Origin of the sequence: Chromobacterium sp. IRSSSOUMB001 (assembly GCF_023507765.1) — a bacterium.
In the GTDB taxonomy this organism is placed as follows: domain Bacteria; phylum Pseudomonadota; class Gammaproteobacteria; order Burkholderiales; family Chromobacteriaceae; genus Chromobacterium; species Chromobacterium haemolyticum.
The window spans coordinates 114,408-172,078 of sequence record NZ_JALCYU010000001.1 but is presented as its reverse complement, the minus strand read 5'-3'; the positions used below and the strand labels follow the sequence as shown (position 1 = coordinate 172,078).

The following is a 57,671-nucleotide window of genomic DNA, read 5'->3' as shown; positions in this document are numbered from 1 at the left end:
GTCGATGATGCCCGGGCTCAGCAGCGCCGCGTCCGGCGTCAGCCGGCGCATTTCCAGCAGCGCCTTGCCGCCCGCGGCCAGCATCGCGGCCTGGGCTCGCAGCAGTGCCTCGGCGGCGGCGCTGGAGATCACCGCGCCCATGAAGGGTGCCGGCTCGGCGTCGTATTTGCCGACGCGCAGCTTGGCCGTCACCTCCACCAGCCGCGCCAGCAGCGCGTCGCCCCAGGCGCCTTGCGGCACCAGCAAGCGGCGCGCGCAGGTGCAGCGCTGGCCGGCGGAGACGAAGGCGGACTGGACGATGTGGTGGACGGCGGCGTCGATGTCCTGGACGCCTTCCACGATCAGCGGATTGTTGCCGCCCATTTCCAAGGCCAGGATCTTGTCCGGATGACCGGCGAAGTTCTTGTGCAGCAGCGCGCCGGTGGCGGAACTGCCGGTGAAGAACAGGCCGTCGATGCCGGCATGGCCGGCCAGTGCCGCGCCGGTATCGCGCGCGCCTTGCAGCAGCGCGATCACGCCGGCCGGCAGGCCGGCTTCGGCCCACAGCCGCACCGTTTCCTGCGCCGTCCACGGCGTCAGTTCGGACGGTTTGAAAATCACCGCGTTACCGGCCAAGAGCGCCGGCACGATGTGGCCGTTGGGCAGGTGGCCGGGAAAGTTGTAGGGGCCGAACACCGCCACTACGCCGTGCGGCTTGTGGCGCAGCACTGCCTGGGCATCGCCCATGGCGGCGGCGCGTTCGCCGGTGCGCTCGTGGTAGGACTTCAGCGAGATGTCCACCTTATTGACCATGGTGGTCACTTCGGTCAGCGCCTCCCACAAGGGCTTGCCGGTTTCCTGGGCGATGACGCGGGCCAGCGCGTCCTTGTTGGCGCTCAAGAGTTCGCCGAAGCGCTTGGCCACCGCAACCCGCGCGTCCAGCGGCGTGCGCGCCCAGTGCTTGAACGCGGCCCGGCCGGCGGCCACGGCGGCGGCCACCTGGGCGGCGTCGGCGGCGCGGCCCTGCCACAGCGGGCTATTGTCGGCCGGATTGGTTTTGCTCAGCGCCGCGCCGGCGCCTTCTTGCCACTGTCCGTTGATGAATAAGCTGCTCACTATGCATTCTCCTTGGGGTAGAGCGCGACGCAACGCAGATGACCGCCCTCTTCCACATTCAGCGCCTGCGCCTGTTCCGGCGTCAGCAGGATTTCATGGGTGGGCGCCAGCGTCTCGGCCAGGATGGCGCGGAAGCCGGCCAGCGAGTCGTTGGACACCAGATAGAAGTTCTTGTCGCCTTCCGGCAGCGGGTCCGCCAGCCGCGCCGCGGCCACCGAGCTTTCCTTCACCGCGCGGATTTCGCTGGTATAGGTCTGCACCGTCGGGCCGGCGTCGAAGATGTCGACATAGCCTTCGTAGCGGAAGCCTTCGGATTCCAGCATCGCCACCGCCGGGCGGGTATTTTCGTGCGTCTGTCCGATCACCGCCTGCGCCTCCGGCGGCAGGAAGTCGATGTAGACCGGGTGCTTGGGCATCAGCTCGGCGACGAAGGCTTTCTGGCCGACGCCGGTCAGATAGTCGGCGTGAGCGAAGTCGATGGAGAAGAAATGACGGCCCAGGCCTTCCCAGAACGGCGAGCGGCCTGCTTCGTCGGACACGCCGCGCATCTCGGCCACCACCAGCTTGCCGAACAGCTGCGGGAACTGAGCCAAGAACAGGAAGCGGCTCTTGGACAACAGGCCGCCGTTGCGGTTGGCGCGGTAATCCGGGTGCAGGAACAGCGTGCACAGCTCGGAATAACCGGTATGGTCGTTGGACAGGAACAGAGTGTCGTGGCGCGAATACACGCCCAACTCCTCGGAGGCGTGGACGATGGTCCCCACGCGGTAGTTGTACCACGGCTCCTTCAGGCCCACCGCGGCCTCCAGCGCGCAGATGCCGGCGATGGCGCCGGTGGCGCCGTCTTCCATCACAAAGACATAGCCTTGGTCGGCCTTGTCCAGCTCGCCGGCGAAAGACAGCACCGAGCGGGCGATGCGGCGCGACAGCCGCTCTTCGTTGACCGGCAGCGAGGTCAGGCCGACGCCGGCGCTGCGCGCCAGATTCATCAGGCCGTCCAGGTCTTTGTGGGCTACGGGGCGGATGAACATCATGCTGCGGACTCCTTCTGCTGCAGGCCGGCCACCTGGACCTGGCCGCCGCTGGCGAGGCCCAGCGCGCGGGCGGCGTCGGGATTGATGAAGGCGACACCGTCCACCACCGCCACGCGGCACACCGCGGCGGCGAATTCGCTGGATTCGAGATTGCTCAACAGCTGCGGCTGCGCCTGCTCCGGCAGGCTGGCCAGCACCTCAACCGGATAACAACGGCTGGTTTCCAGCGTTTTCAGCCGGTCCACTTCGGCGGTGAGCACCGCGCCGCCGTCGAAGATGTCGATGTAGTTGTCGGCCTCGAAGCCCTCGTTGCACAGCAATTGGCAGGAGCGCTCGAAACTGGCGTGGATTTGGCCGATGGCGTGCTGGGCCTCGTCCGGCAGCAGCGGGACATAGATAGGGTAGCTGGGCATCAGCTCGGCGATGAAGGTCTTGCTGTGGCTGACGAAAGCCTGCTCCACCTGCAGGAAATCCATATTGAAGAAGCGGCGGCCGATGGCGTTCCAGAACGGCGATTGGCCGGCGTCGTCGTGAATGCCCTGCATCTCCGCGATCACGCGGCGGCCAAAGCGCTCGCGCTTGCTGGCGATGAACAACAGCCGGGCGCGCGACAGCAGCTCGGCGGCCAGCGGCTCCAGATGGCCGTCCACATAGAAACCGCACAGCTGCACCATGCCGGTCAGGTCATGGCACATATTCAGCACGTGCACGCGGTTGTTGACCTTCAGCGCGCGCGATGCGTGCACGAAGATCTCGCTGCGGTAGCTGTAGAAGGGCTCGTCGAAACCAGCGGAAGCGTTGATAGACGCGGTGCCCAGCACCTGGCCGCCTTCTTCCAGCACGAACATATAGTATTCGCAGCCGGAATCGCCAGTGGCTTCGTGTTCGAAGGCGGATACGGACTGTTGAATGCGTTCGAACAGCTTTTCCCGGTTGTTGGGCAAGCTGGTGACACCGATGCCGCTGGCCACCGCCATGCGTTCGATGGCGGGCAGATCGGAGGTGCGGACAGGACGCACGGTAAGCATGGGACATCTCCCCTAATCGCTGAAATCCGGCCAGGCCGCGGCGGGACCGCGGCGCAGCATCGCCCGCGCGCCAGCCGGGGGCAGGAACGTGGGGGATAACAGTATTTGTGTCTGGAGCAAGGGCGGCCGCGACGGCCGCCCGGAATCAGTGCCGCGAGGCCCTTATTGAGCGGAGGTCAGCTCGGCGATGGCGGCCTCGAAACGCGCCAGGCCTTCGTCGATGTCCTTATCCTCGATCACCAGCGACGGGGCCAGACGCACCACGCTCAGGCCGGCCACCAGCAACATCAGCCCCTGCTTTTCAGCGGCTTTCAGAAACTCCTTGGCACGGCCGGCGTAAGCGTCGGTCAGTACGCAGCCCAACAGCAGGCCCATGCCGCGCACGGTCTTGAACACCTGGTATTTGGCGTTGATCGCGTTCAGGCCGTCGACGAAGCGCTGATGCTTGGCGCGCACGCCGTCCAGCACCGCCGGTTCGTTGACCAGCTCCAGCACCTTGTGCGCCACCGCGCAAGCCAGCGGGTTGCCGCCGTAAGTGGAGCCGTGGGTGCCGATGCCGAAGCTCTTGGCCACTTTCTCGGTAGTCAGCATCGCGCCGATCGGGAAGCCGCCGCCAATACCCTTGGCGGAGCTGAGAATGTCCGGGGTCACGCCGTATTCCTGGTAAGCGAACAGCGAGCCGGTGCGGCCCACGCCGCTTTGCACTTCGTCAAACACCAACAGCGCATTGTGCTGGTCGCACAGCTCGCGCGCGGCTTCCAGGAAGGCCTTGTCGGCCGGCATCACGCCGCCCTCGCCCTGGATGGGTTCGATCACCACAGCACAGGTCTGGTCGGAGATGGCCGCCTTGAGCGATTCGATGTCATTGTATTCGAAGTGGGCAATGCCGCCCGGCACCGGGCCGAAGCCTTCGGTGTACTTGGGCTGGCCGCCCACGCTGACGGTGAACAAGGTGCGGCCGTGGAAGGAATTCTTGCAGGCCAGGATCTGGTTCTTTTCCGGGCCGAAGTGATCGGACCCGTATTTGCGCGCCAGCTTGAAGGCGGCTTCATTGGCTTCCGCGCCGGAGTTGCAGAAGAACACGCGCTCGGCGAAGGTGGTCTCGGTCAGCAGCTTACCCAGCTTCAAGGCCGGCTCGTTGGTGAACACATTGGACACGTGCCACAACTTGGAAGCTTGCTCGGTCAAGGCCGCCACCAGCTGCGGGTGGCAATGGCCCAGCGAGTTGACGGCGATGCCGCCGGCGAAATCGATGAATTCGCGGCCGCTCTGGTCCCATACGCGGGAACCCAGGCCCTTGACCGGGATGAAACCGGCCGGGCCGTAATTGGGGACCATGACTTGGTCGAAATCGGCGCGCGTTACAGTATTGCTCATCTTGATGGTTCCCTTCCTGCTCTATCGTCGTTTCTTATCCGTATCATGAAATCCTGAGCCGGTCGCGGAGCCGGCTTTATCGACGATTTCATGAAGTTTCAATGATTCTAAGGTAAGCCCGTCGCAAATCCATATCCGGTTTGCGACACCGCCGTATACATTCCTTGATACAGCGCAATAAATTTTGTCCGACAACATCCATTACAGAGGGAAGCTGTGTCCAATCCTGCTGTAAACGCCGCCCTCCGGCTTGAAGCGGAATGAGCAAGATAGATCAACACCATTGCCTTAATCAACGCCTGAGCGGCTATTCGCAATGAAAAACGCCCGGGCCAACAGCCCAGGCGTCCTTGTCTTGCTCGCATCGGCGCTCAGTCGCCGCCTCGCGACTCCTGCCGGCTAAAGCGCGCGCCATCGCCGCTGACGCCGCGCCAGTAGGACGCTTCCGCGCCCTGGCCCGGCCGGTACGGCGCCCAGTTGCGTCCATCTGGCGAGAACTGCAGCGCCTGGCCGGGGAATTCCGTCAACACCCCGGCCGACCCGCTATCCAGGCCCGGCGGCGCGATGCGCAGGCCGATGCCGGCGCCTTCCAGCTTGGCCGCCTCGCGCCAGCCCAGCACCGCGGCGAACTGTTGCCAATCCCGGTTCAAGGCCGTGCGGTCCACCAAATGGCTGACGCCTAACTGATAACGCTCGCCCTGACGGTAAGGCCGTTCCCAGCCCGCGCGGTGCCAGGCCCGCTCGGCCAATGCCAGCAGCCGCGGATAGGCCATGTATTCAAACTGGGCGTCGCTGCGCATCACCTCGCTCCAGGCTTGGCCCTGAATGCCGGCGAAGCGCGCTGGCGCGGCCTCGCTGGGCACTTCAAAAGCCTTGCCTTGGCGATTCGTCATCACCTCGGCGTTCTGCGGCAGATTGTCCGGCGCGAAACTGAACACCTTGTAGCTGTCCGTGGCGCGCGAGGCCCAGTAATAGCCCCGCTCCTTGGGGTTAAGCTCATAGGGGAAGTCGAAGTACAAATAATCCGGCATCGCCAGCACGGTCTGGAAGCCCTTGTTGGCGAACTCGTGCGCCTCCTTGGCCGCGCCCCAGAACAAGGTGTCCCACTCGGTCACCATCACCTTGGAGGTGGCGAAGCTCTTGGGCGATTTCTCCCCCTTCAAACCGTCCTGCCAGGCCCCCATCGTGGCGATGCCATGCCGCGCCAGGATGCGGCTGACGTCTTCGGCAAACTGCAAGGGCAGATCGGCGACGGTTTTCCCCGGCTGCCCCGCCAGCAAGGCGCGGCAGGCCGGCGAACGCGCCCAGGGCTTGTCCTGTTCCGCCAACTTGATCTTGCCCTTGCCTGGGTCCTGGCCGGACAGGTCCTGGAAGCCGCCGCCCAGCAGGATGTTCTTGGCCTCGTCGCCGCCAAAGTGCCAAGTGGCGAGCGGCGCGCCGGCTTCGCGGTGCATGGCGGCCACTTCCGACACCACTTTGTCGACAAAGCGCGGCACGCCGGGCACGCAGGGGTTGACATAGGTGTGACGGTCGTAGAATTGCACCGACAAGGTATTGGAGCGGTCTTGCGGATCGATCAGCCGGTAAGCCGAAGCCGCCTCCGGCTGACCCAACTGGCTGAGATGGCGGTAGCGCCGTTCCATCGCCATCACCGCCGCGCGCGCATGCGCCGGCATGTCAATTTCCGGAATCACCTCGATGAAGCGCGCCTTGGCGTAACGCAGCAATTCCACATACTGTTCGCGGCTCAAATAGCCGCCGCCGGAACGGTTGTCCGGGCCGGAACCCAGTTGCGGCAGCAGGCAGTGGTCCTCGTTCAGATCATGGCAGCGGCGCGCGCCGACCTCGGTCAATTCCGGCAGGCCGTTGATCTGCAAGCGCCAGCCTTCGTCGTCGGACAGGTGCAGATGCAGCTTGTTGAGCTTGTAGGCGGCCATCTGTTCGATCAAGCGCTTAAGCGTGGCCGGCTGGCGGAAATTGCGCGCCACGTCCACCATGAAGCCACGGTGGCCATAACGCGGCGCGTCTTCCACCGTCAGCGTCGGGATCTCTCCCCCGCCCTGCGGGATCAGGCCCAGCAAGGTCTGCGCGCCGTAGAACAGTCCAGCGGCGTCTTGCGCGTCTATGCGCGCGCCGCCGCGCTCCACTCGCAGGCGGTAGCCGCCGGCGACGGCGATGTCGGCCGGCAAACCCTTGACCACCGCGCCGCTGACCGGCAGGCCCTGACCGGCCAGGCCCAGTTGGCTGCTGCGCTGGGCCAGCGCCGCGCGCGCGTCCGAGGGCAAGGCCGGCAGCCGCCAGCTCAGGCCGCCGGCAGCCGCCTTGCCGCCATCCCGCTTGACGCGCAGCGCGGCGGGAATCACCCGCGCGGCCACGTCGGCGGCGCCCAGTTGCGGACCCCGGCGCGCAAACTCGCGGTAGCGTTCGGCAGCGTCCATCAAAGGCCGCGCCTCCCCCGCCGGCGACTTCCATTCATCACCCGGCAACGGCAGCAAATAGCTGGCGTCGTCATCGTCATTGCGCGCCAGCACCGCCGGCTCCTGGCCTTCCGCCGTCAAGTAGGGCCGCGGCAGCACGTCGCTGTTATGCAACATCCAGTACTCGGCCACCAGCGGCAGCTCCAGCTTGGCGCCGGCGGCGATGCCGGCAAAGCCGGGCTTGGGGGTCAGCCGGTACAGATCGCCGGTCAGATGGCTCAGCTCGAAGTCCGGGCTGTCCAAGCGCAGCAACCGGCGAATGCTGTGCAAATACAAGCTCCAATCCTTGGGCGGCACCGCGGCCGAGCCCTGGTTACGCAGAATCAGCCGCCCTTTCAAACAGCTGCCCCAGTCCGCGCCCAACTCCACGCAGGGCGCGCCGGCGGCGGCCCCCTTATTGCTGTCCACCGCTACAGCCAGAGACAGGTCCCGCGCCAGCGCCGCGACATCCGGCTGCGCCCACGCCAGCGCGCTGGCCGACAACAGGCCAGCCGCCAATAGTTGTTTCGTCCTCATGCTCACCTCTGCGATTTGCGTGGCGCGCCGCGCGGCGGAAACCCTACCGCCGCGCCTCCCATTCGTCATCCGCATGCCACCGTGGGCACAGGCTAACTGGTATTAATGTGGTATTCAATGCTCAAGATCAAAATCGTGCTCTCCCACCTCGGACTGCTAGCATGATGATGGCGGAATGCAAATATCTGTGAAGCCGGGGAACGCCGGCGTCATGCCGACGGTCTAGCCGCGGTTGCCGCCGAATCCGCCGCCGCGGGCGGATGGCGCGCGATTACTCAACACCAACAGGAACGCATCATGCGCAAGACTCTATCGCTCGGCCTGCTATTGCTGGCCGCTCTGCCTGCAATGGCTCAGGACGCAGCAGACACGCAAACCTTGTTCAGCCTGCCGCTGACCGCGTTCAAAGCCTCGGACCGCGACGCCTCCCAACGGCTGTACCGTGCGCCGGACGCTCAGCTGAACGCTTACAAATCCATTGTGGTGGAGCCGCTGTATTTCATGCGCCACCAGCCAGACGGCGACTGGCAACTGCTGCAAAGCGGCGAGGAAAACCGGATCGCCGCTTATTTTCAACGACGGATGACCGAAGAGTTGCATAAGGTCGGCATCCCTGTCAGCCGCGAAGCGTTGCCGGACAGCGCCCGCCTGCGCGTGGCGGTCACCGGCATGGCTCAGGAACGGCCGGGCGTGGAGCCGCTGGACATCTTGCCGATCAAGGCGGTGTTCAATCTGGGCCGGCTGGCCGCCGGCAAGGAGCCTTATCTGACCAAGGTGGCCAGCATGGGACAATTGGAAGACGCCAATAACGGCAAACTGCTGGCCGGCAGCGTCAATCTGCGCAAAAGCGACAAAAGCCGCCAGCGCGGCGAACCAGTCAAATTGGAGAGCCTGGAAAGCCTGATCGACGACTGGTGCCGCGATAGCGCCAAACTGCTGGCGCGAGGCATGGCGGTCAAGCCAGGCCAGCCCTGAACACTGTCCATAAAAATGCCGGCCCCTTTCCACGGGTACCGGCATTTTTATATCGAAGCTCTCTTCGGGACTTGCCCTTTAGAGCATCACGATGTGCACACGCTCTTGGCAAAAGCATCAAAACTCAGATTCTTGCGCTTGGCCAGGCACATTGAACGGCATGCCTTGTCGAATGCCGCCGGCTTGTAACTGTCGTCAAGTTCGGCGATACCGCGAGCGCTCCAGCCGGGGAAATCATCGCGCAGCTTCGCATTACAATCATTTCCGTTTTGTCCGGCGTCCACACATGAGTCGGCATACTTATAGACCCACTGACAGTTTTCCTTGCTGAGCTCCGCTTTGGACTTGACGCGCTTAACCTTTTTCGCCGGCTTATCGCCATCAAAAACCACGGTTTCCTGTCTACCGTTTTCCAAGCTGAAAACCACCTTCAAGCGCTCGCCTTCAACACGGGCTTTCGCCTCGACCCCCATGGAGAAATCTCCTAGCTTGAATTTTTTACTGGAGCCTCCCTTGCTTACCGTCAGCAGATAAAAGCTTTGCTCCACACAGCCGCTGCCACCGCAGTGGCTATTGAACAAGACCACGTCCTTGTCTTTGAGCTGAAAGCTTCCTTGCAGATAAACACTGTTTCCATCCGCGTCGTGCAGCATTTTTTTACCTAAAAACAACTGCCCAGCCCCATCTTCGGACACTGTGCCATACCGGGTTTTCAAGCTATCAGCGTTACTGATATTTGCTGCCAGCAAATTGAGCGCCAAGACACAGAACAATAGTTTTTTCATTACATGCCTACCCACATCAAAACCATCATTATGGCATTAATATTTTAAATATTAAAATCGAACAGCATGTTTGTAACGACAATAAATCTAACTGGCTTCACTTAAGCAAGGCAGTTCTCTATGACGCCAACACCATCCTTAGCAAACTCCGCATAAAAAAACCCCCTGCCTTGGCAGGGGGTGATGCTAGCCGACGGCCGTTCCGCATCGGAACGCCGCTCAGGCTGGCTTACTGGGTTTTCAGGCCGAAGGAGTCGGCAGTTGCCTGCGCGGTCTTGGCTTCTTCTTCCAGCAAGGCCTTGATGGACAGGCGGATGCGGCCGCGGTCGTCCATTTCGATGGCCTTGACCTTCACTACCTGGCCTTCTTTCAGATAGTCGGCCACATTCTTGATGCGCTCGTTGGCGATCTGGGAAATGTGAACCAGACCATCCTTGCCCGGCAGGATAGACACGATGGCGCCTACATTGTTGTCGAGGATCTTGACCACGGTGCCTTCGTACACCTTGCCCACTTCCACTTCAACAGTGATCTCTTCGATGCGCTTCTTGGCGGCTTCCGCGCCTTCGTTGCTGATCGAAGCGATGGTGATGGTGCCGTCTTCCTCGATGTTGATCTCGCAGCCGGTGTCCTTGGTGATGGAGCGGATGGTTTCGCCGCCCTTGCCGATCACTTCCCGGATCTTGTCCGGGTTGATCTTCATCACGTACAGACGCGGAGCGTGAGCGGACAGCTCTTGCGGGCCGTCCACGGCTTCCTTCATCAGACCCAGGATGTGCATGCGGCCTTCCTTGGCCTGATCCAGCGCCACCTGCATGATTTCCTTGGTGATGCCCTGGATCTTGATGTCCATCTGCAGCGCGGTCACGCCTGCGGCGGTACCGGCGACTTTGAAGTCCATGTCGCCCAGGTGATCTTCATCGCCCAGGATGTCGGTCAGCACCGCGAAGCGATTGCCTTCCAAGATCAGACCCATGGCGATACCAGCCACGTGCGCCTTCAGCGGCACGCCGGCGGACAGCAGCGACAGGCAGCCGCCGCACACGGAAGCCATCGACGAGGAGCCGTTGGATTCGGTGATTTCCGACACCACGCGCATCGAGTAACCGAACTCGGATTCCGGCGGCAGCACGGCTACCAGCGCGCGCTTGGCCAGGCGGCCATGGCCGATTTCACGGCGCTTCGGCGGGCCCATGCGGCCGGCTTCGCCGGTGGAGTACGGCGGGAAGTTGTAGTGCAGCATGAAGCGCTCGGTGTACTCGCCGGCCAGCGCGTCGATGATCTGCTCGTCCTGCTTGGTGCCCAGGGTGGTCACCACCATGGCTTGGGTTTCGCCGCGAGTGAACAGCGCGGAACCGTGGGTGCGCGGCAGCACGTTGTTGCGGATGCTGATCGGGCGCACGGTGCGGGTGTCGCGACCGTCGATGCGGGCTTCGCCGGCCAGGATCTGACCGCGAACGATCTCAGCTTCCAGACCCTTGAAGATGCCCTTGATCTCATTGGCCTTCAGGGTATCGGTGTTTTCGGTGATCAGGCTTGACTTAACCGCGTCCCAGGCTTCGTTGATCGCCACGGTGCGGGCTTGCTTCTGGCGCAGGCGGAAAGCGTTGGCCAGTTGCTCGCCGGCGATGGCGCGCACTTGGGCGATCAGCTCTTCATTGGCGACCGGAGCGGCCCAGTCGAACATCACCGGGTTCACTTCGTCGGCCAGTTCGTTGATGGCCTTGATCGCGGCTTGCATTTGCTCGTGGCCAAACACCACGGCGCCCAGCATCACGGCTTCCGGCAGTTCTTTGGCTTCGGATTCCACCATCAGCACCGCGCGCTCGGTACCGGCAACCACCAGGTCCATTTCGGAGGCGGCCAACTCGGTGCGGGTCGGGTTCAGGATGTATTCGCCATTGGCGTAGCCAACGCGCGCGGCGCCGATCGGGCCGGCGAACGGCAGGCCGGAAATGGCCAGAGCGGCGGAAGCGCCGATCATCGCCGGGATGTCGGAATCCACTTCCGGGTTCAGCGACATCACGGTGGCGACGATTTGCACGTCGTGGAAGAAGCCTTCCGGGAACAGCGGGCGGATCGGACGATCGATCAGGCGGCTGGTCAGCACTTCCTTCTCGGACTGCTTGCCTTCGCGCTTGAAGAAGCCGCCCGGGATCTTGCCTGCGGCGTAGGTGCGCTCGAGGTAGTCCACGGTCAGCGGGAAGAAGTCCTGGCCCGGCTTGACGTTCTTGCCGCCAACCACGGAGACCAGCACCACGGTGTCTTCAACGGTGACGATGACGGAGCCGGACGCCTGGCGTGCGACTTCGCCGGTTTCCAGAGTCACGGTATGACGGCCGTACTGGAAAGACTTAGTGATTTTATTGAACACAGGGTTTCCCTATTTCTTGGTGTGTGACAAATAATCGCAAGCCGAAAAAACAACGGGAACCCCTAAAAATTCTGACCAAGGCATATGGATCCGAATTTTTAGAGGCTCCCCCCGTTGTTACAGCAGTAATGCTCGCGATCTTGATGCGGCATGAAAAAGTCGCAGCACGCTGCGACTTTTCCAAAACCCAACCTTACTTGCGCAGACCCAGACGGGCGATCAATGCGCGATAGCTATCGGCATCGGTGCGCTTCAGGTAATCCAGCAGACGACGACGACGGCTAACCAGCTTCAACAGACCACGACGGCTGTGGTGATCCTTGGTGTTGGCTTTGAAGTGCGGGGTCAGGTCGTTGATGCGAGCGGTCAACAGAGCCACTTGCACTTCGGACGAACCGGTGTCGCCTTCGCTGCGCTGGAAGTCTTTAACGATGTCTGCTTTTTGAGCGGCGGTCATTGCCATTTTGGGGTAACTCCAAATTATCAGTAGGGGTTTTTCAACCCGACAAGTGCAGCGAGCAAGCAAGGCCGAAACCCCGACAACCCATCAACACTCCGGTTGCGGCCTTAAGGCCGCCGGCGTTCAAGACGTTGCCGCCTTGCTCGCCAGGAGCCGGATCGGATGCAGGCGACCATCGTCGCGCGCCTCGCCCAGCCCCAGAAATTCCCGGCTTCCCTCGCGGTAAATCCGGAAACGCTGCATTTTCGCACATTTTTCGGCAAAACGCACGGGCTGCCCGTGCATGAATTTACCGGCTTCGTCGGCGCCCAACTCAGCTTCCGGCAGATGGCGCACCAGGATGTCCGCCGGAAGCAGCAAAGCCTCCCGCTGCGGCATGTCCAACGCCTCAATGTCAGTCAGCTGCAAGGCCTCGCCCAGCGAAAAACCGCCGGTGGCGGTACGGCGCAAACCGGTCAAATGCGCGCCGCAGCCCAAGGCTTCGCCGATGTCGCAGGCCAGGGTGCGGATATACGTGCCCTTGCTGCACAGCACCTCGATCACAGCGCTGTCGCCGTCCAGGCTGATCAGCTCCAGCCGGCGAATATTCACCCGCCTCGCCTCGCGTTCAATCTCAATGCCGGCGCGCGCATACTCGTACAAGGGCTTGCCCTGATGCTTGAGCGCCGAATACATCGGCGGCACCTGGGAGATTTCGCCTCGGAACGCCGCCATCGCCGCCAGCAAGCCCTCGCGGTCGAAAGCCACCGGGCGCTCGGACACTACCTCGCCCTCTACATCGCCCGTGGTGGTGACCACGCCAAACTTCACCGTGGCGCGATACCCCTTGTCCGCATCCAGCAAATAGGAAGAAAACTTGGTCGCCTCGCCCAGGCACACCGGCAACAGGCCGGTGGCCAGCGGATCCAACACACCGGTATGGCCGGCCTTGGCGGCGTTCAGCAGCCAGCGCGCCTTTTGCAAGGCGCCGTTGCTGGAGATGTCGTAGGGCTTGTCGATCAGCAGCACGCCGTCTATCTGTCGGCGATTGCTGCGCGGCTTGCTCATTCCTTCCCCTCGGCGCCGTCCTCGCTGGACGGGGCTTCCTGGCCGCCGAATTTTTCGGCGTCCTCGCGCGCCACCTGATTAATCAGGCTGGTCATGTGCATGCCGCGCTCCACCGATTCGTCATAGACGAAATGCAGCTGCGGCGTGGTGAAGATCTTGATGCTGCGGCCCAGCTCGGAACGCAGATAGCCTGCGGAGCTTTCCAGCGCTTCCTGTGTCGCTTCCCGCGTCTTCTCGTCCATCACGGTGTAGAACACCTTGGCGTGCGAGTAGTCCCGGGTCACTTGCACCAGGGTGATGGTGATCCAGCCTGCGCGCGGATCTTTCAAACCCTTGCGGGTCAGTTCCGCCAATTCGCGCTGAATCTGTTCAGCGATGCGGTCGGAACGGGAGAAACCTTTTTTGGCTTTTGCCATATCACTTCCAATCAACTTTGCGCGGCGTCGCCGCCGCTCAAGGCCACGAAACCCACGAAATGACACGGCCTGGGCCGCCATGTCATTTCGTGGTTTTCGCGGCGAAATTAAAAAAGGCGAGCGCCCGCCGACCTCACGGTCAGACCGGCGCCCGCCCCTGGCGTCTCGCTTACAGAGAGCGCGCCACTTCCACGATTTCGAACGCTTCCAGCTGGTCGCCTTCTTGGATGTCGTTGAAGTTTTTCAGCATCAGGCCGCATTCGTAGCCCTGCTTCACTTCCTTCACGTCGTCCTTGAAGCGCTTCAGGGAGTCCAGTTCGCCGGTATGCACCACCACGTGGTTGCGGATCAGACGGATCGAAGCAGTGCGCTTGATCATGCCGTCGGTCACCATGCAACCCGCGATATTGCCCACCTTGGACACCGGGATCACCTGACGGATTTCCACCGTGCCCAGGATCTGCTCTTTCTTCTCCGGAGCCAGCATGCCGGACAAGGCCGCTTTCACTTCGTCTACCGCATCATAGATGATGTTGTAGTAGCGGATGTCCACGCCCTCGCTCTCCGCCAGCTTGCGGGCGGCGGCGTCGGCACGGGTGTTGAAGCCGATCACGATGGCCTTGGAGGCGATCGCCAGGTTGACGTCGGACTCCGAGATGCCGCCCACGCCGGAGTGCAGAATGCCCACGCGCACTTCGTCGGTGGACAGCTTTTGCAAGCTGCCGGCCAGCGCTTCGTAAGAACCTTGCATATCGGCCTTGATGATGATGGACAGGGTTTGCACCTCGCCCTCCGCCATCTGCGCGAACATATTTTCCAGCTTGGCCGCCTGCTGCTTGGCCAGGCGCACGTCGCGGAACTTGCCGGCGCGGAACAAGGCGATTTCACGCGCCTTCTTCTCGTCGGTCAGCACCATCGCGTCCTCGCCGGCCTGCGGCACGTCGGACAGACCCAGGATTTCCACCGGAATCGCCGGACCGGCGGATTCGATGGCCTTGCCGTTTTCGTCCATCATGGCGCGAACGCGACCGAAAGCGGTGCCAGCCAGGACCACGTCGCCCTTCTTCAGGGTGCCGGACTGCACCAGCAGCGTGGCCACCGGGCCGCGGCCCTTGTCGAGGCGAGCCTCGACGATGATGCCCTTGGCCGGGGCGTCCACCGGAGCTTTCAGCTCCAGGACTTCGGCTTGCAGCAGAATGGCTTCCAGCAGCGCGTCGATGTTCAGGCCCATCTTGGCCGACACTTCAACGAACTGGGTGTCGCCGCCCCAGTCTTCCGGCACCACTTCGTGCGATACCAGTTCCTGGCGGATGCGCTCTACGTTGGCGCCCTGCTTGTCGATCTTGTTCACCGCCACCACCATCGGCACCTTGGCCGCTTTGGCATGGTGAATGGCTTCGATGGTTTGCGGCATCACGCCGTCATCGGCCGCCACCACCAGCACCACGATGTCGGTGGCTTTGGCACCGCGGGCACGCATCGCGGTAAACGCTTCGTGACCCGGGGTATCCAAGAAGGTGATCATGCCGCGCGGGGTTTCCACGTGGTAGGCGCCGATGTGCTGGGTAATGCCGCCGGCTTCGCCCGCGGCGACCTTGGCGCGGCGGATGTAGTCCAGCAGCGAGGTCTTGCCGTGGTCGACGTGACCCATCACGGTCACCACCGGGGAGCGCGGCAACTCGGCCATTTCCACGGTTTCGCCGCCGCCCAGCTCCAGATAGGCTTCCGGATCGTCGGCCTGAGCCGCCTTAGGCACGTGTCCCATTTCTTCCACCACGATCATCGCGGTTTCCTGGTCCAGCACCTGATTGATGGTTACCATCATGCCCATCTTCATCAGCGCTTTGATCACCTCAACGGCCTTAACGGCCATCTTGTGCGCCAAGTCGGCAACGGAAATGGTTTCCGGTACCAGCACTTCGTGCACGATAGGTTCAGTCGGCGCTTGGAAAGCGTGCTGATTGTTCTGCTTGTGACGGTTTTTGCCGCCGCGGGATTTCCAGTCGTTGCCGGCATCGCCGCCCTTGGTCCTCAGACCGCGGCCGCCCTTCTTGCCTTCATCCCAGCGATCGCCGCCCTTCTTGTTGCCGCCGCCCTTCTTGGCGTCGGGACGGCCGGCCACCGTAGCCGGAACCACAGGAGCGCCGGGCGCGCCGGCAGCCGCCGGACGCGGACCGCGGTTGTCGCCCGCCGGACGCGGACCACGGTTATCGCCTGCCGGACGCGGGCCACGATTGTCGCCTGCCGGACGCGGGCCGCGGTTATCGCCTGCCGGGCGCGGGCCGCGATTGTCGCCCGTCGGGCGCGGACCGCGGTTGTCGCCTGCCGGACGACGATCGTCGCGGCGCGGTTCGTCACGGCGTGCCGGCTCCGCGGCGCGTACCGGCTCGGGAGCCGGCGGCGGCGGAGGCGGCTGCAGCGCGGCCTGGCGGGCAGCCTGACGGCGTTCTTCGCGCTCGATCTTCTCGCGCATCAGCGCTTCCTGACGGGCGCGGAACGCCGCTTGACGCTTTTCTTCCGCTTCGCGGGCGGCAATCTCTTCCGGGGTCAGGATGGACGCCACGGTGGGACGCTGCGCCGGCGCGGCCGGCTTGGGAGCGGCCGGCTTGGCGGCTTCCTGACGCGGCGCTTCCGCCGGCTTGGACTCGGGCTTGGCTTCCACCGCTTTCGGAGCGGGTTCCGGCTTAGGCTCGGGCTTGGCTTCCGCTTTCGGCTCGGGCTTGGCCTCTACCACCGGCGCCGGTTCCGGCGCCTTCACCGGTTCGGCCGGGCGGGATTCCGCCGCGGCGGCGGGCTGAGCCGCGGACGCCTCTTCCGGACGCACCACGAAACGCTTCTTGCGGGTCTCCACCTTGACGGTGCTGCCGTCGGCGGTCTTGATCTCGCTGGTAGACTTGCGCGTCAGGGCGATGCGCGACTCTTCGTCGCGCGCGCCGTGGGAGCGCTTCAGATAGTCTAGAAGCTGGGTCTTGTCTTGCGCGGATAGCGCGTCATCCGGCGAACGCTTGCTCACGCCCGCCGCGCCCAGCTGCTCCAGCAGGCGCTCCGGGGTGAGATTCAGCTCACTGGCAAATTGTTTTACGTTTGTCAAAACCATGCGTCTTCCCAAATTCTGTAAATTCTTTCCGGACAGGCCTTACTGGTCGAACCAGTGCTCGCGCGCCTTCATGATGACGGCGCGGGCGGTCTCGGCTTCCATGCCGGTCATGTCCACCAGATCGTCCACGGCCAAGTCGGCCAGGTCGTCGCGGGTGATCACGCCGCCTTCGGCCAGCTTGCGAACCAGCTCGGCGTCCAGGCCCTCGATATCGCGCAGGCCATCGGAAACGCTTTCCACCTTTTCTTCGGACGCAATAGCCTGTGTTAAAAGAGCGTCACGTGCGCGGCTGCGCAGATCGTTGACCAGCTCCTCGTCAAACCCTTCAATCTCCAGCATTTCCGCAATTGGCACATAAGCCACTTCTTCCAAAGCGGCAAAGCCTTCTTGCACCAGTACGGTGGCGACATCCTCGCTCACGCCCAGGGCGCTCACGAACAGATCCCGCACGGCGGCGTCTTCCGCCTGGTGCTTCTCTTCAGCCTCGGCAACGGTCATGATGTTGAGGTACCAGCCGGTCAATTCGGCGGCCAGCTTGACGTTCTGGCCGCTACGGCCGATGGCCAGCGCCAGCTGTTCCTCTTCCACCACCACGTCCATGCTGTGGTTGTCTTCATCCACCATGATGCGGCTGACCTCGGCCGGCGACAGCGCGTTGATCACGAACTGAGCCGGTTCCGGCGCCCACAGCACGATGTCGATGCGCTCGCCGCCCAGCTCCTGGCTGACCGACTGAACGCGCGAACCGCGCATGCCGATGCAGGTGCCCTGCGGGTCGATGCGCGCGTCGTTGGCTTTAACCGCGATCTTGGCGCGCATGCCGGCATCGCGCACGGCGGCCTTGATCTCCAGCAGGCCTTCGTCGATTTCCGGCACTTCCAACTCAAACAGCTTGGTCAGGAAATCCGGAGAGGTGCGCGACAGCACCAACTGCGGGCCGCGCCCCAAACGATCAATGCGCAACAGGAAGGCCTTGACGCGGTCGCCCACGCGCAGGTTTTCCTTGGGGATCATCTGATCGCGCGGCAGCACCGCTTCCAGCTTGCCGCACTCGACGACGGCGTTGCCGCGCTCGATGCGTTTGATGGTGCCGGTCACCAGGTGCTCGCGGCGCTGCAGGAACTCGTTCAGCAGCTGCTCGCGCTCAGCGTCGCGGATGCGTTGCAGGATCACTTGTTTGGCGGTTTGAGCGCCGATGCGGCCAAACTCCACCGCTTCCATCGGCTCTTCGATGAACGCGCCCACTTCGATGCGCGGATCGCGCTCACGCGCGTCGATTACGCCGATTTCCTTGCTTTCCGACTCCAGCAGCTCGTCTTCCACCACCAACCAGCGGCGGAAGGTCTGGTATTGGCCGCTGTGACGGTCGATTTCGACGCGCACGTCCATCTCGTCATCGGTAAACTTTTTCTTGGTTGCCGAGGCAAGCGCCATCTCAAGGGCGGAAAACACCACATCCTTGCTGACATTCTTTTCGCTCGCCAGGGCATCCACCAGCAACAAAATCTCGCGACTCATTCATTCCTCTCCGATTTTTGTCCTTTTGCGTGGCTTTATGGCCGTCCAGACATCAAAACTCAGGCTCCAGCCTGGCTTTGTCGATATTGGCAAACGGAATTGCCATGATGCGGCCATCCACATCCAGCTTCACAGAGTCTTCCTCGACCCCGGCAATACGACCGGTAAATTTCTTCTGCTGCTCGATCGGCATGCGCGTCTTGATCTTGGCAAGCTTTCCGGCGAAGCGGACGAAATCAGCCTCTTTCTTCAGCGGACGGTCCAAGCCCGGCGAAGATACTTCGAGTCGCTCGTAGTCGATGTTCTCGACCATGAAAAGGCGGGTGAAGTGATTGCTCACCTGGACGCAATCTTCCACGGTGATGCCACCCGGCTTGTCGATAAAAACGCGAAAACCGCCCCCCGGGGTCATTTCGAAATCGACCAACTCATAGCCGAGACCCGGCAGGGTGCTGTCCAGCAGCAAACGAACATCCATTGCTTTTTCCACAAATAAAAAATGGGCGAAACGCCCATCCCTAACCGACGCGATTGTAACCTATTCCATTGAAAAAGAAAACCGGCGAACCACCCGCCGCCAACGGACTCGGGCGGCTGTTTGCGCCGGACTTCTTTGCGAGCGGTTCTAGTTACGGTACATTACCGGGCACTCAAACAGCAGTTTGACGTCATGAGCGGCCAAGCCGCCGCGACATAACAAATATTATAGTTACCAAAAGGTACGACGCCCGCCGGCGCGCGACACGCTGGCGCGACTCTCGTTAACCAGCACGATGGAGAAACCGGGATTTATGGAAAAGGTGTGGCTCAAAAACTACCAGCCGGGCGTAGCTCACGAAATCGACATCAATCAGTTTCAATCCGTGGTCGAGGTTTTCGACCGCAGCGTAAAGAAATTCCATGACCGCCCCGCTCTGGCCTGCATGGGCAAAGAGCTCAGCTACCGCGAGATGGATCAGCTTTCCGGTCACTTCGCCTCCTATTTGCAGCATGAGCTGAAACTCCGGAAGGGCGACCGCGTGGCGGTGATGATGCCCAATTTGCTGCAATATCCGGTTGCGGTGTTCGGCACCCTGCGCGCCGGCGGCACCGTGGTCAACGTCAACCCGCTGTACACCCCGCGCGAGCTGGAGCATCAGTTGAAGGATTCAGGCGCGGAAACCATCGTAATCCTGGAAAACTTCGCCAATGTGCTGGAGCAAGTGCTGCCTCGCACCCAGGTCAAGCACGTGATCGTGGCCTCCATTGGCGAGATGCTGGGCTTCGCCAAGGGCATGCTGGTCAACTTCGTGGTGCGCAAGGTTAAGAAAATGGTGCCGCCATGGCGCCTGCCCGGCCATGTCCGCTTCAGCGACACCCTGTCCCGCGGCGCGCGCGCGCCTTACAGCCCGGTGGAACTGGGCCACGACGACATCGCCTTCCTGCAATACACCGGCGGCACCACCGGCGTGTCCAAGGGCGCAATGCTGCTGCACCGCAATATCGTCGCCAATATGCTGCAGGCCGGCGAATGGGTGAAGCCGGTTATCCGTCCGGGACAAGAGATCATCGTCACCGCGCTGCCGCTCTATCACATCTTCTCGCTGACAGCCAACCTCATGGTATTCACCGAGGTGGGGGCGCTCAACATCCTGATCACCAATCCGCGCGACATCCCCGGCTTCATCAAGGAAATGGGCAAGTACCCGGTTACCTGCATGACGGGGGTCAACACCCTGTTCAACGCGCTGCTGAACAATCCCGAGTTCGCCAAGCTGAACTTCTCCACCTGGCGCCTGGCGCTGGGCGGCGGCATGGCGGTGCAAAAAGCCGTGGCGGACAAGTGGAAGCAAGTGACCGGAGTCACTCTGGTGGAAGCCTACGGCCTGACCGAAGCCAGCCCGGCCGTGTGCATGAACCCCCTGGACCTCCCCGCCTACAACGGCGCCATCGGCTTGCCGGTGCCCTCCACCGAAATGCAACTGCGCGACGCGAACGGCAATGAAGTGGCGCCCGGCGAACAGGGCGAGCTATGCATCCGCGGCCCTCAGGTGATGAAAGGCTATTGGAACCGCCCGGACGAAACCGCCAAGGTGTTGAGCCCGGACGGCTTCCTCGCCACGGGCGATATGGCCATGCTGACCGCGGATGGCTTCGTCAAACTAGTGGACCGCAAAAAGGACATGATTCTGGTATCCGGCTTCAATGTTTACCCCAACGAGATCGAAGACGTGGTGGCCGGCCACGCCGGGGTGCTGGAAGTGGCCTGCATAGGCGTGCCGGACGACAAGTCCGGCGAAGTGGTCAAAGTGTTCGTGGTGCGCAAGGACCGCGCGCTGACGGAAAAGGACATCATCCAGCATTGCCGCGACAACCTCACCGGTTACAAAGTGCCCAAGCTGGTGGAATTCCGCGACGAATTGCCCAAGACCAATGTCGGCAAGATTCTGCGCCGCGCGCTGCGGGATGAGAACAGCGGCGCCAAACCCGCCTGACGCATGCCGACACCATGAGATCGCCGCCGCCCGTCCTGTCGGGCGGCGTTTTTTTTGGACGCGAGACGGCTACACTTTAAAAAACCGTTTTATTGATAAACCTTGCCGCTTCCGGGTGCCCGATTATGTTGATGCTGCCGTTTTTCAAATTGATGGCCGAACGCCGCGCCAGCGATCTGTTCTTCACCAGCTTCTCTCCGCCGATGATCAAGCAGAACGGAGAACTGCTGCCGCTGAATGAAAAACCGCTGACCGCGGACATGGTCAAGCAACTGGCCTACAGCTTGATGAGCGAAGAGGAGATAAGCGTCTTCGAGCAGGAGCGGGAAATGAATCTGGGCCATCCCGTGCCCGGCCTCGGCAGTTTCCGCATCAATATCTTTTGGCAGCGCGGCTCGGTGGGCATGGTAGTGCGCTACATCCTGCCCAATATTCCTTCGTTGGATCACTTGCAGCTGCCGCCGATACTCAGCGAACTGATCAAGCTCAAACGCGGCCTGATCCTGGTGGTAGGCTCCACCGGCTCCGGCAAAAGCTCCACCGTGGCGGCGATGCTGCAAACCCGCAACCAGACCATGAGCGGCCACATCCTCACTGTGGAGGACCCGATCGAGTTTCTGTTCCGCCACGACAAATCCATCGTCAACCAGCGCGAGGTGGGCTTCGACACCCTCTCCTACGCCCGCGCGCTGAAGAACGCGATGCGCGAAGCGCCGGACGTGCTGATGATAGGCGAGATCCGCGACCCCGAAACCCTAACCCAGGCGGTCACGTACGCCCAATCCGGCCATCTGTGCATTTCCACGCTGCACGGCAACAACAGCTATCACATGCTGAGCCGAGTCATCAATTTCTTCCCGGCGGAAAGCCGCGCCGCCTTGTTGATGGACCTCTCCTCCGCGCTGAAGGCGGTGGTTTCGCAGCGCTTGATCCCCACCGTGGACGGCGCCCGAGTGCCGGCGATTGAAATATTGATCAACACCCCGCGCATTTCGGAGTTGATCCGAAACGGAGAGATAGACAAAATCAAGGAGGCCATCGAAAGCAGCATGAGCGATGGTTCACAAACCTTCGAACAGGCGTTGTACCGGCTCTACAGCACGGGACGCATCAGCCTGGACGAGGCCCTGAGAAACGCCGACTCGCCCACCAACCTGTACTGGCTGATCAATCAGAGCAAGGAAAAAGCGGCGAGCGGCGACGATAAGCAAGCCGGCGGCGAGCCGCCAAGCTTCGACAGCATCAAACTGGACCTGTAACCCACCCATGATTACTCTTTACGGCATCCCCAACTGCAGCACCGTCAAAAAAGCGCGCCAATGGCTAAGCGACAACGGCCTCGACTACCACTTCCATGATTTCAAGAAACAAGGCGCGGACGCCGCCAGCCTGGAGCGCTGGGCCGACGCGGTCGGCCTCGCCAAGCTGATCAACCGCCAGGGCACCACCTGGCGCGGGCTGCCGGACGAGGTCAAGGCCGGCGCCGATCAACTGCCGGCCGCCCTGGCCTTGATGCAGGCCACCCCCTCTGTGATCAAACGCCCGGTGCTGGACGCAAATGGCAAGATCAGCGTCGGCTTCGTCGAAGCCGACTGGGCGGAGCGCCTGCTGAAATGAGCGCAACCCTAGAACTAGCGCGGCAACTGATCCGGCTGGACTCGGTCACCCCTCGCGACCAAGGCTGTCAGGAGCTGATGATAGCCCGGCTGGAAGCCATCGGCTTTCGCGTGGAGCGCATGCGCTTCGGCGACGTCGATAATTTCTGGGCGCGCCGCGGGGGCGACGGCCCGCTGGTCTGCTTCGCCGGCCACACCGATGTAGTGCCCACCGGCCCGCTGGAACAATGGGACAGCCCGCCGTTCGAACCCACCGTCCGCAATGGCTTGCTCTACGGCCGCGGCGCCGCCGACATGAAAGCCTCGCTGGCGGCCTTCGTCACCGCCTGCGAAGATTTTGTCGCCCTCCACCCTGGACACACGGGCTCCATCGCCCTCTTGATCACCTCGGACGAGGAAGGCGTGGCGGTGGACGGCAGCGTTAAGGTAGTGGACGCACTGGAAGCGCGTGGCGAAACCATAGACTATTGCATCGTCGGAGAACCCACTTCGGACCAAGCCCTGGGCGACACCATCAAAAACGGCCGCCGCGGCTCACTGTCCGGCCAGTTGATCGTGCACGGCATCCAGGGGCACATCGCCTACCCGCATCTGGCCAAAAACCCGGTGCATCTGATGGCGCCGGCGCTGGCGGAACTGGCGGCGACGCGCTGGGATGAGGGCAACGCCTTTTTCCCGCCCACCAGCTGGCAGGTCTCCAACATCCACGCCGGAACCGGCGCAAGCAACATCATCCCCGGCCATTGCGAAATTCGCTTCAACTTCCGCTTCTCGCCGGAGAGCAGCGCGGAATCGCTGAAGGAGCGCGTCTGCGCCATTCTGGACCGCCACGGCTTGGGCTACGAACTGCACTGGCAGTTGTCCGGCCAGCCCTTCCTGACCCAGCCAGGCAAGCTTACCGATGCCCTCAGCCGCGCCATCACCGCCGTCGCCGGCCGCCAGGCCGAACTGTCCACCACCGGAGGCACCTCCGACGGCCGCTTCATCAAACGCATCGCGCGCGAACTGGTGGAGTTCGGCCCGGTCAACGCCACCATCCACAAGCTGAACGAATGCGTGGAGGTGGCCGACATCGAACCGCTGTCCGAAATTTACCGCCGCACGCTGGAGCAATTGCTGAACACGGACTGAGCTGAATTCCGGCTATGCTGAAACCGGTTGCGCCCAATTGGGCCAACCGGTTTTTTACGTGGAGACGCCCCTGTCTGACGCAGTGCCGACGCTTCCCGTCTCCCGCCTGAATGCGCAGCCCTTCAGCGAAAGGTATGATCCGAACCATGGAAGTCGAAATCGCAAAAATATTCATCGCGCTGCTGGTGCTGGTCAATCCGCTGGGCGCCATCCCCATCTTCATCAGCCTGACGCCCACCTCCAATCAATTGGAGCGCAAGAAGATCGCCAAGACCACGGCCATCGCCGTGGCCATCGTGCTCTGCCTGTTCGCCGTCGTCGGCGAAACTTTGCTGCGCTTTCTCGGCATCAGCGTCGGCTCCTTCCAGGTGGGCGGCGGCCTGCTGGTGATGCTCATCGCCATCGCGCTGATGAACGCCAAGCCGGGCCCCACCAAAACCACCAAGGTGGAACGCGAGGAGGCGGAAACCAAAACCAATATCGCCGTGGTGCCGCTGGCAATTCCGCTGATGACCGGGCCGGGCACCATCTCCACCGTGATCATCTATGCGACCACGGCTTCATCATGGGTACAGGTGGTTTACCTTTTGGTAAGCAGTTTGCTGGTGGCCATCACCTGCTACGGCGCGCTGGTACTTGCCTCCCCGCTGTCGCGCCTGCTGGGGCAAACCGGCATCAACATCGTCAACCGGGTGATGGGCATGCTGCTGGCGGCGGTGTCGGTGGAAATCATCGTGGACGGGATTTATCGGCTTTTCCCGCAGCTTGCCAGATAAAATCCCGTAGAACCCACAAACTTGGCAGGATTATTGTGTGGAGGCGATCAGCACAGTCCCACGCATCCAATACAGCATGAAGCGGGACCGGCCAGGGGAAGCACCCGTTTCATGCACGGGAAACTCATTGTTTTCACTTGAAGTTTCCCTAAATACCCGTCAAGCCCCAGCCCTGATCTGTATATAGACAGATTACGCTGTATACACATTTTCAAGAGCAACTGTTCATTGTTTGTACCGATCCCAAGCAGTACTAATAAGGGGTTTTCATCCAATGGTCATTTTGCCATGTCTAGCCAGCAAGCCGTCCCCATTAAAATCTATCCGCGCCTGACCACCGGCCGCTTCAACAATGTTCGGGTGTTCATGGTTCTCGCCACCCAACTGGTGTTCTTCGGCCTGCCTTGGTTGCAGTGGAACGGCAGGCAGGCTGTGCACCTGGACCTGGAACAACACCGTTTCCTGATTTTCGGCCTCACTTTCTGGCCGCAGGATTTCATTTTTTTCGCCGCCTTGTTGGTGATCTGCGCGCTGGGTCTGTTCCTTTGGACCGCGCTGGCGGGCCGGCTTTGGTGCGGTTACAGCTGCCCGCAGACAGTCTATACCCAGATCATGTTGTGGATCGAACGACTAACCCTGGGCGATCACAACGCGCGCCGCAAGCTGGACGCCGCGCCGATGAACGTGAACAAATTCACGCGCAAAACACTGGCGCACGGGCTGATGGGGTTGTTCTCGCTAATCACCGGCTTCACTCTGGTGGGCTACTTCACCCCCGTGCGCGAACTGGCCGCCGCCGCACCCAGCCTGGCCTACGGCCCGTGGGAAAGCTTCTGGATACTGTTCTACGGCGGTTTCACCTGGCTGCTGGCCGGCGTGCTGCGCGAGAAAGTCTGTCTGCACATGTGTCCGTACGCCCGCTTCCAAGGCGCAATGTTCGACAATGACACCCTGATCATCTCCTACGACAACCGCCGCGGCGAACCACGCGGCAAAAGCAAGCAGGCGGCGGACAAGGCGCGCGGCAGCTGCATCGATTGCGGCATCTGCGTGCAGGTTTGTCCCACCGGCATCGACATCCGCAACGGCCTGCAATACGAGTGCATAGGCTGCGCCGCCTGTATCGACGCCTGCGACCAGGTAATGGACAAAATCCATGCGCCGCGCGGGCTGATCCGCTACACCAGCGCCGCCGCGCTGGAAGCCGCCGGCAAACCGAACCGCCCCAGCAGCAGCCATCGTCCGCGGGTCATCGTTTACTCCAGTCTGTTGGCCGGCATCATCGCCCTGTCCACCACCGCGCTGATCCTGAAAAAGCCGTTCAAAGTAGACGTTCTGCGTGACCGCGCGGTCCTGGTGCGCGCCACCGACGACGGCCTGCTGGAAAACAGCTACAACCTGAAGCTGATCAACACCAGCGAACAAGCGCAGCGCTTCAAGATCCAAGTGGAAGGCCTGCCCAGCCTGAGGCTGGACAAGCCTGGACAGGTGGTCGAAGTCGCGCCCACGCAAACCGAGACCGTCACCGTGCGGGTGCAGGCCGAACCCGAGCACGCCACCCGCGGCGCGCACGACATCTACTTTGTGGTCAGCTCGCTGAGCCATGACGGTAGTATGATCAGGGAAAAATCCAGCTTCATCGGCGAATGAATCTAGGACCGGCCGACGTTTTTTCAGCGCCAAGCAAACGTCGGCGATCCTAGGCAGTCCATCAGGAGTCAAGCCGCGGCGCAACGCCGCCGCGGTCCAACCGCCAGGAATACAATGAGCAAGACCAGTCAACTGAGCCAGCGCTTTCGCCATGCCATCGAGCAAGGCCATCTGCGCCCCGGCGATCGCATGCCCTCGCTGCGCAAACTGTGCCTGGACCACAAGGTCAGCATCACCACCGCCCAACGCGCCTACGCCGAATTGGAAAAACAAGGCCTGATCGAATCCCTCCCCCGCTCCGGCTTCCGGGTGCTGGGCCTGTCTTCGCTGTCGCTGCGCCAAGCGCCGCCGCTGCCGGACCACCCCGGGGAGTTCCGCGCCGAGCACCTGACCATGGCACTGCCCATGCCATGGGGCTGCCCGTTCATGAACCCGGTGCTGATCAACACCACCCCGCTGACCCGCGCGCTGACCCGCGCGCTCAGCGATTACCGCTACGCGCTGTCCAGCACCGACAGCGAAGGCTACGAAGGCCTGCGCCGAGAACTGGCACTGCGCTACCTGGCCCAGGGCGTGGAGCTGGACGGCGAGGAAATGCTGATCACCTGCGGCGGCATGGAGGCGCTGAACCTGGCGATCCGCTCGGTGGCCCGCCTCAGCGGCAGCGACTGCATGCTGGTGATCACTCCGGCCTTCCCGCCCATCTTCGAGCAATTGGAACACCTGGAGCTACGCGCAGTCGGCTTCAACTGCCCGCCAGGGCAGCCGCTGGACCTGGAGCGGCTGGAGGCGCTGCTGATCCAGCACCAGCCGGCCGGCATCATCGCCATGCCCAATTTCCAACACCCCACCGGCCAGGTGATGAGCGATTCGCAAAAAGCCGCGTTGCTGGCGCTGGCGGAACGCCACCGCGTGCCCATCATCGAGGACGACACCTATCGCGAGCTGTACTTCGGCGAAGGCGCGCCGCTGCCGCTCAAAGCTTTCGACCAGCGCGGCAGCGTGCTGCACTGCTCCTCCTTCAGCAAATCGCTGGCTCCCGGCTATCGCGTGGGCTGGATCGCCGCCGGACGTTTCCGCGACAGCATTCTGGGCCTCAAACTATGCAGTTCGCTGGCCACGCCGCTGCCCAGCCAGATGGCGCTGGCCCGGCTGCTGGCCGGCGGCCATCACGAGGACATGCTCAGCCTGCTGCGCCAGCGTCTGCAAAACAATCTGGCCGCGCTGCAACAACAGATTGCCGCCCACTTCCCCGCCGACTGCCGGATGCCTAGGCCTCAAGGCGGCTACTTCCTGTGGGTGGAGCTGCCGCCCGGCGTCGACTGCCGCCGCTTGCTGCCGATGGCGATGCAACAAGGGCTGCACTTCGCGCCGTCCCAGATGTTCCACACCCCTGGCCAGGACACCGGCAACGCGATGCGGCTGAACTTCAGCTTCTTCGATCCGCTGCAACACCGCTCCGGCGTGCCCCTGCTGGCCGAACTGCTCAGCCCGGCCAACGTCCGCTAAGTCTCCTCAGGCCCGGCCACGAGCCGGCTCCAGCCGCTTGCGCTGCCCCAGCAGGGGCAGCAGCAAGGCGGCGGACAGCATGGTGGTCACGGACAGGGCGAGGAAAAACCCGTCCCAGCCCCAGGCATCGGTCACCTTGGCCAAGGGATAGCCGGACAGCGCCGCCCCCAGATAGCCGAACACGCCGACAAAACCAGTGGCGGCGCCCGCCGACTCCTTGTGCGCGGCCTCGGCCGCCGCCATGCCGATCAGCATTTGCGGCCCGAAAATAAAGAAGCCGATGAAGAAGAAGCTGCCGGCGATCAATAAGTAGTGATCGACGCTCAATGTCCACAGCAGCAGCACCGACAGCAAGATGCCCAGCGTGAAGATGATGTTCATCGGCACACGGTTGCCGCGGAAAAAACGATCCGACCCCCAGCCTGCGACAATGGTGCCGATGAAGCCCCCCACCTCCAGCCAGAAAATCGCCGAGTTGGCCTTCAGCAACGCGTAGCCATGCTGCTCCTGCAGATACTTGTTGCCCCAATCGTTGATGCCGATGCGCACCACATAAACGAACAGATAAGACGCGGCCAGCAGCCAGATGAAACGGTTGCCGAACACATAACGCCGCAGCACCTGCGCCATCGGCAGCTTGGCGCTGTTCTTTTCCTGCTCCAGTTCCAGTTCGTCTCGCCGCCAGACGCCCACCGTAGGCAACCCCATGGACGCCGGCCGATCGCGCAAACGGACGCATAGCAACAGACCGACGGCGATGCCGATAAGGCCCGGCACGATCATGCCGTAGCGCCAGCCGTACCCCATCGCCAAGGCGCCCGCCAGCAGCGGGATCAAGGCTCCGCCGACATTGTGCGAGGTATTGCAAATCGCCCACCAGAAACCCCGCTCGTTGCGCGAGTACCAGGCCGTCATCAGTTTGGCGCACGGCGGCCAGCCCCAGCCCTGAAAGAAAGCGTTCAGCGTCCACAGCGCGGTGAAGGCCAGCAGGCTGCTGCTGAAGCCGAACAGAATGTTGACGATGCCGGTGGCGATCAGCCCCAGGCCCATGAAGTAACGCGGATTGGCGAAGTCGCTCATCATGCCGGACACGAAACGCGACACGCCGTAAACAATGTAGAACATCGACAGGATGGCGCCGCCGGCGGCCCGTTCCCAGCCCAGGTCGTCCAGCATCGCCGGCATGATGGAGTTGAAACTGCGGCGGGTGAAATAGTAAACGGCATAACCGGCGTACAAGCCCAGCATGATGTGGAGCCGCCAATGGCGGTAGCTGGCGTTGATTTCTTCCTGGCTCTTGTCTACCGGCGCTTCCGGCTGCGCGCGCAGCCAACTCAGCCATGGTCTCAGGGACATGTGCGTTCTCCTCTGTCCGCGCCGCTGCGACGGCGGCGCTGTTGTTACTGGCGCGTCTCCGCGCGCCTTGCCTCAACCCAGGCGCTGAATCAGATCCAGCGCCTCGCGATGGCGGGCTGGATCGCCCGCCGCCAATACCCGGCTGCCGCTGTCCAATGTGATCGCCCTGCCCTCCCAATCGCTGATCACGCCGCCGGCGCCCTCGATAATGGGCCGCATCGCCGCGTAGTCGTAGAGCTTGAGGCCGGCGTCCAGCGCCAGATCGGTGCGCCCGGAGGCCAGCAGGCCGTAGCTGCGGCAAGCGCCGCCGTAGACCCGCCAGCCGCTGCGCTGACAAAAGCCCTGCCATACCGGCCTTTCCTCCGGCAGAAAAAAATCCGGGCTGCTGACCGAGACGAAAGCCCGCTCCAGGCTGGCGCAGCCGCGGGTGCGGCATTCGCGGGCTCCGTCGCGCGTAAACAATAAGGTGGGCAATCCCTGACGCCCGATCCAGCAATCGTCCGTGGCCGGCTGATCTATCACGCCCAGCACTGGCGCCCCCTGATGCAAAAGCGCGATAAGCGTGCCGTAGACCGGCATGCCAGCCATGAAAGAGGCGGTGCCGTCGATAGGGTCCAACACCCACAGCCATTCCGCGTCTCGCTCCCGCACGCCGAACTCCTCGCCCAGCACCCCGTGGCCCGGATAGCGCAACAGGATGCGCTCGCGCAGCTTTTGCTCAATCTCCAGATCCAACTGGGTCACCAGAGTGCGGTCCGGTTTGAACTGCGAACTCCAGTCAGAACGGGAAGCCAGCAAGTCGCGGCTGTCCGCCACCAGTTCCCGAGCGAAGCTCAGCCATTCGTCCAACTGCCCTTGGGAATACCGCATCATTCAAACCTCCTTTCACTGCATCACCGCTCTTGTCGTCCACTGGCCGTTCTTGACCTCGGAAATCGTCACCGCCGCCTTGTTGAGATCGCCTTTGGCGTCGAAGGAAAAATCAGTGCTGACCCCGGCGTAGCTAAGCTTGGTCAAGGCCGGCATGAAGCGCGCCGGTTCAACCGAGCCCGCTTGCTGCATCGCGGCGGCCACCATCATCATGCCGTCGTAGAACTGCGGCCCAAGCCGCACCACATCCTGTTTGAAACGCGCCTGATAACGCTGGCGGAAAGCCTTGCCCGCCGGTCTGTCGTTCAACTGGCCGCCGGGAATCCCGGCGAAGTGGCCTCCCGCGCTGTCGCCGGCCAGGCTGAGGAAGGTAGGCGTCTGCAGCATGTCTCCGCCCAACAGCCTTGCGTCCAGGCCCAGCCGCTTCATCTGCTTGGCCATAGGCGCGGCCTGGGCGTCGGCCCCGCCGTAAAAGATCACCTGGGGCCGCAAGGGCTTGACCGCGGTCAGAATGGCGGAGAAATCACTGGCCTTGTCGTTGGTGTATTCACGGCGAGCGATCTTGCCGCCGCTGGCCTGCACCGCCTTGGCGAACTCGTCGGCGATGCCCTGACCGTAGGCGGTGCGGTCGTCTATCACCACGATGCTCGCCGCCTTCAGCGTCTGCACCGCGAAGTGGCCCAACGCCGCCCCCACCTGGCTGTCGCTGCCCACCAGCCGGAAGGCCGTGCGATAGCCCTGCCGGGTATAAGCCGGGTTGGTGGACACAGACAACTGCGGAACACCGGCGGCGGCGTAGATGCGCGCCGCCGGGATCGACACCCCGGAGTTGAAATGGCCGAGCACCGCCTTGACGCCGGAGTCGACGAAGCGCTGGGCCACCTGAGTGCCGATGCGCGGATCGGCCTGATCGTCCTCCGCCAGCAGTTGGAAGCGCACCGGCTGGCCGCCGACCTGCAACTTGCGCGCGTTCAATTCGTCCACCGCCAGCCGCGCGGCGTTTTCATTGTCCTTGCCGTAATGCGCCTGCGGGCCGGACAAGGGCGAGGCGAAGCCGATCTTGACCAGAGTTTCGGCGGCGGCCGGCCAGGCGCCTATCAGCAACGCGGCGCCGGCGAGCGCCGCCCGCAAGGGGGTAATGGATTTCATCTCGTCTCTCCTTTGTTTTGACATGGGTGCTGCCGAAGGCGGCCCGGCGCCGCGTTGGCGACGCCGGGCCTGACTCTAGTTCACATACCAGATGGTCTTGGTCTGCTGATATTGCTCCAGCGCTTCCAGGCCTTTGTCGCGGCCGCCGAATCCGGACTGCTTGAAGCCGCCGAAGGGTGTGGTGATGTCGCCTTCGGAAAAACCGTTGACCGACACCGTGCCGGCGCGCAACGCGGCGGCGACGCGCTGCGCGCGCTTGACGTCTCGGGTGTACAGCGAGGCGGCCAGGCCGTAGACGCTGTCGTTGGCCAAGCGCACCGCCTCTTCCTCGCTGTCGAAGGTGCTTACCGCCAGGATCGGGCCGAAGATTTCCTCTTGGAAAATACGCATCTTGGCGCTGACCTGATCGAAGATGGTGGGCTCGATATACCAACCGCTGCCCAGCTCTGCGTGGATGCGGCCGCCGTGAACCAGCCGCGCGCCCTCGGCCTTGGCCGCTTCCAAATAGGCTTTCACCCGCTCGAAATGGGCTTGCTCCACCAGCGGCCCCACCTGCACCGCCGGATCGGTGGGCAGGCCCAGCTTCCAGCCGGCCAGCCGACGCTTGAGCTTCTCAAGCAACTCGTCCTTAACCCCGGCGGCGACGATCAAGCGCGAACCGCAACTGCAGTTTTCGCTCATATTCCAGAACGCCGCGGCCAGCACGTCGTCGACGATCTCGTCCAGCGCCGCGTCCTCGAACACCAACTGCGGGCTCTTGCCGCCCAGCTCCAGCACCACTTCCTTCAGATTGCTCTCTGCGGCGTATTGCAGGAACAAACGGCCCACTTCGGTGGAGCCGGTGAAGGACACCATGTCCACGTCTTGATGCCGGCCCAGCGCCTCGCCCACCGCCTGGCCGGAGCCGGTGACCAGGGTCAGCGCCGCGGCGGGAATACCTGCCTGATGCGCCAATTGGGTAATGCGATAAGCGCTGAGCGAGGTCTGCTTGGCCGGTTTCACCACCACCGAATTGCCGGCGGCCAGCGCCGGAGCCACTTTCCACGCGTACATCTGCGCCGGGAAGTTCCACGGCAGCACCGCGCCCACCACACCTATCGGCTCCTTGACGATGAAGCCCAGCGCCTCCGGCCCGGTGGGCGCCACCTTGCCGTAGCACTTGTCTATCGCCTCCGCGTACCAGGCGAAGGTGTCCAGCGTGGCCGGCAGATCGGTGTTCAGGCATTCGGTGATCGGCTTGCCGGCGTCGATGCAGTCCAGAGCCGCCAGTTCCTCCACGTGTTCGCGCAAAAGCGCCACCCACCGTTGCATCGCCTGCTTGCGCTCCGCGGGCGGCCGACGCGACCATTCGCCGGACTCGAAGCAAGCGCGCGCCGCCGCCACCGCGGCGTCGACGTCGGCGGCGTCGCCGGCGGCGACATGGCCGATCAGGCTGTTGTCCATCGGCGTCATATTGTCCAGCCGCGCTCCCCTGCCCTCATATCCGGGGATCAGCAAGCCGGCCCACAAACGCCCGGCGCGGGCGCTCTCGAATACCGCTTCCTTGCTTAATGGCATCTCAGTCTCCCGTTAACGATCGAACGCGGCCAGCGCGTCGAGAAAAGCCTTGGCTTCCGAGCCTGGCAAAGGCAGTAGGGGCAGACGCACATCTCCGGCTTCGACGCCGTGGCGGCGCACGCCCAGCTTGGCCTTCTGGTTGTAACCGCCGGACTCCATCGCCTGGATCGCCGGATACATAGCCTCCATCAGCATGCGTACTCGCGCCCAGTCTTCAGCCTTGGCGGCGTTCAACATCGCCACCTGCTCGCCGGGGAAGACATTGGCCGCGCCGCTGATCCAGCTGCGCACTCCCCAAAACAGGAAATCCGCCGCCTGGTCGTCGCAACCGCAGATCACTTCGAAATCCGGCAGCCGCGCCTGAATCAGCGCCAGCGCGCGGCTGAAATCGCCGCTGCTTTCCTTGATGCCGACGATATTGGGCACGCGGCTCAACTCGATCACGCTGGCGACGTCGATGGACACGCCGGCGCGGGCCGGGAAGTTGTAGAGAATGATGGGCAGCGCGCTGGCGGCGGCTACCGCCTTGAAGTGAGCGACGATGCCGGCCTGATCCGGCAGGCTATAGGCCGGCGGCGCCAGCATCAGCGCCTCGTAGCCCAGCTCCGCCGCCTGGCGCGCGCGCGCTATCGCGCCGCGGGTGGATAGGTCGTTGGCGCCGGCGATCAAGCGCAACCGGCCCTTGCCCGCCTTGGCCACGCATTCCAGCACTTGGCTGCGCTCGTCTTCGTCCAACGCGTAGTATTCGCCGGTGGTGCCGCAGGCGACGATGCCGGCGACGCCTTGTTCGATGAAGCGCTCGACCAGCTGCCGCAGCGCCGCCAAATCCAGGCGGCCGTCGCGGTCGAACGGCGTGACGATGGGGACCAGAATGCCTTGTTGTTGCATAGGGTGTTTCCTTTGTGCTTGAGGGTGGACGGAAGCCGCGCGGCTCAAACCGGCGTCGCGGCGGCGGGACGGGTGCGCCAAATCGCAATGTCGGCGTAGCCGTAGAACACGCTAATGGCGATCACCAGCAGGTGGTACCAAAGAAAGGGCAGATACTGCAGCGTGGACACGCCCAGCGTCGCCGCCATGAACACGCCGCCGTCGCTCCACGGCACCATGGGCGCGGTCACAGTGCCGCCGGCCTCGACATTGCGCGACAACACCCTGCGCTCAATGCCCTGCAGATCGTAATTGCGCTCGGTGATGGTGCTGGCGGTGATCAGCGACACATAGGCGGCGCCGCCGAAGAAATTACCGAAGAAACCGCCCAGGAGCGTGGAGACGGTCAGCCGGCCCGGATTATTGGCCCAGCGCAGAAAATTAGCGCTGATCACCTCCAGAATGCCGGCGCGCTCCATCAGGCCGCCAAGGCCCAGAGCGAACAGGATCAGCGCGATCACGCTGAGCATGGATTCAATGCCGCCGCGATTGAGCAAGGTATTGAGAAACTCCACGTCGGACGCGGTGCGGTTGCCGAAATACGCGGTGCGCACTGCGTCCAACAAGGGCATGTCCTGCGCCCACCAGGCGCAGACCACGCCCATGACCGCGCCGGCAGTGATCACAGGAATGGACGGTAACCGCATCGCCAGCATCCCGATCACCGCCGCCGCGGGCAGCAGCAGCCACCCATTTATGACGAAGTGCGAGGCCAGCGCCTGCATCGCCTGATCTGCGCGACTGGTATCCAGGCTGGCGTCCGCATAGAAGAAGCCGACGCCGAGGAACAACAAAGCGGTCAACAGCGTAGCCGGCGCGCTGACCCACATCATTGAACGGATATGGTCTATCAGATCCACCTTGCACAAGGAGGCGGTCATCACCGTGGTGTCCGACAGAGGCGACATCTTGTCGCCGACGTAAGCGCCGGAAATCACCGCGCCGGCCACCAGCGGCAAAGGCATGCCGAAACTGTAGCCTATGCCCATCATCGCGATGCCGGCCGTGCCGGCGGTGCCGAAGGAGGTGCCGGTGGCCAGCGAGGTCAACATGCAGATGACGAAGGCCGCGCCCAGAAATATCTGCGGGTCCATGATGGCCAGGCCGTAGTAGATGATGGCCGGCACCACGCCGCCGGCGATCCAGGCGCCGATCAGCGCGCCCACGGTGATCAACACCAGCACAGCCACCATGCCATTGTGAATGCCCTGAATCAGCCCCTGCTGCATATCGTCGTAACTGCGGCCCAGCCACACGCCCAGGCCAATCACCAGAAACCAGCTGCTGAACAAGGCCAGTTGGATGGGCAGATCCAGCACATTGAGGAACAGGAACATGATGGCGACGAAACCGGCCATCACCGCGACGACCTGAATCGCGCTCGGCAAGCGCGGCGATGTTTGCTGCATGGCGTCTCTCCTCTGCGGGTGGGTGGCCGGCGGCTCTCAGCAGCCGGTGCGGCCGCGGCGCTAAAAACGCGCCAAGCGGTAAGGATGCAAATCCAGGCCGCTGGAACGCTGCAACACCATGTCGCACAGCAACGCGCCCGTGGTGGCGGCCAGCGTAAGGCCCAAGTGGCCGTGACCAAAGGCGAAATACAGGCCGGCTCGATCCGGCGCAGGGCCGATCACCGGCACGGTGTCAGGCAGCGACGGCCGATTGCCCATCCACAAGGTCATGCCCTCGGTGGAGAAATCGCCGACGATGGCCCTCGCTTTGTCCAGCAGGATCTCCGCGCGCCGCCAATCCGGCGCCGCGTCGCGGTGCGCCAACTCCACGGTGCCCGCCAGCCGCAAACCGCCATCGGCCAACGGCAGAATCACGAAGCTTTCGCTGGCGCACTGGATGAAATGACGCAAGGCCACGCCGGCCTTGGGCAGGTTGACGTGATAACCGCGCTCGCTTTCCAGCGGCACCCGGTAGCGGCACTGGCGGGTGAAGCGGTCGCTCCAAATACCGGCGGCGACGATCACCTGCCCGGCAGCCAGCGTGCGACCGTCGGCGCAGACCACGCCGTCCACCTTGCCGCCACTCTCGCTCAAGGCGGCCGCTTCCGCTTGTTCGAAGACGCCGCCCGCGGCGACGAAGGCATCAAGCAGGCCGCGGCTGAACAGATAGGGATCGTCGACATGGGACCAGGCCGCCACCTTGACCGCGCGCGCCCACCCATCCCGCAGCGCCGGCTCGCAATCCTGAGCGGCCGCCTGATCCAGCATCTGCCAGACCACGCCGTGCTCGGCCTTGCGCCGCCAGGCCGGCAAAGCCTGCTCGAGCTCGGCCGCGTCGCGGTACAAGGTCAATGCGCCGTGCCGCCGCCACATGCCGTCCAGCCCGGCCCGCGCCACCAACGGCGCGTAGTCGGCGGCGGCTCGGTTCAACAAGACAGCCAGCGCGCGGGTCAGCGAAGCCACCCGCGCCGGCCGGCTGGCCAGCGCGAAGCGCGCCAGCCACGGCGTCAGCGTCGGCAGATAGCGCCAGCGCACCGCCAGCGGTCCCAGCGGATCCAGCAACCAGCCGGGCAATCGCCGCCAGACTCCGGGCTCCGCCAGCGGGATCACATCGCTGACCGCCAGCGCGCCGGCGTTGCCGTAGCTGGTTTCCCGCGCCGGCTCGCCGCGGTCCAGCAACAGCACCTCGAGACCGGCCAGCCTCAATTGCAGCGCCGTGGCGATGCCCACCACGCCGGCGCCGACGACAATGACGCGAGCGCTCATCTCAGGCCACCTCGAAGCCGTGGACATAGGGGTCGGCGTCGTCCAGCAGGATGCGGTTGTAGCCGGTAAAGCGCGCCCAGCCCTGCACCGAGGGCACGATGGCCGGGTAATCGCCCACCCGGGTCTCCGCCAGCACGCGGCCGACGAACTGACTGCCGATCAGGCTCTCGTGGACGAAGTCCTCGCCCACGGCCAGCAGGCCGCGCGCATGGCGTTGCGCCAGCCGCGCCGAGGTGCCGGTGCCGCATGGCGAGCGGTCCAGTGCCGACTCGCCGTACAACACCGCGTTGGCGCCGCTGGAACCGGCGTTCTTGGCCGCGCCGGTCCACTGGCAATGGCGGACGCCGCGGATGTTCGGGTCCAGCGGATGGACGATGTCGTAATGCCGGTTCAGGTATTCGCGCAGCTCGCGCCCCATCGCCACCAGTTGCGCCGGCGAGTAATCCGCCATGTCGCGATAGCCCGGCTGCGTCTCGACGATGGGATAGAAATTGCCGCCGTAGGCGATGTCCACCCGCAAGCGCCCCAGCGCCGACACCTCAGCCTCCACGTCCCGCAGATAGAGAAAGGACGGCACATTGGTCAGCGTCACCGCGGCGACCTTGTCGCCCTCCATCCGGTACTGCGCCGCCACCTTGCCCGCCGGCGTGTCCAGGTTCAGCACACCGGGCGTTGCCGGCGTCACCAGGCCGTGCTCCAGCGCCATGGTGACCACGCCTATGGTGCCGTGGCCGCACATCGGCAGGCAGCCGCTGGTCTCGATGTAAAGCACCGCGATATCGCAGTCCTCCCGCGTCGACGGATACAGGAAGGCGCCGGACATCTGCGCGTGGCCGCGCGGCTCGAACATCAGGCCGGTGCGTATCCAGTCATAGCGGCGGATGAAGTCCAAGCGCCGCTCCGCCTGCGTCTCTCCTTCCAGCTGCGGACCGCCGTTCACCACCAGCCTCACGGGGTTGCCGCAGGTATGGCCATCGAGACATTCGAATTCACGCACCGCCATGTTCTTGCTCCTCGCTTGTGATGGGGCCACTCTAACCCCTTCATTTTTTGAATACAATTTTGCAGACATAAAATGGAAAGGCGATAGTGATGGGAAAGCGCTTCTTTACATCAAAATCAAATTTTTATCCAATAAAATCATATTATTACTGTTTGTTGTTTTTTAATCACCTTGCATTGCAACATATTTCACACCATATCAACTCGTGAAAAAAACGAAAAAATCATCAATAATTGAATACAAAATCACAGCCCAATCCGTAAACAGCACCCGCAAAGATCAAAGCCGGCCGCAATCAAGTCTCCGTTGCCTTGACCATTGCCGACCCACCCCGCGCCTGTGATAATTTGAGAACTCCAACTGTCGACACCGCCATGCCTCGAACCACAGCGCCGCGCCAAACCCTCACCGCCACCACTACCGACACGCTGCGCCAGCGCATCTTGCTGGGAGAATGGCCGGCCGGCACTCAACTGCGCCAGGAAGCGCTGTCCAAGGAATTGGGCGTCAGCCGGGTTCCCTTGCGCGAGGCGCTGCGGCAACTGGAGGCGGAAGGTTTGGTGGCGATTACCGAGCGACGCGGCGCGGTGATCGCCCAACTGTCGCTGCCGGAAGTAATGGAGTTGCTGCGGGTGAGAGTGCTGCTGGAATGCGATATGTTGCTGGAGGCCGTGCCGCGGCAAACCCAGGCGGATCTGGACGCGGCCGGCGCGCTGCTGACGCAGTTCGAAGAGGCGCTGCGCCGACGGGATGTCGGCGCCTGGGGCATCCTGAATTCACGCTTCCACCTGGCGCTGTATCAGGCGGCCAACCGGCCGCAAACCCTGGCGCTGATAGAGCAGCTTCACAATCGCACCGACCGCTACACGCGTATGCAGATTCTGCTGACCAATTTCAGCGACCGCGCCCACCGCGAACACAGCGAAATGCTCGAATTGTGCCGCCGCAAGGATGCAATCAGCGCTGCAGCCTTCTTGCGGCAGCACATTCTGAACGCGGAAGAGGCTCTGGAAGCCTGGCATCAGGAGCGCCAGAGCGAAACCGGCCGAGGCGCGCGCAAACCAGCCTGAACCCCGCCCCAAAAACTCGGCAAACGATTGGTTTCAAACAAAAAAGTCCTGAAACACACTATATCCAATGGTTAAAATAATGATGTTGACATCATTTTTTAAGCCATTTGATTATAATCAACTAATGTACAGTTTTGAAAATGCTATGTGCATTAAAATAACAGAAAAATACATTATCCCAACGGTTTAACAGCACACAAAATCAATATAACCACATGTTTTTTAAATAAAAATAAATAGACAACCATCTTGCCGCACTCATTACCTCCGCCAATCTGTACACACCTGATTACATCAATCTGTACATTGCCTGTATCCATACAATGCGATAACAATGCTGCGACAATTAAAAAGCGATTCATCATAGTTAGACTTCGGCAGCCGCCTCATAGTCTGATTGTCTGACCAAAATCAGACGCGACAAAATCGCTCGCAGCCGGAAAAGACTGTCCACTCTCCGGCACCTCTTTCGTGTCAGCAGAACCAGAACGAGCTATTTCGATGCCAAATTTAGACAGAAAATATGACATTCAGAAATTGAATGAAGATCAAATCGCCATCAACATCAATGGCAACACCGTCGTCGCCGCGCAGGGCGAGACCGTACTCAGCGTGCTCAACGCCGTTGGCTTGCGCCGCGTCAGCCGCAACGACAGCCAGCAAACCATGGGTTCCTACTGCGGCATGGGGGTATGCCACTGCTGCCTGGTGCGCATCGACGGCCGCTACAAACGCCGCGCATGCCAAACGGTGGTGCAAGCCGGCATGACCGTGGAAACCGCGGCCAACCGCATCGAACTGGAGGGCCTGCAATGAGCATGCGCCCCATCATCGTCGGCGGCGGCCCTGCCGGCATGGCCGCCGCCATCGAGCTGGTCAATCATGGCCAGCCCTGCACGCTGATAGACGAAGCCTCGCGCCTTGGCGGCGTGGTTTATCGCGGCCCCTTGCGTCAAGGCGTGACCCTGGACTACCTGGGGGAACGCTACCGCGACGCCATGCAGGCTCTGCACGCGGAGTTCTCCAAGGTCAGCCACGCGGTAGAAGTCAAACTGAACACCCGCATTGTCGGCGGCGAAGCCGGCCAGTGGCTATACGCGCTGAATGAACAGGAAAAAGTCGAAAAGATCGACTTTGAACAATTGCTGCTGTCCGCCGGCTGCCACGAACGCAGTGTGCCTTTCCCCGGCTGGACCCTGCCCGGCGTGATCATGCTGGGCGGCCTGCAATTACAGATCAAGAGCGGCGTGGTCAAACCGCTGGGCCGCACCACCATCGTAGGCACCGGTCCCTTGCTGCCGCTGGTGGCCTGTCAATTGCACCGCGCCGGCGCCGACGTTCAGGGCGTCTACGAAGCCAGCTCCTTTGGCCGCATCGCCAAGGAAACCCTGGCCATGCTGAACAAGCCGCAACTGTTCCTGGACGGCCTGAGCATGCTGGCTTACCTGAAACGCCACGGCGTGCCGCTGCACTATGGCTGGGGCGTGGTGGAGGCAAGCGGCCAGCAAGAGGTACAGGAAGTCACTGTCGCGCCGTACGACGACAACTGGACGCCGGACCTGAACCGCGCGGTCAGCCTGGCCACGGAAACCCTGGCGGTGGGCTACGGCTTCATTCCGCGTACCCAACTGACGCAGCAAATGGGTCTGCGCCACGCTTACGACGCAGACGGCTTCCTCAAGCCGGAAATCAACGGCTGGCAACAGAGCAGCGAAGCCCACATCCATCTGGCCGGCGACATCGGCGGCCTGCGCGGCGGCGAAGCCGCCATGCTGAGCGGCCGCATCGCCGCCCAGTCCATTCTCAAACAAAGCGGCGCGATCAGCGCCGAACTGGCCGAGAAAAACCGTCAGCGCTATCTGACGGAGTTGAAGGCGGTGCTGCGCTTCCGCGTGGGCATCGACAGCTTTACTCAGCGCGGCAGCGGACAGCTGACGCTGCCGCGGGAAGACACGGTGATCTGCCGCTGCGAGAACGCCCTACGCAGCGATATCGACTCCGCGCTTGAACAAGGCGTGCAGGACTTGATCAGCCTGAAGATGCGCACCCGCGTCAGCATGGGCGACTGCCAGGGCAAGATGTGCGTCGGCTATTGCAGCGACCGCCTGCGCGAGCACACCGGCAAGGCGGACGTGGGCTGGATCCGGCCGCGCTTCCCGCTGGACCCCTTGCCGTTCTCCGCCTTCCAAACCGAAACCGAAGAGGCCTGACCATGAGCAGACAATACGACATCGTGATTGCCGGCGGCGGCGTGATCGGCGCCTCTTGCGCCTACCAGCTGTCCAAACGCAAAGACCTGAAAATCGCGCTGATCGACGCCAAGCGCCCCGGCAACGCTTCGCGCGCCTCCGCTGGCGGCCTGTGGGCGATCGGCGAATCGGTAGGCCTGGGCTGCGGCGTGATTTTCTTCCGCATGACCTCGGCCAAAAACAAGCGCGAGGCGGCCGGCGCCGCCATCGCCGTGGACGCCAGCACGCCGCACATCCTGCCGGAATCCTTCTTCAATTTCGCGCTGGCCTCCAACGCGCTGTATCCGGCCCTGCATCAGGAATTGATCGAAAACCACGGCATGGATTTCAAGTTCGAGGAGACCGGGCTGAAGTTCGTGATCTACGACGAGGAAGACCAACTCTACGCCGAACACATCGCCGCGCAGATCCCCCACCTGTCCGACCAAGTGCGCTGGGTAGACCAGGCTCAGTTGCGTGAAAACGAGCCCTACATCAGCCACGAAGCCACCGGCGCGCTGGAGTTCCTGTGCGACCACCAGGTCAGCCCCTTCCGCTTGACCGACGCCTACACCGAGGCGGCGCGCCAGAACGGCGTAGACGTGTTCTTCAACACCAATGTCACCGGCGTGCTCAAGCAAGGCTCGCGCGTCACCGGCGTTCGGACACTGGAAGCCGGCGAATTCCACTGCCACACCCTGATCAACGCGGCCGGCTCCTGGGCCGCCGAGCTGAGCCAGTGGGCAACCGGCGTCGACATTCCGGTCAAACCGGTCAAGGGCCAGATCGTGCTGTCGGAAAAAATGCCCAAGCTGCTGCGCGGCTGCATCACGACCAGCGATTGCTATATCGCGCAGAAGGACAACGGCGAGATCCTGATCGGCAGCACCACCGAGGACAAGGGCTTCGACGTCACCAACACCTATCCGGAAATCGCCGGCCTGGTCAAAGGCGCTATCCGCTGCCTGCCTGAGATGCAAAACATCAACATCAAGCGCTGCTGGGCCGGCCTGCGCCCCGGCTCTCCAGACGAACTGCCCATCTTGGGTCCGATGCAGGGCGTGGACGGCTACCTGAACGCCTGCGGCCATTTCCGCACCGGCATTCTGACTTCCGCCATTACAGGCGTGATGCTGGACGCGCTGGTGCGCGGCGAAACACCGCCGCTGGACGTAACGCCCTTCCTGGCCGACCGTTTCAACGCCCCGGCCGCCAAGCCGACGCTACAGGAAGCCGTCGAACTGGCGCTCTCCTAAAACGCGAAGGCCTGCGCGCGCGCAGGCCTCCCCGCTGACTCAGATGTTCCTCTGTTACAGGCCGGCTAATCCGGCCTGCTTTTTTTCCCCTCCGGACCAGCCCTTCAAAGCCGCTCAAAGCCTCGTCTGCAGGAGCTAAACATAACGAAAACCGCTGAGAAGACGGAGTGTACACACGGTATATGAGCATTTCGAAAGTGTTTTCAACGCCGTATCGCCGACGCGTAGCAGATCGTGAGCAGGTTCTTACTGGCCAATGCCGCGGCGCTCATATACCGCCTGCGCCAAAGTGCCCAGATCGACGTATTCCAGTTCGCCGCCCACCGGCATGCCGCGCGCGATGCGCGTCACCTTCAGGCCACGCTCCTTCAGCAGCTCGGCGATCATATGCGCGGTAACCTCGCCCTCCGCGGTGAAATTGGTGGCGATGATCACCTCCTGCACCGCGCTGTCCGCCGCCCTCACCAGCAGCTTGTCCAGATTGATGTCTCGCGGGCCGACATTGTCCAGCGGCGAGATGCGGCCCATCAGCACGAAATACAAGCCGTCGAAACACTTGGCCTGTTCCAGCGTCAACAGATCCGCCGGCATCTCCACCACGCACAGCAAATCCTGACGGCGCTCCTCGTCGGCGCAGATCGGACACAGAGGCGTTTCGCTGAAAGTATTGCAACGCTCGCAGTGGGTCAGCTGAGTCAAGGCCCGGTCCAGCGCACGCGCCAGCTTGTCCGCGCCCTTCTTGTCGCGTTGCAGCAGATGGAAGGCCATGCGCTGCGCAGTTTTGGGGCCGACGCCCGGCAACACTTTCAGAGCGGAGATCAGGTGATCTAGAGCGGGAGGGTTCTTCATCGCTTTCACAATCGGTAAAAACGGCGGCGCAAACGCGCATGCCGCCAGGCAAAGACCAGACGGAAAATGCCGTAATGCAGTGTCAAAAGCCAGGGGGCGCGCGGCGCAAAGCCGACGCGGTCCACTACTTCGCAGCCATCGGGCAAGGCGCGCACCCGCCGCCGGTGCAGCCAGCGCCGCTGGGTCAGCATGGTCGAACGCTCGTCGAAGGCGCCCGGTTCCAGCCGCGTCAGCCCCAAGTCATCGTATTCCACCGGCAGCAGGCCAAACAGCAGAATCCAGCAACGTCCGATTTGCGCCGGAGGCGTCAGCCCGGCAGGCAGGGCCTTGCCCGGCAAGCGCATGTGGAGCCAGGGCCACAATTCGTCGTTGACGCCGGCGGCGCGGGTGGCGTGCGCCCACACTCTGTCGGCATTCACGCTCAGCCGGCTGCGCACGGTGAAATGGGCGAATCGGCGCATGGCTACCCCGGAATCAACGCAAAAATGGCCCGGCGCGCGCCGAGCCATCCGGATGCCGAAATCGTCGCGATCAGAACGGCAGCTTCATGCCGGCCGGCAGGTTCAGACCCGCGGAAAAACCGGACATCTTTTCCTGGGTGGTGGCTTCCACCTTGCGCACCGCGTCGTTGAACGCGGCGGCGATCAGGTCTTCCAGCATTTCCTTGTCTTCCTTGGCGTCGTCCAGCAGGCTGTCGTCCAGGCTGACGCGCTTGACGTCGTGAGAGCAGGTCATCACCACCTTGACCATGCCGGCGCCGGACTGGCCCTCCACTTCCACCTTGGCCAGTTCTTCCTGCGCCTTTTTCATATTGTCCTGCATTTGCTGGGCCTGCTTCATCAGGCCGGCGATGCCACCTTTGCCAAACATAATCGTTTCACTCCTTCACGGGTTGAATGGTTTCGATGAGCAGCGTCGCGTCGAATTCGCGCACCATTTGCTGCACCACCGGATCGTTTTTCATATTCTCGCGCGCGATGTTCAACTGCTCCTGCCGATGGCGAGCGTCTTTCATCGCCGGCGTTTCCAGGCCCAGCTCCTCCACCGTCACGGCCAATTCCACCGGCCGGCCGAAGCGTTCGCTCAGCGCTAATTTGAGCTTGTCCTGATAATCGCGGCTGGTCATGTGGCGGAAGCTCTCCGGCACCGCCAGCGCCAGGCGATCCTGGCTCCAGTCCTTCAATACCGCATTATGGGCCAGCATGCGCGCCGCGCCCAGCTTGGCGCCCAATTCGGTCACCAAGGCCTGCCAGTCGCCGTCAAACTGATAATCGACCGCTTCCTCCGGCTCTTGCTGCAGATAGGACGGCATCTCCTCGTCCGCCGCGGCGCCCTGGTCCCAAGGCACATCGTCGGGGCTAACGTCGCCGTCGCTACCGTCGTCCTCGTCATCCGCGGCTTCCGGCTTGGCCGGCGGCGCGGCCTGCGGAGCCGGCCTGGCTTCCGGCGCGGCAGGCTCGGGTTCGGGTTCCGCCGCCGGGGCGCTTTCCTGTGCCGGGGGCGGCGCGGACTGACGCGGAGCCGGCGAACTCAGGCCGGCGGCCTGCAAAGCGCGCGCGGCCGGCGAAATCCCCCCAGGCGCGGCCGGGGCCGACTGCGCTGGCGGCTGTTGCGGCCGCGTAGACGCGACGGGGGCAGGCCGCGACGGCGCGGACTCCAGCTGCGTGTTGGCCGGGTGGAAGGCAAGCATGCGCAACAGGGTCATATTGAAACCGGCGTGCTCGTCCGGCGCCAGCGCCAAGTCTTTGCGACCATGAATGGCGATCTGGTAATACAACTGCACGTCCTGCGGCGAGATGGCGTCCGCCAGCGCCTGCAACGCGTCGCGTTCCGGCTCGTCCTGGGCGATCGCCTGCGGCACGGTCTGCATCAGCGCCAACTGCTGCAGCAAGACCGCCAATTCGCTCAACGCGCCTTCAAAGCTGACGCCGCGCTCGGCCAGGCTGTCGGCTTGCGCCATCAGCTGCGGGCCGTCGCCAGCGGCCAACGCCTGCAGCAAGGCAAACAGGTAACGGCGGTCCACCGCGCCCAGCATCGCGCGCACGCCGTCTTCCTTCACGTCGCCCAGACCGTAGGCGATGGCTTGGTCCAGCAGCGACTGCGCGTCGCGCATGGAGCCGGCGGCCGCGCGGCCCAGCAAGGCAAGCGCCGGCGCTTCGTAGGCGATGCCTTCCACATCCAACATATGGGCCAGATGGCCGGCCACTTGCTGCGGCGTCATATTGCGCAGCGAGAACTGCAGACAGCGGCTCAACACCGTCACCGGCACCTTCTGCGGATCGGTGGTGGCCAGGATGAATTTGACGTGGGCCGGCGGCTCCTCCAGCGTCTTCAGCATCGCATTGAAGGCGCTCTTGGACAGCATGTGCACTTCGTCGATGATGTAGACCTTGAAGCGGCCGGAAGTCGGCGCGTACTGAGCGTTTTCCAGCACTTCGCGGATATTGTCGATGCCGGTGTTGGACGCGGCGTCGATCTCCAGCAAATCGACAAAGCGGCCGGTGTCGATCTGACGACAGGCCGAGCACTCGCCGCAAGGCTCCGCGGTGGTGCCGGTTTCGCAATTGAGGCTCTTGGCCAGAATCCGGGCGATGGTGGTCTTGCCCACCCCGCGCGTCCCCGTCAGCAGATAAGCGTGATGCAGACGCTGTTCTTTGAGGGCGTTGGTCAAGGCGCGCACCACGTGCTCCTGGCCGACCAGATCGGCAAAGCGCTTGGGACGCCACTTACGGGCAAGGACTTGATAGCTCATGGGGGCGGATTTTAATGGCAATTGCCGCGCGTGGCGACAGGTTTCGCGCCGCCGCGGCGCGCGGCGCGCGGGGTCACGGCTGGGCGGCGGCCTGGCCCGCCAGGTAGCGCTGGCGCAGCTGATCCGCGATTTCCTGCACCGCCTTGGCGTACAGCGTGCTGCGGTTGTAGCGAGTGATCACGAAGAAGTTGTTGAGGCCCAGCCAATATTCGGTAACGCCGGGCGCCGTTTCCAGCGGCACCAGCACCGCCGGCACGTCGTCGGCCACCGGCGACTGCGGCGTCACGCCCATTTTCTTCAGCTCGCCCACGGTGTAATGCAGATTGAACTTGTCGGCGATCAGCTGATCGATCTGTGGCCCCGGCTGGACGCTGGCCGGCAGGATTACGTCGTCGCCGTGGCGCCAGCCGTGGCGCTGGAAGTAATTGGCCACGCTGCCGATCACGTCGTCCGGATCGCTCCAGATGTCGCGGTGACCGCTGCCGTCGAAATCCACAGCCCATTTTCGGAAGCTGGACGGCATGAACTGCGGCCAGCCCATCGCCCCGGCGTAAGAGCCCTTCAGCGTCAGCGGGTCCTTGCCCTCCTCCTTGGCCAGCAGCAGGAATTCGGTCAACTCCTTGCGGAAGAAGTCCGCGCGGCGCGGATAATCGAAGCCTATGGTGGACAAGGCGTCCACCAGGCGGAAGGATCCGGTGTTGCGGCCGTAATGGGACTCCACGCCCAGGATGGCGACGATAAGCTCGGGCGCCACGCCGTATTGCTGCTCGGCCCGCGTCAGCGCGGCCGCGTTGGCGCGCCAGAACGCCACGCCGTCTGCGATGGTCTTTTCTCCCACCGTGGAATTGCGGAACTGATACCAGGGCCGCGAAGTGGACGGCTTATCCAGTATCTTGATGATGTTGGGCTTGAGTTCGACGTTGGCGAACACAGCCTCCAGCTCCGGGCGGTTGAACTGGCCGCCTGCCACCTGCTCGTCGATGTAGCGCTGAACGTCCGGACGCGCCAGGAAAGCCGCGTCGGCCTGTGCCAACTGGAAGGAGAACAGAGCCGCCAACGGGGCCAGTTTAAGCAGAGATTTCATGGGCTGGTTTCTGAATATGCGTTTTTGACTTAGCCGCGCTCCTTTAAGAAAAGCGCGGCGCGAAAACTAAAAGCCGCAGGCCTTGCGGCGGCGGCCAAAACCGCCGAACGGCCGGCTCCTAGCGTTAGAGCCTTTTTACGATCTCGCGAGCAAGAGCGAGACAAGGCGAAAACAACCGAAAAAGCGGGATGTACTCGTGGTACATGAGCATTTTGAGGGTGTTTTCAACGCTGTACGTACCTCCGAAACGCAGCAGATCGTAAACAGGTTCTTAGGCCCGGAACGACAAGGCGCTGGACACCAGCCGCGCGGTGATGTCGACGATGGGTATCACCCGCTCGTAAGCCATCCGGGTGGGCCCCACCACGCCCAGCGCGCCGACCACCTGGCCGTTGATCCGGTAAGGCGCGGTCACCACCGAGCATTCGTCCAGCGTCACCACTCCGGACTCCTCGCCGATGAAAATGTTCACGCCCTGCGCTTCCCGCCCCTGGTTCAGCAGCTTCAGCAATTCGGTCTTGCGTTCGAACACGCTGAACAACTGACGCAGCCGCGACAAGTCCTCGGACAGATCGCTCACCTCCAGCAGCCGGCTGCCGCCGGCCACCACCACCGCCGCGCTGCTGGCCGCCATCGAGCTCTGCCCCAGGCGGATCGCCGCCGACATCAGTTCGGCGATGTCGCCTTGCAACTGGCGCAACTCGTCCGCCACCCGGCTGGCGATGCGATCCAGCCCCTGGCCGGCGTAATGCTGGTTGATGAAATTGCCGGCCTCTATCAATTCCGACGGCGTGTAATCGCGTTCGGTGGTCAGCAGATGGTTCTGCACGTCCCCATCCAGCGTCACCAGAATCATCAGCACCCGTCGCTCGGACAGGCGCAGGAATTCGATCTGGCGGAAGGCGATGTCGGAACGCTGCGGCGTGACGATCACGCCGGCGAAATGAGTCAGCTCGGACAGCAGCGAGGACGCGGACTGGGCGATGCGCTGCGGGCTGTCCGGCTGCAGGTTCAGCTCCAGCTCGTGCAGCGCCGCCTCTTCCAGCGGCCGGATGGTCAGCAGGCGATCGACGAACATGCGGTAGCCGCGCGCGGTGGGCACCCGACCGGCCGAGGTGTGCGGCGCCGCGATCAGCCCCATCGCCTCCAGTTCCGCCAGCACATTGCGGATGGACGCGGACGACAGCTCGACGCCGGGCAGCATCGACAGGGTCTTGGACCCCACCGGCTGGCCGTCGACGATATAGCGTTCGATCAGGACCTTGAGCAGGTGTTGCGCGCGTTCGTTCATCATGATGGCTTCATTGTACACAGGGTGGACACTTGTAAAAGTGGTCGCAATCACAACTTTTTCAAGCGAGATCGCGCTTTCCCGTCCCGAAGGACGGTATCGCCGGCAAGCGGCCCTGCCGTTGGCCAAGGCTTTATGAGATAATCGACGCCATCTTTTCGGCTATCGGCGCAGCAAACGCAAGCGCGGCGGGCCTTCCCCGCCCGCGCCCCGCAAACCCCTGTCCGGCATCGGGTTTTTCCGCCAACAGGACGCTTGCCGCCGCTGGCCGACCATTCATTTCGTTTAGCGCCCCACACTGGAGACAGCATGGCATCCGAAGACAAGAGCAAAGCGTTGGCCGCGGCCCTTGCCCAGATTGAAAAGCAATTTGGCAAGGGTTCGATCATGCGCATGAGCGACAACCAGATCAACGAAAACCTGCAGGTGGTCTCCACCGGCTCGCTGAGTCTGGACTTGGCGCTTGGCGTCGGCGGCCTGCCGCGCGGCCGCGTCGTGGAAATCTACGGCCCGGAGTCGTCCGGTAAAACCACCCTGTGTCTGCAAGCGGTGGCCGAGATGCAAAAACTGGGCGGCACCTGCGCCTACATCGACGCGGAAAACGCGCTGGACCCGCAATATGCGCAGAAGCTGGGCGTCAAGGTCGACGACCTGCTGATCTCGCAGCCGGACACCGGCGAACAGGCGCTGGAAATCTGCGACATGCTGGTGCGCTCCAGCGGCGTCGATCTGATCGTGATCGACTCGGTGGCCGCGCTGGTGCCGAAGGCGGAAATCGAAGGCGAGATGGGCGACAGCCACGTCGGCCTGCAAGCCCGCCTGATGAGCCAGGCGCTGCGCAAGCTGACCGGCAACATCAAGCGCACCAACACCCTGGTGATCTTCATCAACCAGATCCGCATGAAGATCGGCGTGATGTTCGGCAACCCGGAAACCACCACCGGCGGCAACGCGCTGAAGTTCTACGCCTCCGTGCGCCTGGACATCCGCCGCACCGGCGGCATCAAGAAGGGCGAGGAAGTGATCGGCAACGACACCCGCGTCAAAGTGGTGAAGAACAAAGTATCGCCGCCGTTCCGCCAGGCCGATTTCGAAATCCTGTACGGCGAGGGTATCTCCCGCCAGGGCGAAATCATCGAGCTGGGCGTCAAGCACGGCTTCATCGACAAGTCCGGCGCCTGGTACGCCTACAACGGCCAGAAGATCGGCCAGGGCAAGGACAACACCCGCGAGTGGCTGAAGTCCAACCCGGAAATCGCCGCCGAAGTGGAACGCAAGATCCGCGACGCAGTGGGCATCAAAGTGGAAATCACCGAAGGCCAGCCGGACGAAGAGTTCGCGGACGACGCGCTCGACGCCTGATTTCCCGAATGGAAAAAAGCCTGAGGGCGCGAGCCGTCGACCTCCTGTCCCGCCGCGAATACACGCGGCGGGAGCTGGAGCGGCGGCTCGCTCCGTTTGCGGAAAGCCCGGAACAACTGACCGCGCTGCTGGACGAGCTGGCCGAACGCAGCTGGCAGTCCGATCAACGTTTCGCCCAACAGTTCGCCGACAGCAAGGGGCAACGCTACGGCAGCCGCCGGCTGCAGCAGGAAATGCGCCAGCGCGGCGTGGACGCCGAGCTGATCCGCGACGCGTTGCAAGGCCGCGACGACCTGGCCGCCGCCCAGGCGCAATGGCGGAAGAAGTTCGGCCGCATGCCGGACACGCCGCAGGAGCGCGCGCGCCAGATCCGCTTTCTGGCCGGACGCGGCTTCCCGATGTCGGTGATCGGCAAGGTGCTCAGCGGCGTCGACGACGACGACTTTCCCGCCGACGAGGACTAAGCATGCAAACGCGCAGCATCGCCACCCAGATCGACATAAACGCCGCACCGTCCGCGGTCTGGCGCGTGCTGTGCGACTGGGCCGCCTATCCGGAGTGGAACCCCTTCATCGTCGGCCTGCACGGTCGCCAGCAGACAGGCTCCCGGCTGGTGGTCAGCATCCATCCGCCCGGCCGGCCGCGACTGACCTTCCGCCCGCGGCTGGAGGTCTTGCAAACGGCGGACGAACTGGCGTGGCTGGGGCGAGCGCTGCTGCCCGGCCTGCTGGACGGCCGCCACAGTTTCCGTCTGGAAGCGCTGGAAAACGGCGGCACCCGACTGCATCACGACGAAACTTTCAGCGGCCTCTTGCTGCCCTTGTTCGGTCAGGCCTTGCTGGCCGATGCCCGCAAAGGTTTCGAATTGATGAACCAAGCGCTCAAGCGCCGCGCCGAAACCCTTGCCAGCGCGGGCGCGGCTTGACACAATCAGCTGTCCGCGCCGCTCTGGGCTTGAGCCCCCAAAGCGGCCCAGAATTCGCAATCTTACGAAATCAAACATGAAAACCTCTGAAATTCGCCAGAAATTCCTGGATTTCTTTGCCGGCAAAAACCATCAGGTGGTGCCTTCCAGCAGCCTGATTCCCGGCAACGACCCCACGCTGATGTTCACCGTCGCCGGCATGGTTCAGTTCAAGGACGTGTTCCTGGGCTTTGAAAAGCGCGATTACACCCGCGCCACCACCAGCCAGAAATGCCTGCGCGCCGGCGGCAAGCACAACGACCTGGAAAACGTCGGTTACACCGCGCGTCACCACACCTTCTTTGAAATGCTGGGCAATTTCAGCTTCGGCGACTACTTCAAGCAAGACGCCATCACCTTCGCCTGGGAATTCCTAACCGGCGAACAGTGGCTGAACCTGCCCAAGGACAAGCTGCTGGTCACCGTCTACGCCTCCGACGACGAAGCCTACGACATCTGGCACAAGAGCGTGGGCCTGCCGGCCGACAAGATCATCCGCATCGGCGACAACAAGGGCGCGCCGTACGCCTCCGACAACTTCTGGACCATGGGCGACACCGGCCCCTGCGGCCCCTGCACCGAGATCTTCTACGACCACGGCCCGAGCGTGGCCGGCGGCCCTCCGGGCAGCCCGGACGAAGACGGCGACCGCTTCATGGAAATCTGGAACAACGTGTTCATGCAGTTCAACCGCGACGAGTCCGGTACCCTGCATCCGCTGCCCAAGCCGTCGGTCGACACCGGCATGGGCCTGGAACGCCTGTCCACCGTGCTGCAACACGTCAAGTCCAACTATGAAACCGACGCGCTGGCCTGCCTGGTGCGCGCCGCCGCGCGCGAAACCGGCGTGGCCTACAGCCAGGAGGTGCCGTCGCTGAAAGTGATCGCCGACCATATCCGCGCCTGTTGCTTCATGGTCGCCGACGGCATCCTGCCGTCCAACGAAGGCCGCGGCTACGTGCTGCGCCGCATCGCCCGCCGCGCCATCCGCCACGGCTACAAGCTGGGCCAGAAAGGCCTGTTCTTCCACAAGATCGTCGCCGATCTGGTGGCCGAGATGGGCGACGCCTATCCGGAACTGCGCGAAAAGCAGGCGCATATCGAAGACGCGCTGCGCGCAGAGGAAATCAAGTTCGCCGAAACGCTGGAAATCGGCATGGGGCTGGTCGACTCCGCCCTGGAAGGCGGCAAGACCGAGCTTGACGGCGACACCATCTTCAAGCTGTACGACACCTTCGGCTTCCCGGTGGACCTGACCGCCGACATCTGCCGCGAACGCGACATCCACGCCGACCTGGAAGGCTTCGAGCGCGCGATGGAAGCGCAGCGCGAGCGCGGCCGCGCCGGCTCCAGCTTCAAGATGACCGGCAAGGTCAGCTACAGCGGCGCCGACACCTGCTTCCACGGCTATGATTCCGCCAGCACCGACGCCAAGGTATTGGCGCTGTTCAAGGGCACCGAGGCCGTCGCCGCGCTGGAAGCCGGCGAAGAAGGCATCGTGGTGCTGGACGACACCCCCTTCTACGCCGAAGGCGGCGGCCAGGTTGGCGACGTGGGCGAGATTTCGCTGCAAGGCGGCATCGGCGCGCTGTTCGACGTCAACGACACCCAGAAGATCCAGGCCGCGGTATTCGGCCACAAGGGCAAGCTGGCCCGCGGCCGCTTGGCCGTCGGCGACAGCGTGACCGCCACCATCGACCTGCACGCGCGCGCCGCCAGCGCCCGCAACCACTCCGCCACCCACCTCCTGCACGCGGCGCTGCGCCACGTGCTGGGCGCCCACGTGGCGCAGAAGGGCTCGCTGGTCAACCCGGAACGCACCCGCTTCGACTTTGCCCACGGAGAACCGGTCAGCGCCGAGCAGATCGCCGAGCTGGAACGCGTGGTCAACCGCGTGATCAGCCACAACCTGCCGGTCAAGGCCGAAGTGATGAGCATGGAAGCCGCGCAGAAATCCGGCGCGATGATGCTGTTCGGCGAAAAATACGGCGATGAAGTGCGCGTGCTGACCATGGGCGACTTCTCCGCCGAACTGTGCGGCGGCACCCACGTGCAACGCACCGGCGACATCGGCCTGTTCAAGATCGTCGCGGAAAGCGGCGTCGCCGCCGGCGTGCGCCGCGTCGAGGCCGTCACCGGCGAAGGCGCCATCGCCCACATCCAGGCGCAGGACGCCCTGCTCAAGGAAGCCGCCGGCGCGCTGAAAGCGCAGACGCCGGAGGAAGTGACCGCCAAGATCGGCAGCCTGCAGGACAACGTCAAGACTCTGGAAAAAGAGCTGGCCAAGCTCAAGGGCCAACTGGCCTCCTCCGCCGGCGACAGCCTGGCCGACGGCGCCGCCGACGTCAACGGCGTCAAGGTGCTGGCGGTGGAACTGCCGGGCGCGGACAACACCGCGCTGCGCGAAACTCTGGACAAGCTGAAGGACAAGCTGGGCTCCGCCGCCATCGTGCTGGCCGCCAAGGGCGACGGCAAAGTGGCGCTGGTGGCCGGCGTCACCGCCGACCTGACCGCCAAGCTGAAGGCCGGCGAGCTGGTCAACTTTGTCGCCCAGCAAGTGGGCGGCAAGGGCGGCGGCCGTCCGGACATGGCTCAGGCCGGCGGCACCCAGCCGGAAAACCTGGCGGCGGCCTTGGCCGGCGTGCAAGCTTGGGTGGCCGGCAAACTCTAAGCCGCACACCACGCTACGACAAAAGACCGCGCAAGCGGTCTTTTTTTTTGCCCGCCTTTTGCCAAATGGGCCAAGCCGCGCGCATGCTGTAGCGGGACAACGCAGCGGAAACCGCCATGAACTCGCTCGACACGCTGGAACTGCGCGCGGCGCGCGCCGACGAACTACCCGCCGTACTGACCTTGATCGCCCTCGCCTTCCAACCGCTGGTCGCGCGTTTGCCCAGCCGTCCCACCGCGCTGGACGAGACCGAAGACAGCCTGCGCCAGCGGCTGGACGCAGGGGGACAAGTCTACATCGCCAGCCGGCAGGATACGCCCTTGGCCTGCCTCATCACCGCGCCGCTGAACGCCGTCGCGGTGGAATGCAAACGCGTGTGCACCCACCCGGACTGGCAGGGCCAAGGTCTGGGCAAGCGCCTGATGCTGCACAGCGAAGCCCTCCTGAAACAACAAGGTCTCATCCGCATCCAGTTGGCCACCCGCGCGAGCATGCCGGCCAATCTGCGCTTTTATCAGGCGCTGGGCTATCGCATCGTCGCGGAAGATCCTTACCCGGCAGGCATTGCCGATCTGCGTATCATTCTGGAAAAACAATTGTAGACGGAGGACGCGGCTTTCTTGCTTCAGGTCAAGGGAACCAGGATTACGAAATACTAATATTGAGAGGCTTAATTTTGGCTTCTCCTTTTGTTGTTTGCATTTCAGCCCTGCTCGCCTCTCCGACCAGGGCATTTTTTTGCGCGCCGCCCAGCATAAAGGCGGCCGCAGCCGCCTTTATCATCCATTCCACGCCGTTTAGAACACCAGCTTGGCCCCGATCAACCCCAACATCACCGCCAGGGTCGGCCGCAGCCAGCGTTCCGCCAGCCGCCGCGTCAGCTTGCTACCCAGCCAGATGCCGGGCAGGGAGCCCACCAGCAAATTGGCCAGCAGCATTACATCGACATTGCCCAGCCCGGCATGCCCCAGGCCGGCCACCAGGGTCAGCGGCACCGCGTGAGCGATTTCGGTGCCTACCAGCCGCGAAGTCGACAGGGCCGGATAGAGCAGAAACAAGGCCAGGGTGCCCAGGGCGCCGGCGCCGATGGAACTCAGCGTCACCAAGGCGCCCAGCGCCACGCCGGTGGCGATGGTCAGGCCAATGCGCGGCTCCAACGACAGGCTGGCCGCACCACGGCCGCCCAGCCAGCGCAGCAGCAAGGGCTTGCCCAGGATGGCGGCGGCGGTCAGCAACAGCGCCACGCCCAACACCAACTTGAACAGCGTGTCCAGCATCTTTTCCGGCAGCTGCAGATAGGACAGGCCGGCCAGCACCAGCAAGGCCGCCGGCACGCTGCCGGCGGTCAGCCATGCGGCGATGCGCCAGTCGACATGCCCCTGGCGGTGATGCGCCGCCACGCCGCCCATCTTGGTCAAGGCCGCGTACAGCAGATCGGTGCCGACCGCGGTGGCCGGAGAGATGCCGAACCACAGCAAGATGGGCGTCATCAGCGAGCCGCCGCCCACCCCGGTCAAACCGACGATGAAGCCCACCGCCAGTCCTGCGATCGCATACCCCCACTCCATAACCCCCCCTTGGCCGCGCCATTCGATAGCGGGATGCTACGCCAGTTTCATATAACGATTTATACCGTTTTGAAACAACATTATTCGAAAAGTGATTTGCCTCAAAGACTTGCTTCAACCGCCCTCTGAATCATGCTGCGGTAACATCGCGCCGGTAGCGTGAAAAGGCGGAGACGGCAAGCAAACGCAACTTTTGCTTCTAACCGTAACCAAGCAGGGCTTTACAAATCTTCAAAATAGCGTCAATGTCAAAGGGTCAGGGTTTGCCCTGGCCTCACACAAGTACGTGACCGAGAGGTGCAAGGATGATGACTTCCCGTATTCCTCTGAGTGTTCGCAGAAAGCAGGCTAGAGACCAGCACGAGAGTTTTCTCTATGCGGTTGCAAAGCCTCAGTTGAGTGATGCTGAGAGGTCGCGCCAGCAGAAAGTGCGCCAACGCGCACATGATCGGGACGATGCCCGGTTCCTGGCCGACCGCTGCGACGACCTGTTCTGAACACCCGCCCGGCGGATTTCCGCCTCATGACGGCTAGCGACCCAGCCTGACGCCAGGCCGCAGCCCTACTCGCTTGCAAGCCGCGGCGCTGCATCTCTTCTGCGCCGCAGCTTTACTGTTTTTCCTCTTTTCCCGCTACCACCCCGCCAGGCCACTGGCGGCAGGCCGCGTGCGCTCCCTAGACTTATCCCCGCGTATAAAAAAAATTCGTTTTCCCGCCCAAATCTGGCTTGAAATGAAATAAAGGCCAGTTTTTCAAACATTTTTATACGATTTTTATCGGCTACCATGGGGTTTTGTCGGGTTTTTGACGTGCGCTTGCGTACCTTCTCATTACTGATTCGAATGGAGATTTTCATGATGGATGCCGTCTATCTGGGACTCGTCCTGCTGTTTGGCGCGCTGAGCTACGGCTTTGTCGTCGGCTGCCAACACCTGGGAGAAAAGAAATGAGCGTCTGGTATCTGCTTAGCGCGCTGATCGCGCTGGGCCTGCTTGGCTATCTGATCTACGCACTGCTTAAGCCGGAGAATTTTTAATCATGTTCGCCAATTTCATCGGCTCGGCCGCACCCTTGCAGCTGGGCTTGTTCCTGCTGGTGCTGCTGGCGCTAGCCTGGCCTCTGGGCGCCTATATCGCCCGTGTGATGCAGGGCGACAATGTCGGCCCCCTGCGCCTGTTCGCGCCGCTGGAGCGCGGTTTCTACCGGCTGGCCGGCGTTAAGCAGGACGAAGACATGGGCTGGCGCGGCTACGCGGTGGCCTTGCTACTGTTCAACGTGCTGGGCGCACTGGCGCTGTACCTGTTGCAACGCGTGCAGGGCTGGCTGCCTTTCAACCCGCAGGGCATGGGCGCGGTGGCGCCGGACTCCGCATTCAACACCGCGATTTCCTTCATCACCAACACCAACTGGCAAGGCTATGGCGGCGAGTCCACCATGGGCTATCTGGTGCAGATGCTGGGCCTGACGGTGCAGAACTTCCTGTCCGCCGCCACCGGCGCGGCGGTGGTGCTGGCGCTGGTGCGCGGCTTCGCCCGTCACAGCTCGGCCAAGATCGGCAACTTCTGGGTGGACGTCACCCGCTTCACCCTCTACGTGCTGCTGCCGCTGTCCTTCGTGTTCGCGCTGGTGTTCAGCCAGCAAGGCATGATCCAGAACCTGTCCGCCTATAAAGACGTGCAGATGGTGGAGACCACCCATTACCAGCAGCCCAAAACCGATGCCCAGGGCAATGCGGTCAATGGCGCCGACGGCAAGCCGGTGATGGTGGACGCCAGCACGCAGAAACAGACGCTGCCGATGGGGCCGGTGGCCTCGCAGGAGGCGATCAAGCTGCTGGGCACCAATGGCGGCGGTTTCTTCAACGCCAACTCCGCGCATCCGTTCGAAAACCCCACCCCCCTGACCAACTTCCTGCAAAGCCTGGCCATCTTCCTGATCCCGGCCGCGCTGTGCTTCATGTTCGGCCGCATGGTGGGCGACCAACGCCAGGGCTGGGCCATCATCGCCGCGATGACGGTAATGTTCGCCTGCGCGGTCGCGACAACCACCGGCGCGGAACTAGCCGGCGTGCCGCAGTTGAGTGCCATGGGCGTGGATCAACAGGCCAGCCATGTGCAGGCCGGCGGCAATATGGAAGGCAAGGAAACCCGTTTCGGCGTCATCGACACCTCCTTGTTCATCGCAGTGACCACCTCCGCCTCCTGCGGCGCGGTCAACGCCATGCACGATTCCTTGACCCCCATAGGCGGCCTGGTGCCCACCTTCCTGATGCAATTGGGCGAGGTGGTGTTCGGCGGCGTCGGTTCCGGCCTGTACGGCATGCTGATCTTCGCCATCCTGGCGGTGTTCATCGCCGGCCTGATGGTGGGCCGCACGCCGGAATACCTGGGCAAGAAGATAGAAACCTACGAGATGAAGATGACGGCAATCACCATTCTGGTGACTCCGGTGCTGGTGCTGACGCTGACCGCCGTCGCGGTGCTGGCCGCCTCCGGCAAGGCCGGCATCCTCAACCCCGGCGCCCACGGCTTCAGCGAGGTGTTGTACGCCTTCACATCGGCCGCCAACAACAATGGCAGCGCCTTCGCCGGCCTGTCCGCCAACACGCCTTTCTACAACATCGCCACCGGCGTGGCCATGTTCTTCGGCCGCTTTTTCATGATTGTGCCCATCCTGGCCATCGCCGGATCGCTGGCCGCCAAGAAGCGTCTGGCCGTCACCGGCGGCACCCTGCCCACTCACGGCCCGCTGTTCGTGGTGCTGCTGATAGGCACCGTATTGCTGGTGGGCGCGCTCAACTATGTTCCCGCGCTGGCGCTAGGCCCGGTCGTCGAGCAATTGCAGATGATCAACGGTCGCTGAGCCTGACGGGAGGATGCAGAAAATGAACAATATCAACCATTCCAATATCCAGCCCGCTCAAGCGAGCCATCGGAGCGCGGCCAAGTCCATGCTGGACCCCAGCCTGGTAAAACCGGCCATCGTCGACTCCTTCAAAAAACTATCGCCGCGCACTCAATGGCGCAATCCGGTGATGTTCGTCGTCTACATCGGCAGCATCTTGACCAGCGCGCTGTGGGTTCAGTCGCTGGCCGGCCAGGGCGAGGCGCCGTCCGGCTTCATCCTGGCGGTGGCGCTGTGGCTGTGGTTCACCGTGCTGTTCGCCAACTTCGCCGAAGCGCTGGCCGAGGGCCGCAGCAAGGCCCAGGCGGCCAGCCTGCGCTCCGCCAAGAAAAACGTGGTGGCCAAGAAACTGTCCGGCCCCAGCCACGACGCCGGCAAGACCGTGATAGACGGCAGCAGCCTGCGCAAGGGCGACTATGTGTTGGTGGAAGCCGGCGACGTGATCCCGGTGGACGGCGAGGTGATTGAAGGCGTGGCCTCGGTGGACGAGTCCGCGATCACCGGCGAATCCGCTCCCGTGATCCGCGAGGCCGGCGGAGATTTCTCCTCGGTCACCGGCGGCACCCGCGTGCTGTCCGACTGGATCGTGGTGCGGATTTCCGTCAACCCGGGCGAAACCTTCCTCGACCGCATGATTGCGATGGTGGAAGGCGCCAAGCGCCAGAAAACTCCGAACGAGATCGCGCTGACCATCCTGCTGGTGGCGCTGACCATCGTGTTCCTGGTGGTCACCGTCACCCT

General features: G+C 63.1%; 49 protein-coding genes (2 of these 49 cut by a window edge). 20 read left to right on the top strand and 29 right to left on the bottom strand.

Translation table 11 applies throughout. The features are described from left to right. From astD to MOV80_RS00725, 5 genes are all read right to left on the bottom strand, one after another. Window positions 1-1,095, bottom strand: partial view of a succinylglutamate-semialdehyde dehydrogenase gene (gene astD, locus MOV80_RS00745; protein ID WP_118266815.1) — the 5' portion only. The gene continues 366 nt to the left of window position 1, outside the view; 1,095 of the gene's 1,461 nt are visible here — the first part of the coding sequence; it begins with the start codon at window positions 1,093-1,095; its stop codon lies off the left edge, out of view. Then, on the bottom strand, window positions 1,095-2,129 hold the full coding sequence (gene astA / locus MOV80_RS00740; protein ID WP_043591699.1) for an arginine N-succinyltransferase: 1,035 nt from the start codon (window positions 2,127-2,129) through the stop codon (window positions 1,095-1,097). The genes astD and astA overlap by 1 nt, the downstream gene beginning before the upstream one ends. After that, window positions 2,126-3,157 carry an arginine/ornithine succinyltransferase subunit alpha gene (aruF, locus tag MOV80_RS00735; protein ID WP_019104582.1) on the bottom strand — a complete coding sequence of 344 codons (1,032 nt, stop codon included), beginning with the start codon at window positions 3,155-3,157 and terminating at the stop codon, window positions 2,126-2,128. The genes astA and aruF overlap by 4 nt, the downstream gene beginning before the upstream one ends. Window positions 3,158-3,319: 162 nt before the next feature. After that, the gene (locus tag MOV80_RS00730; RefSeq protein ID WP_043591702.1) at window positions 3,320-4,534 is read right to left on the bottom strand and encodes an aspartate aminotransferase family protein; all 1,215 of its coding nucleotides are present in this window, start codon (window positions 4,532-4,534) and stop codon (window positions 3,320-3,322) included. 371 nt (window positions 4,535-4,905) lie between these two features. Further along, window positions 4,906-7,527 carry a family 20 glycosylhydrolase gene (locus tag MOV80_RS00725; RefSeq protein WP_249604758.1) on the bottom strand — a complete coding sequence of 874 codons (2,622 nt, stop codon included), beginning with the start codon at window positions 7,525-7,527 and terminating at the stop codon, window positions 4,906-4,908. A 297-nt stretch (window positions 7,528-7,824) separates the two neighbouring features. Here MOV80_RS00725 and MOV80_RS00720 point away from each other — a divergent pair, with 297 nt between their 5' ends. Continuing rightward, window positions 7,825-8,502: a DUF3313 domain-containing protein gene (locus MOV80_RS00720; protein WP_249604757.1), complete on the top strand. Its 678-nt coding sequence runs from the start codon at window positions 7,825-7,827 to the stop codon at window positions 8,500-8,502. A gap of 86 nt (window positions 8,503-8,588) precedes the next feature. On the opposite strand, the gene MOV80_RS00715 is transcribed toward MOV80_RS00720, so the two are convergent. From MOV80_RS00715 to rimP, 8 genes are all read right to left on the bottom strand, one after another. Next, on the bottom strand, window positions 8,589-9,287 hold the full coding sequence (locus MOV80_RS00715; protein WP_146176069.1) for a hypothetical protein: 699 nt from the start codon (window positions 9,285-9,287) through the stop codon (window positions 8,589-8,591). Window positions 9,288-9,516: 229 nt separating this feature from the next. Next, complete coding sequence (pnp, locus tag MOV80_RS00710; RefSeq protein WP_019104448.1) at window positions 9,517-11,661, bottom strand: polyribonucleotide nucleotidyltransferase; 2,145 nt, start codon at window positions 11,659-11,661, stop codon at window positions 9,517-9,519. Window positions 11,662-11,854: 193 nt separating this feature from the next. Next, complete coding sequence (gene rpsO / locus MOV80_RS00705; RefSeq protein WP_019104449.1) at window positions 11,855-12,124, bottom strand: 30S ribosomal protein S15; 270 nt, start codon at window positions 12,122-12,124, stop codon at window positions 11,855-11,857. A gap of 120 nt (window positions 12,125-12,244) precedes the next feature. Continuing rightward, window positions 12,245-13,168 (bottom strand): tRNA pseudouridine(55) synthase TruB, encoded by a 924-nt coding sequence (gene truB / locus MOV80_RS00700; protein WP_019104450.1) that lies wholly within the window; start codon window positions 13,166-13,168, stop codon window positions 12,245-12,247. Continuing rightward, window positions 13,165-13,584 (bottom strand): 30S ribosome-binding factor RbfA, encoded by a 420-nt coding sequence (gene rbfA, locus MOV80_RS00695; RefSeq protein ID WP_019104451.1) that lies wholly within the window; start codon window positions 13,582-13,584, stop codon window positions 13,165-13,167. Before rbfA ends, truB begins: the two co-directional genes overlap by 4 nt. Before the next feature lie 169 nt (window positions 13,585-13,753). Then, the gene (infB, locus tag MOV80_RS00690) at window positions 13,754-16,681 is read right to left on the bottom strand and encodes a translation initiation factor IF-2 (protein ID WP_043591709.1); all 2,928 of its coding nucleotides are present in this window, start codon (window positions 16,679-16,681) and stop codon (window positions 13,754-13,756) included. A gap of 39 nt (window positions 16,682-16,720) precedes the next feature. Continuing rightward, the gene (gene nusA / locus MOV80_RS00685) at window positions 16,721-18,199 is read right to left on the bottom strand and encodes a transcription termination factor NusA (RefSeq protein ID WP_043591710.1); all 1,479 of its coding nucleotides are present in this window, start codon (window positions 18,197-18,199) and stop codon (window positions 16,721-16,723) included. Between the two features lie 52 nt (window positions 18,200-18,251). Beyond that, entirely contained in the window at window positions 18,252-18,677 is a 426-nt protein-coding gene (gene rimP / locus MOV80_RS00680; protein WP_043591711.1) for a ribosome maturation factor RimP, read from the bottom strand. 313 nt (window positions 18,678-18,990) lie between these two features. On the opposite strand from rimP, the gene MOV80_RS00675 reads away from it, so the two are divergent. The 7 genes from MOV80_RS00675 (at window position 18,991) to MOV80_RS00645 (ending at window position 27,355) form a co-directional block, all read left to right on the top strand. Continuing rightward, complete coding sequence (locus MOV80_RS00675) at window positions 18,991-20,673, top strand: long-chain-fatty-acid--CoA ligase (RefSeq protein WP_019103670.1); 1,683 nt, start codon at window positions 18,991-18,993, stop codon at window positions 20,671-20,673. Window positions 20,674-20,798: 125 nt separating this feature from the next. After that, window positions 20,799-21,932, top strand: coding sequence for a PilT/PilU family type 4a pilus ATPase (locus MOV80_RS00670; protein ID WP_019103671.1), 1,134 nt, complete (start codon window positions 20,799-20,801; stop codon window positions 21,930-21,932). A 7-nt stretch (window positions 21,933-21,939) separates the two neighbouring features. Next, window positions 21,940-22,290, top strand: coding sequence for an arsenate reductase (locus MOV80_RS00665; RefSeq protein WP_019103672.1), 351 nt, complete (start codon window positions 21,940-21,942; stop codon window positions 22,288-22,290). Next, window positions 22,287-23,420, top strand: a complete 1,134-nt coding sequence (gene dapE, locus MOV80_RS00660; protein WP_118266811.1) for a succinyl-diaminopimelate desuccinylase — start codon at window positions 22,287-22,289, stop codon at window positions 23,418-23,420. The genes MOV80_RS00665 and dapE overlap by 4 nt, the downstream gene beginning before the upstream one ends. 146 nt (window positions 23,421-23,566) lie before the next feature. Then, entirely contained in the window at window positions 23,567-24,196 is a 630-nt protein-coding gene (locus MOV80_RS00655; protein WP_019103674.1) for a MarC family protein, read from the top strand. Window positions 24,197-24,484: 288 nt separating this feature from the next. Beyond that, on the top strand, window positions 24,485-25,846 hold the full coding sequence (ccoG, locus tag MOV80_RS00650; protein ID WP_081576071.1) for a cytochrome c oxidase accessory protein CcoG: 1,362 nt from the start codon (window positions 24,485-24,487) through the stop codon (window positions 25,844-25,846). Between the two features lie 114 nt (window positions 25,847-25,960). Continuing rightward, window positions 25,961-27,355 carry a PLP-dependent aminotransferase family protein gene (locus tag MOV80_RS00645; protein WP_019100563.1) on the top strand — a complete coding sequence of 465 codons (1,395 nt, stop codon included), beginning with the start codon at window positions 25,961-25,963 and terminating at the stop codon, window positions 27,353-27,355. Window positions 27,356-27,361: 6 nt separating this feature from the next. Here MOV80_RS00645 and uhpC read toward each other — a convergent pair whose 3' ends face one another. The 8 genes from uhpC to MOV80_RS00605 all read right to left on the bottom strand — a co-directional run bounded on the left by uhpC (window position 27,362) and on the right by MOV80_RS00605 (window position 36,931). Continuing rightward, window positions 27,362-28,711 (bottom strand): MFS transporter family glucose-6-phosphate receptor UhpC, encoded by a 1,350-nt coding sequence (gene uhpC / locus MOV80_RS00640; RefSeq protein ID WP_043591721.1) that lies wholly within the window; start codon window positions 28,709-28,711, stop codon window positions 27,362-27,364. A 72-nt stretch (window positions 28,712-28,783) separates the two neighbouring features. Beyond that, complete coding sequence (locus tag MOV80_RS00635) at window positions 28,784-29,584, bottom strand: inositol monophosphatase family protein (protein WP_118266809.1); 801 nt, start codon at window positions 29,582-29,584, stop codon at window positions 28,784-28,786. Window positions 29,585-29,596: 12 nt separating this feature from the next. Then, entirely contained in the window at window positions 29,597-30,730 is a 1,134-nt protein-coding gene (locus tag MOV80_RS00630; RefSeq protein WP_118266807.1) for a branched-chain amino acid ABC transporter substrate-binding protein, read from the bottom strand. A 75-nt stretch (window positions 30,731-30,805) separates the two neighbouring features. Continuing rightward, a complete protein-coding gene (locus MOV80_RS00625; protein ID WP_019100559.1) occupies window positions 30,806-32,287 on the bottom strand; it encodes an aldehyde dehydrogenase in 1,482 nt (493 codons plus the stop codon). Between the two features lie 12 nt (window positions 32,288-32,299). Further along, window positions 32,300-33,175, bottom strand: coding sequence for a 4-hydroxy-tetrahydrodipicolinate synthase (gene dapA, locus MOV80_RS00620; protein ID WP_118266805.1), 876 nt, complete (start codon window positions 33,173-33,175; stop codon window positions 32,300-32,302). A 44-nt stretch (window positions 33,176-33,219) separates the two neighbouring features. Then, window positions 33,220-34,623: a Na+/H+ antiporter NhaC gene (nhaC, locus tag MOV80_RS00615; protein ID WP_019100557.1), complete on the bottom strand. Its 1,404-nt coding sequence runs from the start codon at window positions 34,621-34,623 to the stop codon at window positions 33,220-33,222. 60 nt (window positions 34,624-34,683) lie between these two features. Beyond that, window positions 34,684-35,928: an FAD-dependent oxidoreductase gene (locus MOV80_RS00610; RefSeq protein ID WP_249604756.1), complete on the bottom strand. Its 1,245-nt coding sequence runs from the start codon at window positions 35,926-35,928 to the stop codon at window positions 34,684-34,686. A 1-nt stretch (window position 35,929) separates the two neighbouring features. Then, a complete protein-coding gene (locus MOV80_RS00605) occupies window positions 35,930-36,931 on the bottom strand; it encodes a 4-hydroxyproline epimerase (protein ID WP_118266801.1) in 1,002 nt (333 codons plus the stop codon). Window positions 36,932-37,305: 374 nt separating this feature from the next. Here MOV80_RS00605 and MOV80_RS00600 point away from each other — a divergent pair, with 374 nt between their 5' ends. The 4 genes from MOV80_RS00600 to hcnC all read left to right on the top strand — a co-directional run bounded on the left by MOV80_RS00600 (window position 37,306) and on the right by hcnC (window position 41,485). Further along, a complete protein-coding gene (locus tag MOV80_RS00600) occupies window positions 37,306-38,001 on the top strand; it encodes a GntR family transcriptional regulator (RefSeq protein ID WP_019100554.1) in 696 nt (231 codons plus the stop codon). 537 nt (window positions 38,002-38,538) lie between these two features. After that, the gene (locus MOV80_RS00595) at window positions 38,539-38,817 is read left to right on the top strand and encodes a (2Fe-2S)-binding protein (protein WP_269473801.1); all 279 of its coding nucleotides are present in this window, start codon (window positions 38,539-38,541) and stop codon (window positions 38,815-38,817) included. Then, window positions 38,814-40,211 (top strand): FAD/NAD(P)-binding oxidoreductase, encoded by a 1,398-nt coding sequence (locus tag MOV80_RS00590; RefSeq protein WP_191186398.1) that lies wholly within the window; start codon window positions 38,814-38,816, stop codon window positions 40,209-40,211. The genes MOV80_RS00595 and MOV80_RS00590 overlap by 4 nt, the downstream gene beginning before the upstream one ends. 2 nt (window positions 40,212-40,213) lie before the next feature. Next, window positions 40,214-41,485 carry a cyanide-forming glycine dehydrogenase subunit HcnC gene (gene hcnC / locus MOV80_RS00585; protein WP_019100552.1) on the top strand — a complete coding sequence of 424 codons (1,272 nt, stop codon included), beginning with the start codon at window positions 40,214-40,216 and terminating at the stop codon, window positions 41,483-41,485. A 246-nt stretch (window positions 41,486-41,731) separates the two neighbouring features. On the opposite strand, the gene recR is transcribed toward hcnC, so the two are convergent. The 6 genes from recR to hrcA all read right to left on the bottom strand — a co-directional run bounded on the left by recR (window position 41,732) and on the right by hrcA (window position 47,464). After that, complete coding sequence (recR, locus tag MOV80_RS00580; RefSeq protein WP_043591737.1) at window positions 41,732-42,334, bottom strand: recombination mediator RecR; 603 nt, start codon at window positions 42,332-42,334, stop codon at window positions 41,732-41,734. Between the two features lie 5 nt (window positions 42,335-42,339). Then, the gene (locus MOV80_RS00575; protein ID WP_161523394.1) at window positions 42,340-42,795 is read right to left on the bottom strand and encodes a hypothetical protein; all 456 of its coding nucleotides are present in this window, start codon (window positions 42,793-42,795) and stop codon (window positions 42,340-42,342) included. Between the two features lie 70 nt (window positions 42,796-42,865). Then, window positions 42,866-43,204: a YbaB/EbfC family nucleoid-associated protein gene (locus MOV80_RS00570; RefSeq protein ID WP_019100549.1), complete on the bottom strand. Its 339-nt coding sequence runs from the start codon at window positions 43,202-43,204 to the stop codon at window positions 42,866-42,868. A gap of 7 nt (window positions 43,205-43,211) precedes the next feature. Then, a complete protein-coding gene (gene dnaX, locus MOV80_RS00565; protein WP_249604755.1) occupies window positions 43,212-45,086 on the bottom strand; it encodes a DNA polymerase III subunit gamma/tau in 1,875 nt (624 codons plus the stop codon). A gap of 73 nt (window positions 45,087-45,159) precedes the next feature. After that, entirely contained in the window at window positions 45,160-46,170 is a 1,011-nt protein-coding gene (mltB, locus tag MOV80_RS00560; protein ID WP_019100547.1) for a lytic murein transglycosylase B, read from the bottom strand. Between the two features lie 271 nt (window positions 46,171-46,441). After that, window positions 46,442-47,464, bottom strand: a complete 1,023-nt coding sequence (gene hrcA / locus MOV80_RS00555; RefSeq protein ID WP_191186396.1) for a heat-inducible transcriptional repressor HrcA — start codon at window positions 47,462-47,464, stop codon at window positions 46,442-46,444. A 306-nt stretch (window positions 47,465-47,770) separates the two neighbouring features. On the opposite strand from hrcA, the gene recA reads away from it, so the two are divergent. The 5 genes from recA (at window position 47,771) to MOV80_RS00530 (ending at window position 53,060) form a co-directional block, all read left to right on the top strand. Continuing rightward, window positions 47,771-48,823, top strand: coding sequence for a recombinase RecA (recA, locus tag MOV80_RS00550; protein ID WP_043591738.1), 1,053 nt, complete (start codon window positions 47,771-47,773; stop codon window positions 48,821-48,823). A gap of 8 nt (window positions 48,824-48,831) precedes the next feature. Next, the gene (recX, locus tag MOV80_RS00545; protein WP_118266797.1) at window positions 48,832-49,287 is read left to right on the top strand and encodes a recombination regulator RecX; all 456 of its coding nucleotides are present in this window, start codon (window positions 48,832-48,834) and stop codon (window positions 49,285-49,287) included. Between the two features lie 2 nt (window positions 49,288-49,289). After that, entirely contained in the window at window positions 49,290-49,748 is a 459-nt protein-coding gene (locus MOV80_RS00540) for an SRPBCC domain-containing protein (RefSeq protein ID WP_043591741.1), read from the top strand. Between the two features lie 76 nt (window positions 49,749-49,824). Further along, window positions 49,825-52,458, top strand: coding sequence for an alanine--tRNA ligase (alaS, locus tag MOV80_RS00535; RefSeq protein WP_019100542.1), 2,634 nt, complete (start codon window positions 49,825-49,827; stop codon window positions 52,456-52,458). 116 nt (window positions 52,459-52,574) lie between these two features. Then, on the top strand, window positions 52,575-53,060 hold the full coding sequence (locus MOV80_RS00530) for a GNAT family N-acetyltransferase (protein WP_019100541.1): 486 nt from the start codon (window positions 52,575-52,577) through the stop codon (window positions 53,058-53,060). A gap of 195 nt (window positions 53,061-53,255) precedes the next feature. Here MOV80_RS00530 and MOV80_RS00525 read toward each other — a convergent pair whose 3' ends face one another. Together MOV80_RS00525 and MOV80_RS00520 are read right to left on the bottom strand one after the other, a co-directional pair. Then, window positions 53,256-54,026 (bottom strand): sulfite exporter TauE/SafE family protein, encoded by a 771-nt coding sequence (locus MOV80_RS00525; RefSeq protein ID WP_039753886.1) that lies wholly within the window; start codon window positions 54,024-54,026, stop codon window positions 53,256-53,258. Window positions 54,027-54,588: 562 nt separating this feature from the next. Continuing rightward, a complete protein-coding gene (locus tag MOV80_RS00520; RefSeq protein ID WP_157222189.1) occupies window positions 54,589-54,882 on the bottom strand; it encodes a hypothetical protein in 294 nt (97 codons plus the stop codon). Window positions 54,883-54,972: 90 nt separating this feature from the next. On the opposite strand from MOV80_RS00520, the gene kdpF reads away from it, so the two are divergent. From kdpF to kdpB, 3 genes are all read left to right on the top strand, one after another. Then, complete coding sequence (gene kdpF / locus MOV80_RS00515) at window positions 54,973-55,062, top strand: K(+)-transporting ATPase subunit F (RefSeq protein ID WP_019103745.1); 90 nt, start codon at window positions 54,973-54,975, stop codon at window positions 55,060-55,062. 2 nt (window positions 55,063-55,064) lie between these two features. Then, window positions 55,065-56,888 (top strand): potassium-transporting ATPase subunit KdpA, encoded by a 1,824-nt coding sequence (gene kdpA, locus MOV80_RS00510; protein ID WP_043591747.1) that lies wholly within the window; start codon window positions 55,065-55,067, stop codon window positions 56,886-56,888. 88 nt (window positions 56,889-56,976) lie between these two features. Continuing rightward, window positions 56,977-57,671 carry the 5' end (the start) of a potassium-transporting ATPase subunit KdpB gene (gene kdpB / locus MOV80_RS00505; protein WP_039756279.1) on the top strand. The gene runs 1,351 nt beyond the window's last position, so the window shows 695 of its 2,046 coding nt (coding positions 1-695); its start codon is at window positions 56,977-56,979; its stop codon lies off the right edge, out of view.

Coding starts and splice junctions, on each gene's coding strand:
- MOV80_RS00655 (WP_019103674.1), top strand. CDS start 23,567: ATGGAAGTCGAAATCGCAAAAATATTCATCGCGCTGCTGGTGCTGGTC.
- aruF (WP_019104582.1), bottom strand. CDS start 3,157: ATGCTTACCGTGCGTCCTGTCCGCACCTCCGATCTGCCCGCCATCGAA.
- MOV80_RS00715 (WP_146176069.1), bottom strand. CDS start 9,287: ATGAAAAAACTATTGTTCTGTGTCTTGGCGCTCAATTTGCTGGCAGCA.
- recA (WP_043591738.1), top strand. CDS start 47,771: ATGGCATCCGAAGACAAGAGCAAAGCGTTGGCCGCGGCCCTTGCCCAG.
- hrcA (WP_191186396.1), bottom strand. CDS start 47,464: ATGATGAACGAACGCGCGCAACACCTGCTCAAGGTCCTGATCGAACGC.
- MOV80_RS00720 (WP_249604757.1), top strand. CDS start 7,825: ATGCGCAAGACTCTATCGCTCGGCCTGCTATTGCTGGCCGCTCTGCCT.
- nhaC (WP_019100557.1), bottom strand. CDS start 34,623: ATGCAGCAAACATCGCCGCGCTTGCCGAGCGCGATTCAGGTCGTCGCG.
- MOV80_RS00590 (WP_191186398.1), top strand. CDS start 38,814: ATGAGCATGCGCCCCATCATCGTCGGCGGCGGCCCTGCCGGCATGGCC.
- MOV80_RS00540 (WP_043591741.1), top strand. CDS start 49,290: ATGCAAACGCGCAGCATCGCCACCCAGATCGACATAAACGCCGCACCG.
- MOV80_RS00730 (WP_043591702.1), bottom strand. CDS start 4,534: ATGAGCAATACTGTAACGCGCGCCGATTTCGACCAAGTCATGGTCCCC.
- ccoG (WP_081576071.1), top strand. CDS start 24,485: ATGTCTAGCCAGCAAGCCGTCCCCATTAAAATCTATCCGCGCCTGACC.
- nusA (WP_043591710.1), bottom strand. CDS start 18,199: ATGAGTCGCGAGATTTTGTTGCTGGTGGATGCCCTGGCGAGCGAAAAG.
- MOV80_RS00725 (WP_249604758.1), bottom strand. CDS start 7,527: ATGAGGACGAAACAACTATTGGCGGCTGGCCTGTTGTCGGCCAGCGCG.
- dnaX (WP_249604755.1), bottom strand. CDS start 45,086: ATGAGCTATCAAGTCCTTGCCCGTAAGTGGCGTCCCAAGCGCTTTGCC.
- rimP (WP_043591711.1), bottom strand. CDS start 18,677: ATGGATGTTCGTTTGCTGCTGGACAGCACCCTGCCGGGTCTCGGCTAT.
- MOV80_RS00665 (WP_019103672.1), top strand. CDS start 21,940: ATGATTACTCTTTACGGCATCCCCAACTGCAGCACCGTCAAAAAAGCG.
- mltB (WP_019100547.1), bottom strand. CDS start 46,170: ATGAAATCTCTGCTTAAACTGGCCCCGTTGGCGGCTCTGTTCTCCTTC.
- MOV80_RS00570 (WP_019100549.1), bottom strand. CDS start 43,204: ATGTTTGGCAAAGGTGGCATCGCCGGCCTGATGAAGCAGGCCCAGCAA.
- MOV80_RS00605 (WP_118266801.1), bottom strand. CDS start 36,931: ATGGCGGTGCGTGAATTCGAATGTCTCGATGGCCATACCTGCGGCAAC.
- MOV80_RS00630 (WP_118266807.1), bottom strand. CDS start 30,730: ATGAAATCCATTACCCCCTTGCGGGCGGCGCTCGCCGGCGCCGCGTTG.
- uhpC (WP_043591721.1), bottom strand. CDS start 28,711: ATGTCCCTGAGACCATGGCTGAGTTGGCTGCGCGCGCAGCCGGAAGCG.
- MOV80_RS00635 (WP_118266809.1), bottom strand. CDS start 29,584: ATGATGCGGTATTCCCAAGGGCAGTTGGACGAATGGCTGAGCTTCGCT.
- kdpF (WP_019103745.1), top strand. CDS start 54,973: ATGAGCGTCTGGTATCTGCTTAGCGCGCTGATCGCGCTGGGCCTGCTT.
- rpsO (WP_019104449.1), bottom strand. CDS start 12,124: ATGGCAATGACCGCCGCTCAAAAAGCAGACATCGTTAAAGACTTCCAG.
- MOV80_RS00525 (WP_039753886.1), bottom strand. CDS start 54,026: ATGGAGTGGGGGTATGCGATCGCAGGACTGGCGGTGGGCTTCATCGTC.
- infB (WP_043591709.1), bottom strand. CDS start 16,681: ATGGTTTTGACAAACGTAAAACAATTTGCCAGTGAGCTGAATCTCACC.
- MOV80_RS00600 (WP_019100554.1), top strand. CDS start 37,306: ATGCCTCGAACCACAGCGCCGCGCCAAACCCTCACCGCCACCACTACC.
- astA (WP_043591699.1), bottom strand. CDS start 2,129: ATGATGTTCATCCGCCCCGTAGCCCACAAAGACCTGGACGGCCTGATG.
- rbfA (WP_019104451.1), bottom strand. CDS start 13,584: ATGGCAAAAGCCAAAAAAGGTTTCTCCCGTTCCGACCGCATCGCTGAA.
- recX (WP_118266797.1), top strand. CDS start 48,832: ATGGAAAAAAGCCTGAGGGCGCGAGCCGTCGACCTCCTGTCCCGCCGC.
- truB (WP_019104450.1), bottom strand. CDS start 13,168: ATGAGCAAGCCGCGCAGCAATCGCCGACAGATAGACGGCGTGCTGCTG.
- MOV80_RS00670 (WP_019103671.1), top strand. CDS start 20,799: ATGTTGATGCTGCCGTTTTTCAAATTGATGGCCGAACGCCGCGCCAGC.
- dapE (WP_118266811.1), top strand. CDS start 22,287: ATGAGCGCAACCCTAGAACTAGCGCGGCAACTGATCCGGCTGGACTCG.
- hcnC (WP_019100552.1), top strand. CDS start 40,214: ATGAGCAGACAATACGACATCGTGATTGCCGGCGGCGGCGTGATCGGC.
- MOV80_RS00530 (WP_019100541.1), top strand. CDS start 52,575: ATGAACTCGCTCGACACGCTGGAACTGCGCGCGGCGCGCGCCGACGAA.
- MOV80_RS00520 (WP_157222189.1), bottom strand. CDS start 54,882: ATGAAAATCTCCATTCGAATCAGTAATGAGAAGGTACGCAAGCGCACG.
- MOV80_RS00575 (WP_161523394.1), bottom strand. CDS start 42,795: ATGCGCCGATTCGCCCATTTCACCGTGCGCAGCCGGCTGAGCGTGAAT.
- kdpA (WP_043591747.1), top strand. CDS start 55,065: ATGTTCGCCAATTTCATCGGCTCGGCCGCACCCTTGCAGCTGGGCTTG.
- alaS (WP_019100542.1), top strand. CDS start 49,825: ATGAAAACCTCTGAAATTCGCCAGAAATTCCTGGATTTCTTTGCCGGC.
- MOV80_RS00610 (WP_249604756.1), bottom strand. CDS start 35,928: ATGAGCGCTCGCGTCATTGTCGTCGGCGCCGGCGTGGTGGGCATCGCC.
- MOV80_RS00625 (WP_019100559.1), bottom strand. CDS start 32,287: ATGCCATTAAGCAAGGAAGCGGTATTCGAGAGCGCCCGCGCCGGGCGT.
- MOV80_RS00675 (WP_019103670.1), top strand. CDS start 18,991: ATGGAAAAGGTGTGGCTCAAAAACTACCAGCCGGGCGTAGCTCACGAA.
- recR (WP_043591737.1), bottom strand. CDS start 42,334: ATGAAGAACCCTCCCGCTCTAGATCACCTGATCTCCGCTCTGAAAGTG.
- MOV80_RS00645 (WP_019100563.1), top strand. CDS start 25,961: ATGAGCAAGACCAGTCAACTGAGCCAGCGCTTTCGCCATGCCATCGAG.
- dapA (WP_118266805.1), bottom strand. CDS start 33,175: ATGCAACAACAAGGCATTCTGGTCCCCATCGTCACGCCGTTCGACCGC.